The 57,671-nt window shown below is 60.5% G+C and carries 54 protein-coding genes and 3 tRNA genes (1 of these 57 running past the window's edge); 15 read left to right on the forward strand and 42 right to left on the reverse strand.

The genetic code is table 11. The annotated features are described in order from the left end of the window. Positions 1 to 120: 120 nt before the first annotated feature. The 11 genes from R3217_01025 to rrtA form a co-directional block, all read right to left on the reverse strand. Positions 121 to 471, reverse strand: coding sequence for a PilZ domain-containing protein (locus tag R3217_01025; GenBank protein ID MDX1454015.1), 351 nt, complete (start codon positions 469 to 471; stop codon positions 121 to 123). Positions 472 to 477: 6 nt separating this feature from the next. After that, positions 478 to 1,530, reverse strand: coding sequence for a DNA polymerase III subunit delta' (holB, locus tag R3217_01030; GenBank protein ID MDX1454016.1), 1,053 nt, complete (start codon positions 1,528 to 1,530; stop codon positions 478 to 480). Further along, on the reverse strand, positions 1,527 to 2,156 hold the full coding sequence (gene tmk / locus R3217_01035; protein ID MDX1454017.1) for a dTMP kinase: 630 nt from the start codon (positions 2,154 to 2,156) through the stop codon (positions 1,527 to 1,529). The genes holB and tmk overlap by 4 nt, the downstream gene beginning before the upstream one ends. Continuing rightward, positions 2,153 to 3,184, reverse strand: coding sequence for an endolytic transglycosylase MltG (mltG, locus tag R3217_01040; GenBank protein ID MDX1454018.1), 1,032 nt, complete (start codon positions 3,182 to 3,184; stop codon positions 2,153 to 2,155). The genes tmk and mltG overlap by 4 nt, the downstream gene beginning before the upstream one ends. Position 3,185: 1 nt before the next feature. Next, positions 3,186 to 3,986, reverse strand: coding sequence for an aminodeoxychorismate lyase (gene pabC / locus R3217_01045; protein ID MDX1454019.1), 801 nt, complete (start codon positions 3,984 to 3,986; stop codon positions 3,186 to 3,188). Continuing rightward, entirely contained in the window at positions 3,983 to 5,344 is a 1,362-nt protein-coding gene (locus R3217_01050; GenBank protein MDX1454020.1) for an aminodeoxychorismate synthase component I, read from the reverse strand. The genes pabC and R3217_01050 overlap by 4 nt, the downstream gene beginning before the upstream one ends. Before the next feature lie 22 nt (positions 5,345 to 5,366). Next, positions 5,367 to 6,608, reverse strand: a complete 1,242-nt coding sequence (gene fabF / locus R3217_01055; GenBank protein ID MDX1454021.1) for a beta-ketoacyl-ACP synthase II — start codon at positions 6,606 to 6,608, stop codon at positions 5,367 to 5,369. 101 nt (positions 6,609 to 6,709) lie between these two features. Next, positions 6,710 to 6,952, reverse strand: coding sequence for an acyl carrier protein (gene acpP, locus R3217_01060; GenBank protein ID MDX1454022.1), 243 nt, complete (start codon positions 6,950 to 6,952; stop codon positions 6,710 to 6,712). A 174-nt stretch (positions 6,953 to 7,126) separates the two neighbouring features. Next, positions 7,127 to 7,870, reverse strand: coding sequence for a 3-oxoacyl-ACP reductase FabG (gene fabG, locus R3217_01065; protein ID MDX1454023.1), 744 nt, complete (start codon positions 7,868 to 7,870; stop codon positions 7,127 to 7,129). A gap of 17 nt (positions 7,871 to 7,887) precedes the next feature. After that, positions 7,888 to 8,820: an ACP S-malonyltransferase gene (gene fabD / locus R3217_01070; protein ID MDX1454024.1), complete on the reverse strand. Its 933-nt coding sequence runs from the start codon at positions 8,818 to 8,820 to the stop codon at positions 7,888 to 7,890. 98 nt (positions 8,821 to 8,918) lie between these two features. Beyond that, complete coding sequence (gene rrtA, locus R3217_01075) at positions 8,919 to 9,611, reverse strand: rhombosortase (GenBank protein ID MDX1454025.1); 693 nt, start codon at positions 9,609 to 9,611, stop codon at positions 8,919 to 8,921. Positions 9,612 to 9,719: 108 nt separating this feature from the next. On the opposite strand from rrtA, the gene gspG reads away from it, so the two are divergent. The 9 genes from gspG (at position 9,720) to R3217_01120 (ending at position 19,086) form a co-directional block, all read left to right on the forward strand. After that, positions 9,720 to 10,160, forward strand: coding sequence for a type II secretion system major pseudopilin GspG (gspG, locus tag R3217_01080; protein ID MDX1454026.1), 441 nt, complete (start codon positions 9,720 to 9,722; stop codon positions 10,158 to 10,160). 4 nt (positions 10,161 to 10,164) lie between these two features. Continuing rightward, positions 10,165 to 10,770, forward strand: coding sequence for a type II secretion system minor pseudopilin GspH (gene gspH / locus R3217_01085; GenBank protein MDX1454027.1), 606 nt, complete (start codon positions 10,165 to 10,167; stop codon positions 10,768 to 10,770). Beyond that, positions 10,771 to 11,193 carry a type II secretion system minor pseudopilin GspI gene (gspI, locus tag R3217_01090; protein ID MDX1454028.1) on the forward strand — a complete coding sequence of 141 codons (423 nt, stop codon included), beginning with the start codon at positions 10,771 to 10,773 and terminating at the stop codon, positions 11,191 to 11,193. Continuing rightward, on the forward strand, positions 11,190 to 11,819 hold the full coding sequence (gene gspJ / locus R3217_01095; GenBank protein MDX1454029.1) for a type II secretion system minor pseudopilin GspJ: 630 nt from the start codon (positions 11,190 to 11,192) through the stop codon (positions 11,817 to 11,819). Before gspI ends, gspJ begins: the two co-directional genes overlap by 4 nt. After that, the gene (gspK, locus tag R3217_01100) at positions 11,816 to 12,760 is read left to right on the forward strand and encodes a type II secretion system minor pseudopilin GspK (GenBank protein MDX1454030.1); all 945 of its coding nucleotides are present in this window, start codon (positions 11,816 to 11,818) and stop codon (positions 12,758 to 12,760) included. The genes gspJ and gspK overlap by 4 nt, the downstream gene beginning before the upstream one ends. A gap of 22 nt (positions 12,761 to 12,782) precedes the next feature. After that, complete coding sequence (gene gspL / locus R3217_01105; protein ID MDX1454031.1) at positions 12,783 to 14,003, forward strand: type II secretion system protein GspL; 1,221 nt, start codon at positions 12,783 to 12,785, stop codon at positions 14,001 to 14,003. Then, a complete protein-coding gene (locus R3217_01110; GenBank protein MDX1454032.1) occupies positions 14,000 to 14,503 on the forward strand; it encodes a type II secretion system protein M in 504 nt (167 codons plus the stop codon). The genes gspL and R3217_01110 overlap by 4 nt, the downstream gene beginning before the upstream one ends. Beyond that, positions 14,500 to 15,276 (forward strand): type II secretion system protein N, encoded by a 777-nt coding sequence (locus R3217_01115; GenBank protein ID MDX1454033.1) that lies wholly within the window; start codon positions 14,500 to 14,502, stop codon positions 15,274 to 15,276. The genes R3217_01110 and R3217_01115 overlap by 4 nt, the downstream gene beginning before the upstream one ends. A 108-nt stretch (positions 15,277 to 15,384) precedes the next feature. Then, positions 15,385 to 19,086 carry a PAS domain S-box protein gene (locus R3217_01120; protein ID MDX1454034.1) on the forward strand — a complete coding sequence of 1,234 codons (3,702 nt, stop codon included), beginning with the start codon at positions 15,385 to 15,387 and terminating at the stop codon, positions 19,084 to 19,086. An 11-nt stretch (positions 19,087 to 19,097) separates the two neighbouring features. Here R3217_01120 and R3217_01125 read toward each other — a convergent pair whose 3' ends face one another. Then, positions 19,098 to 22,733: a diguanylate cyclase gene (locus R3217_01125; GenBank protein MDX1454035.1), complete on the reverse strand. Its 3,636-nt coding sequence runs from the start codon at positions 22,731 to 22,733 to the stop codon at positions 19,098 to 19,100. 129 nt (positions 22,734 to 22,862) lie between these two features. On the opposite strand from R3217_01125, the gene R3217_01130 reads away from it, so the two are divergent. Further along, a complete protein-coding gene (locus R3217_01130) occupies positions 22,863 to 23,597 on the forward strand; it encodes a Sir2 family NAD-dependent protein deacetylase (GenBank protein ID MDX1454036.1) in 735 nt (244 codons plus the stop codon). Between the two features lie 8 nt (positions 23,598 to 23,605). Here R3217_01130 and R3217_01135 read toward each other — a convergent pair whose 3' ends face one another. Next, positions 23,606 to 24,712 (reverse strand): 6-carboxytetrahydropterin synthase, encoded by a 1,107-nt coding sequence (locus tag R3217_01135; protein ID MDX1454037.1) that lies wholly within the window; start codon positions 24,710 to 24,712, stop codon positions 23,606 to 23,608. Between the two features lie 119 nt (positions 24,713 to 24,831). Between R3217_01135 and R3217_01140 the strand changes: the two genes are divergently transcribed. After that, entirely contained in the window at positions 24,832 to 25,011 is a 180-nt protein-coding gene (locus R3217_01140) for a hypothetical protein (protein ID MDX1454038.1), read from the forward strand. Positions 25,012 to 25,027: 16 nt separating this feature from the next. On the opposite strand, the gene R3217_01145 is transcribed toward R3217_01140, so the two are convergent. From R3217_01145 to rmuC, 3 genes are all read right to left on the reverse strand, one after another. Then, positions 25,028 to 26,005 (reverse strand): aspartyl/asparaginyl beta-hydroxylase domain-containing protein, encoded by a 978-nt coding sequence (locus R3217_01145; protein MDX1454039.1) that lies wholly within the window; start codon positions 26,003 to 26,005, stop codon positions 25,028 to 25,030. 92 nt (positions 26,006 to 26,097) lie between these two features. Next, complete coding sequence (locus tag R3217_01150; GenBank protein MDX1454040.1) at positions 26,098 to 29,046, reverse strand: diguanylate cyclase; 2,949 nt, start codon at positions 29,044 to 29,046, stop codon at positions 26,098 to 26,100. Positions 29,047 to 29,164: 118 nt separating this feature from the next. Further along, on the reverse strand, positions 29,165 to 30,454 hold the full coding sequence (gene rmuC / locus R3217_01155; protein MDX1454041.1) for a DNA recombination protein RmuC: 1,290 nt from the start codon (positions 30,452 to 30,454) through the stop codon (positions 29,165 to 29,167). A gap of 213 nt (positions 30,455 to 30,667) precedes the next feature. Between rmuC and R3217_01160 the strand changes: the two genes are divergently transcribed. Then, positions 30,668 to 31,252, forward strand: coding sequence for a hypothetical protein (locus R3217_01160; GenBank protein ID MDX1454042.1), 585 nt, complete (start codon positions 30,668 to 30,670; stop codon positions 31,250 to 31,252). A 106-nt stretch (positions 31,253 to 31,358) separates the two neighbouring features. Further along, positions 31,359 to 31,799, forward strand: coding sequence for an OsmC family protein (locus R3217_01165; protein ID MDX1454043.1), 441 nt, complete (start codon positions 31,359 to 31,361; stop codon positions 31,797 to 31,799). Positions 31,800 to 31,916: 117 nt separating this feature from the next. Here the strand turns inward: R3217_01165 and R3217_01170 are convergent, their stop codons facing one another. The 15 genes from R3217_01170 to uvrB all read right to left on the reverse strand — a co-directional run bounded on the left by R3217_01170 (position 31,917) and on the right by uvrB (position 45,471). Beyond that, entirely contained in the window at positions 31,917 to 32,630 is a 714-nt protein-coding gene (locus R3217_01170) for a CPBP family intramembrane glutamic endopeptidase (GenBank protein ID MDX1454044.1), read from the reverse strand. 405 nt (positions 32,631 to 33,035) lie between these two features. After that, complete coding sequence (locus R3217_01175; protein ID MDX1454045.1) at positions 33,036 to 33,710, reverse strand: hypothetical protein; 675 nt, start codon at positions 33,708 to 33,710, stop codon at positions 33,036 to 33,038. A 159-nt stretch (positions 33,711 to 33,869) separates the two neighbouring features. Then, a complete protein-coding gene (locus R3217_01180) occupies positions 33,870 to 34,343 on the reverse strand; it encodes a hypothetical protein (GenBank protein ID MDX1454046.1) in 474 nt (157 codons plus the stop codon). A 100-nt stretch (positions 34,344 to 34,443) separates the two neighbouring features. Then, positions 34,444 to 35,223 (reverse strand): type II toxin-antitoxin system death-on-curing family toxin, encoded by a 780-nt coding sequence (locus R3217_01185; GenBank protein MDX1454047.1) that lies wholly within the window; start codon positions 35,221 to 35,223, stop codon positions 34,444 to 34,446. A gap of 436 nt (positions 35,224 to 35,659) precedes the next feature. Beyond that, positions 35,660 to 35,736 (reverse strand) — tRNA-Pro (locus R3217_01190). An 82-nt stretch (positions 35,737 to 35,818) separates the two neighbouring features. Further along, positions 35,819 to 36,175, reverse strand: a complete 357-nt coding sequence (locus R3217_01195) for a MerR family transcriptional regulator (protein ID MDX1454048.1) — start codon at positions 36,173 to 36,175, stop codon at positions 35,819 to 35,821. Continuing rightward, the gene (ihfA, locus tag R3217_01200; GenBank protein MDX1454049.1) at positions 36,156 to 36,455 is read right to left on the reverse strand and encodes an integration host factor subunit alpha; all 300 of its coding nucleotides are present in this window, start codon (positions 36,453 to 36,455) and stop codon (positions 36,156 to 36,158) included. The genes R3217_01195 and ihfA overlap by 20 nt, the downstream gene beginning before the upstream one ends. 34 nt (positions 36,456 to 36,489) lie before the next feature. Beyond that, positions 36,490 to 38,865 (reverse strand): phenylalanine--tRNA ligase subunit beta, encoded by a 2,376-nt coding sequence (gene pheT, locus R3217_01205; protein MDX1454050.1) that lies wholly within the window; start codon positions 38,863 to 38,865, stop codon positions 36,490 to 36,492. An 11-nt stretch (positions 38,866 to 38,876) separates the two neighbouring features. Further along, complete coding sequence (pheS, locus tag R3217_01210; GenBank protein ID MDX1454051.1) at positions 38,877 to 39,893, reverse strand: phenylalanine--tRNA ligase subunit alpha; 1,017 nt, start codon at positions 39,891 to 39,893, stop codon at positions 38,877 to 38,879. A 153-nt stretch (positions 39,894 to 40,046) separates the two neighbouring features. After that, positions 40,047 to 40,403, reverse strand: a complete 357-nt coding sequence (gene rplT / locus R3217_01215) for a 50S ribosomal protein L20 (GenBank protein MDX1454052.1) — start codon at positions 40,401 to 40,403, stop codon at positions 40,047 to 40,049. A 15-nt stretch (positions 40,404 to 40,418) separates the two neighbouring features. Then, a complete protein-coding gene (gene rpmI, locus R3217_01220; protein MDX1454053.1) occupies positions 40,419 to 40,613 on the reverse strand; it encodes a 50S ribosomal protein L35 in 195 nt (64 codons plus the stop codon). A 91-nt stretch (positions 40,614 to 40,704) separates the two neighbouring features. Then, positions 40,705 to 41,229 (reverse strand): translation initiation factor IF-3, encoded by a 525-nt coding sequence (infC, locus tag R3217_01225; GenBank protein ID MDX1454054.1) that lies wholly within the window; start codon positions 41,227 to 41,229, stop codon positions 40,705 to 40,707. A 3-nt stretch (positions 41,230 to 41,232) separates the two neighbouring features. Continuing rightward, complete coding sequence (gene thrS, locus R3217_01230; protein ID MDX1454055.1) at positions 41,233 to 43,167, reverse strand: threonine--tRNA ligase; 1,935 nt, start codon at positions 43,165 to 43,167, stop codon at positions 41,233 to 41,235. Between the two features lie 135 nt (positions 43,168 to 43,302). Further along, positions 43,303 to 43,379, reverse strand: a tRNA-Val gene (locus R3217_01235). A gap of 70 nt (positions 43,380 to 43,449) precedes the next feature. Continuing rightward, positions 43,450 to 45,471, reverse strand: coding sequence for an excinuclease ABC subunit UvrB (uvrB, locus tag R3217_01240; GenBank protein MDX1454056.1), 2,022 nt, complete (start codon positions 45,469 to 45,471; stop codon positions 43,450 to 43,452). A 126-nt stretch (positions 45,472 to 45,597) separates the two neighbouring features. Here uvrB and R3217_01245 point away from each other — a divergent pair, with 126 nt between their 5' ends. Continuing rightward, positions 45,598 to 46,776, forward strand: a complete 1,179-nt coding sequence (locus R3217_01245) for a pyridoxal phosphate-dependent aminotransferase (GenBank protein ID MDX1454057.1) — start codon at positions 45,598 to 45,600, stop codon at positions 46,774 to 46,776. An 87-nt stretch (positions 46,777 to 46,863) separates the two neighbouring features. Continuing rightward, a tRNA-Asn gene (locus R3217_01250) sits at positions 46,864 to 46,939 on the forward strand. Positions 46,940 to 47,021: 82 nt separating this feature from the next. Here the strand turns inward: R3217_01250 and galU are convergent. The 11 genes from galU to serC form a co-directional block, all read right to left on the reverse strand. Further along, entirely contained in the window at positions 47,022 to 47,903 is an 882-nt protein-coding gene (gene galU, locus R3217_01255; GenBank protein MDX1454058.1) for a UTP--glucose-1-phosphate uridylyltransferase GalU, read from the reverse strand. 119 nt (positions 47,904 to 48,022) lie between these two features. Continuing rightward, positions 48,023 to 48,286 (reverse strand): helix-hairpin-helix domain-containing protein, encoded by a 264-nt coding sequence (locus tag R3217_01260; protein MDX1454059.1) that lies wholly within the window; start codon positions 48,284 to 48,286, stop codon positions 48,023 to 48,025. A gap of 115 nt (positions 48,287 to 48,401) precedes the next feature. Continuing rightward, positions 48,402 to 49,586, reverse strand: coding sequence for a lipopolysaccharide assembly protein LapB (gene lapB / locus R3217_01265; GenBank protein MDX1454060.1), 1,185 nt, complete (start codon positions 49,584 to 49,586; stop codon positions 48,402 to 48,404). Between the two features lie 16 nt (positions 49,587 to 49,602). After that, entirely contained in the window at positions 49,603 to 49,896 is a 294-nt protein-coding gene (locus R3217_01270) for a LapA family protein (protein ID MDX1454061.1), read from the reverse strand. 31 nt (positions 49,897 to 49,927) lie between these two features. Next, on the reverse strand, positions 49,928 to 50,260 hold the full coding sequence (locus R3217_01275; protein ID MDX1454062.1) for an integration host factor subunit beta: 333 nt from the start codon (positions 50,258 to 50,260) through the stop codon (positions 49,928 to 49,930). Between the two features lie 124 nt (positions 50,261 to 50,384). Continuing rightward, positions 50,385 to 52,055, reverse strand: coding sequence for a 30S ribosomal protein S1 (rpsA, locus tag R3217_01280; GenBank protein ID MDX1454063.1), 1,671 nt, complete (start codon positions 52,053 to 52,055; stop codon positions 50,385 to 50,387). 179 nt (positions 52,056 to 52,234) lie between these two features. Continuing rightward, positions 52,235 to 52,903 carry a (d)CMP kinase gene (gene cmk / locus R3217_01285; GenBank protein MDX1454064.1) on the reverse strand — a complete coding sequence of 223 codons (669 nt, stop codon included), beginning with the start codon at positions 52,901 to 52,903 and terminating at the stop codon, positions 52,235 to 52,237. A 29-nt stretch (positions 52,904 to 52,932) separates the two neighbouring features. After that, on the reverse strand, positions 52,933 to 54,255 hold the full coding sequence (aroA, locus tag R3217_01290; protein MDX1454065.1) for a 3-phosphoshikimate 1-carboxyvinyltransferase: 1,323 nt from the start codon (positions 54,253 to 54,255) through the stop codon (positions 52,933 to 52,935). 23 nt (positions 54,256 to 54,278) lie between these two features. Then, entirely contained in the window at positions 54,279 to 55,409 is a 1,131-nt protein-coding gene (gene hisC / locus R3217_01295; protein ID MDX1454066.1) for a histidinol-phosphate transaminase, read from the reverse strand. 25 nt (positions 55,410 to 55,434) lie between these two features. Further along, entirely contained in the window at positions 55,435 to 56,613 is a 1,179-nt protein-coding gene (locus R3217_01300; GenBank protein MDX1454067.1) for a phosphoglycerate dehydrogenase, read from the reverse strand. Continuing rightward, on the reverse strand, positions 56,606 to 57,671 hold the 3' portion of the coding sequence (gene serC / locus R3217_01305) for a 3-phosphoserine/phosphohydroxythreonine transaminase (GenBank protein ID MDX1454068.1). Its footprint extends 35 nt past the window's final position; 1,066 of the gene's 1,101 nt are visible here — the last part of the coding sequence; the start codon falls outside the window, past its right edge; the stop codon is at positions 56,606 to 56,608. The genes R3217_01300 and serC overlap by 8 nt, the downstream gene beginning before the upstream one ends.

Below are 57,671 nucleotides of genomic sequence, written 5' to 3' on the forward strand. Positions count from 1 at the left end.
CCGGCTCGAGCATGTCCAGGTGGCAGTGGGTATCAAAGAACTTCATGTGAACCTCGGCAATCGGAAATGAAAAAGCCCGGCGTGCAGCACGTCGGGCTCGCGTTCGAAAAGGGAGTCGACTTACATCGTATGGGTCGGACGATCTGCGCCCAGGGCGCCTGCCAGGTAGGTTTCGATCTTCTTCTGGGTCTGGCCGTTGTCCTGCTCCGAGAACTGCACGCCGATCCCCGCAGCACGCTTGCCCTGTGCACCACGCGGGGTCACCCAGACGATACGACCTGCCACCGGCAGTCGCTCGGTCTGGTCCATCAGCGTCAGCAGCATGAAAACCTCGTCACCGAGCCGGTACGGCTTGCTGGTCGGAATGAACAGGCCCCCGTTCTTCACGAACGGCATGTAGGCGACGTACAAGGCGCTCTTGTCCTTGATGGTCAGTGTGAGGATGCCTTGCCGCGGTGATGGCGTTGCCATGGTTCCCTATCCTTCCAGCAATTGATCGACGGTTCGCGTATCGAGCCGCCTGGCCCATGCCACCAGCAGGCTTTCCAGCAGCTGCAGTGGCACGACGTTGCTCCGCTCTTCCAATCGGACCGCCTGGCGCACGGCCTGGCGAAAACGGTGCATTGACTCCAAGTGTAAGCCTTCTGCTAGGCTTTTCAAGGACTTAAGCAGATCCGGGTTGCGCCAACCGCCGCTGCTGCCGGTCTCCGTCACACCCAGCTGGTTGGCACGAATCAGGTCTTCGAGTAGCGAATCCAGCCACTTGAGCACGTTCGCGGCACCGATCTTGTCGAATTCGGCAGCCGCACTGGGAACACTGCGCGCTCCGTGGTTGAGGTCCACCAGCGTCTTGAGCAGTCCGGCACGCTCCGCCAGGAACTCGTCCTTGGCGAGCTCCAGGGCCGCGAGTGGCGCTCCGCCAGCCTGCGCCAGGGCTGGACCCGGCAGTTTCACGTCTTGCGCCTTCAGCCAGGCCTCACCCTCCTCTGCACTCGGCCCTGCCAGCTTCAATTGCTGGCACCGGCTCCGGATGGTCGGCAAGAGACTGGCTGGCCGCGAGGTCACCAGCATCAGCAAACTGTTATCGGGCGGCTCTTCCAGGGTTTTCAGCAGGCTGTTGGCCGCGTTCACCGTCATCGCATCGGCGGGCTGCAGGAGCACCGTCTTCCAGCCTCCCTGTTGCGCGGTCATGCCGATCTCCGCCGCCAGCTCGCGAACCTGGTCCACGCCAATCTGTTTCTTCAGCTTGCCGGTCTTTTCATTGACCAGCATGGTCACTTGGTGAAAATCGGGCCAGGAGCCGGCAAGGAATTGCTGGCAGGCAGAGCATTGCCCACAAGCGCCCTGCTCCCCGCGGTCACGGCAGGCCAGGTATTGCGCAAAGGCTTCCGCCAGCGCCTGCTTGCCGACACCGCTGGTGCCGGTCAGCAACAGGGCATGCGGGAGACGTTGCTCGGCCACCAGCTTCAGGAGCGTCCGCCAGGTACCCTCAAGCCAGGGGTAAGGTGCACCACCAGCTTCCAGGCTCACGAGAACCGCTCCAGCAACTCATCAACGATCCTGTCGACTGCCTGCCCCACGGTCTCCACATCGCCGGTCGCATCCACGACATGGAATCGCCCTGGTTCGGCAGCGGCACGATCGAGATAGACCTGACGTACAGCCTTGAAGAAGTCCGCTGCTTCCTGTTCGAAACGATCCGCCTCGCCACGTTCGGTTGCCCGGGCCAGGCCAACCTCCACTGGCGCATCCAGCAGGACGGTGGCGTCGGGACGAAAATCACCCTGCACCCAGCGCTCGAGCTCCGCGATACGATCGAGCGACAGGCCACGGCCGCCGCCCTGGTAGGCAAAGGTCGCATCCGTAAAGCGATCACTCACAACCCAGGCGCCGCGGTCCACCGCAGGCCTGATCACTTCTTCCAGGTGGGCGGCACGCGCAGCGAACATCAGCAGCAGCTCGGCATCAGGGGTGACCCGTGCTTCGCGCGGTGCGAGCAACAGCTCGCGAATCGCCTCGGCAAAGGGTGTCCCGCCAGGTTCGCGGGTCATGACCAGCTCCCTGCCCGCCGCCTGAAGTCGCTGTTCGATGCGGGCCAGCTGGGTGGACTTGCCGACGCCCTCGACACCTTCCAGCGTGATGAACAGTCCCCTCATTCGCCATCTCCACGGTCCTCGTCAAGAGGACGCCGTGTCATCTGGTACCGCCGAACATGGCGATTGTGTTCGTCGAGCGTTTCCGAAAACACGTGACCGCCATCGCCGGTGGCAACGAAATACAGCGTCTTGCCTTCGGCCGGATCGACCGCCGCTTCGATCGCCGCCACACCGGCCATGGCGATCGGCGTGGGCGGGAGGCCGCCACGAGTGTAGGTGTTGTAGGGCGTGTCGGTTCGAAGGTCGCGATAGCGAATGTCGCCGGTATAGTCCTCGCCAAGACCATAGATCACGGTCGGATCGGTCTGCAGCCGCATGCCCTTGATCAGTCGACGCGTGAACACGCCGGCGATTTCGCGCCGTTCGGACGGTATACCGGTTTCCTTTTCAATGATCGAGGCAAGTATCAACGCCTCGTACGGCGAGTCCAGCGGGATACCGTCGACCCGTTCATCCCAGGCAGTCGCCAGTGCAGTTTGCAGATCCTCGTGGGCACGTGCGAGAAACTCCAGGTCGGTCGTGCCCCGCGTGAAGCGGTAGGTTTCCGGCAGGAACTGCCCCTCAGGATGCAGTTCCGACTCGCCCAATGCCGCCATGACCTCGGCATCACTCATGCCGGAAATCGTGTCGACCAGCGCAGGCTCCGCCAGGAGCTTCGCTCTCAGTTCACGCCAGTTCATGCCCTCGACGATGGTGAACTCGTATTGCACCACGTCACCCGCAACCAGCTTGTCCAGCAAGCCAGCCAGGGTGATGCCGGGCTCCACGCGGTACTCGCCTGCCTTGATGGCATGGGCCTTGTTCTCGATCCTTGCCAGCAGCCGCAGCTCCAGCGCCGACGCGACGATGCCCTCGCCTTCCAGGCGCGCGGCCACCCTGCCCAGGCTGGCGCCGGGTTCGACAGTGATGGTGACCGGTTCATCGAACGCGAGTGGCTGCTCCTGCCAGAAATGCCAGACATAGGCACTGGCCGACGCGATGATCACCAGGCCAACGAGGATTCCGTAAATGCCAATACGCTTCAACATGTCATTCCCTGGCAGCGCCTGAAAGTCGACGTGCGACGACGTCGGAGAAACCGGAGATCATTGTAACTGATGCAAGCTCGCGGTCGACCAGCCGCGCGACCGGCCAGATACCGAACACGCTGTTGCACAGGAACATGGCATCCACTTCGGCAAGCTCCTCGTCAGGCAGGTGGCGCTGGCCGATCTCGACAGGCGCCTCGTCGAGCAACAGCTGTCGCATCACCCCGTCCACGCCCGCCGACACCGGCGGCGTGTACCAGATGCCATCGATTCGATAGAACACGTTGCTGCGCGTTCCTTCGATGATGCGGCCTTGGCCGTCGCGCATCAGAGCCTCGGCCGCACCGGTACCCTCCAGTTCGGTTGCCGCCAGCACCTGCGGCAATCGATTCAGCGTCTTGATTCCAGCCAGTGGATCGTCGGTTGGCAGGCGCATCCTGCTCACCACGACGGCAACACCTTGCTCGGTGTGCGAGGCGGGCCATTCCGGCAAGGGGAAAGACTGCACGCGAACGGTCGGCGCAACATCAGGCGGCGCCGCATAACCACGACCACCAACGCCCCGGCTCACGATGAGCTTGAGAATGCCTTCCTGCTGTTCGGCAGCCGCCTCCAGCAGCGCACTGGCCAGCGCGGGCCGGTCGGGCACGGGCACGCCAAGTACAGCAAGACTGCCTTCAAGGCGTGCCAGGTGCCGCTCGAGCAAGGGCAGCCCGCCATTGACCACGCGCATGGTTTCGAACACGCCGTCACCGTACAGCAGGCCGCGATCGAACTCGCTGACATCACCCGTAAGCTTCATCCCGTTTCACCCGTCAATGCACGCACCAGGCCTTTTGCCTTGGCCCGTGTCTCTTCCAGTTCGTTTTCCGGTATGGAATCGAAGACCGTACCACCGCCGGCCCGAAACCGGATCTTGCGCTCGTCACGGATCATGGTGCGAATCAATATGTTCAGGTCGAGGCTGCCATCGCGATTCAGGTAACCCAGCGAGCCGGTGTAGGCACTGCGCGCACCCTGCTCCAGTTCACTGATGATCTCCATGCAGCGCACCTTGGGGCAACCGGTTATGGTGCCGCCGGGGAAGGTCGCTGCAATCGTTTCACCCGGCGTCACACCTGCGCGCAGTCGTGCCCGCACGTTGGAAACAATGTGATGCACATGGGCGTAGGTCTCGAGCACCATCAATTCGTTGACTTCGACCGAGCCCGGTTCGGCAATGCGGCCGAGATCGTTACGCTCCAGGTCGATCAGCATGATGTGTTCCGCTCGCTCCTTCGGATGACCGATCAGCTCGCGCGTCAATGCCGCGTCTTCATCGGCATCGGCACCGCGCGGGCGCGTGCCGGCAATCGGGCGGGTCTGGACCGTGCCCCGCCGCGACTCGACCAGGCGTTCCGGTGACGACGACATGATCGCCTGCGCGCCAAACGTTGCCAGCGCGTTGTACGGCCCCGGGTTTGCCTTGCGCAAGCGGTCATAGATGTCGGCGTGCCTGACATCCTTCCCCAGTTCCGCCTCCCACAAGCGCGAGAGGTTCGCCTGGAAGATGTCGCCATCGATGATGTAACGAATGGTTCGCTTCACGGCTGCGAGGTAGCGTGCCGGATCCTCTTCCCGCAGGCCGACGATATCCAGTCCGCAAGGCTCGAAGGCCGCCGCACCCGCTACATCCTGTCGCATCTCGTCCAGCAAGGCTTCTTGCCCTTCCTCGGCCAGGCAGTAAGTTGCCCCATCGACCTGGTCGATGATGATGGCCGCCGGGATGCGCTGTGCAACCGCGATCGGCAAGTCGTCCGGCGGCGTCAGTTGCAGCTTGGGTTCGATTTCCTTTGCCAGCTCGTAGCCGAGATACACGAACCAGCCGCCCGCGAAAGGCAGGGTTGTAGCGTCCGATCCCTCGACAGCGAGTTCTGCCTGCCATGCATCCAGTGCGGAAAGGAAACTGCCGGCATCCGAATGCGGGCCGCTCAGCTGCCAGTGCCTGTCGAGCACCAGGGACTCGGCGGGAAAGGCGAACAGGATGTCGTAACGACCTTGCTGGCCGTCGACCGCCGTGCTTTGCAGGAGATGCGGGTAGCGAGAGGGACTGGCTGCCTGCAATGCCAAGAGGTCCGGCATCGCAGGCAGCTGTTCGATCTTGAAGCGAGGCTTGCTCACGCCCGCCTGCCGACGCGTCGCGTCAGACCTTGCGGAAAATCAGGGTGCCGTTGGTGCCCCCGAATCCGAAGGAATTCGACATGGCGATATCGATGTTCATCTCGCGTGCGGAACCCGGCACGTAGTCCAGGTCGCAACCCTCGTCGGGATTGTCGAGGTTGATGGTCGGCGGAGCGATGTTGTCGCGAACCGCAAGCGCAGAGAACACCGCTTCGACACCACCCGCTGCACCCAGCAGGTGACCGGTCATCGACTTGGTCGAGCTGACGGCCAGCTTGTCGGCGTGCGAACCGAAAGCGCGGCGAATCGCGATGGTTTCACCCTTGTCGCCAACCTGCGTCGAGGTGCCGTGGGCATTGATGTAATCCACGTCTTCCGGCTTGATGCCGGCATCCGCCATGGCATTGCTCATGCACTGGCGCGCACCTTCACCGTCATCCGGTGGCGAGGTGATGTGATGCGCATCGCCGCTCATGCCGAAGCCGACGAGTTCGCAATAGATCTTCGCACCGCGCGCCTTGGCATGTTCGTACTCTTCCATGATCAGCACGCCCGCACCGTCAGACAGCACGAAGCCGTCACGATCCTTGTCCCAGGGACGCGATGCCTTCTCGGGTTCGTCATTGCGGGTCGACAGTGCACGCGCGGCACAGAAGCCGCCAATGCCCAGCGTCGTGGTCGCATGCTCGGCGCCACCGGCGACCATGATATCGGCATCGCCGTAGGCGATCGTGCGCGCGGCAAGGCCAATGCTGTGGGTCGCCGTGGTGCAGGCAGTGACAACGGAAAGGTTCGGACCGCGCAGGCCATACATGATCGACAGGTTGCCGGAGATCATATTGATGATGCTGCCTGGCACGAAGAACGGCGATACCTTCTTCGGACCATCGTGCTTTTCGATCAGCAGCGAATTCTGCTCGATGGATTCGAGACCACCGATGCCCGCACCGACGATGGCACCGATGCGGTGCGCGTTGTCTTCGGTGACTTCGAAACCGGAATCCCTGACTGCCTGTATCGAGGCTGCCATGCCGTAATGGATGAAGGCATCCATGCGTCGCGCTTCTTTCGGCGAAAGGTATTCGCCAATGTCGAAGTCCCGGACTTCACCGGCAATGCGGGTCGGGTAGTTCGACGGGTCGAACAGCGTGATCGGCCCGATGCCGCTGTTCCCGGCCTTGATGTTCTCCCAGGCTGCATCCACCGAATTGCCCACCGGCGAGACGATACCCAGGCCTGTAACGACGACACGACGCTTCGACACGTTGCACCTCGAAAAGGATTTGTCAGAATTTTTACAAACGCCAGAAAAGGCAAAGCCGTTGCCGCCGAAGCGACAACGGCATCAATTCACACGCAGCGCGATCAATTGTCGCCGAGGTGCTCGTTGATGTAATCGTTTGCCTGCTTCACCGTCGTGATCTTCTCGGCATCTTCGTCAGGAATTTCGCATTCGAATTCCTCTTCCAGTGCCATCACCAGTTCAACGGTGTCCAGCGAATCCGCACCCAGGTCGTCGACGAAGGAAGCTTCCGGCTTTACTTCTTCTTCCTTGACGCCCAGCTGTTCGATGACGATCTTCTTAACACGTTCTTCAACGCTGCTCATGACTTGTCAGTCCTCCAATGTTTACCCCACGGCGCTGCGGAAAAACGGGTTGCAACACCACTGCGGCGGGTATTGTAGTGAAAAGGTTCCGGCCATGCCACAAACGGCCGTTTGAATCTTCCCGGGGCCTTGATTTGAAAGGAAATCAGTGCTTCCAAGGCCCCATCCTGCCTGTTACGGCATGTACATGCCACCATTGACGTTGATGGTCTCGCCCGTGATGTAGCCGGCGCCCGGTCCCGCCAGGAACAGCACCGCCTGGGCGATGTCATCCGGGCTGCCAAGGCGCTCCAACGGCACCTGCGACAGCATGGCCTTGCGCGACTCTTCCGGCAATTCCTTGGTCATGTCGGTATCGATGAAGCCCGGCGCCACCACATTGACCGTGATGCCACGCGAACCGATCTCGCGGGCCATGGACTTGGTGAAGCCGACGATGCCCGCCTTGGCGGCGCAGTAATTGGCCTGCCCGGGGTTGCCGATCAGGCCCACCACGGAAGCGATATTGATGATCCGGCCCTTCTTCGCCTTCATCATGCCGCGCATCACACCCTTCGACAGGCGGAAAATCGAGCTGAGGTTGGTCTGGATGACCGCGTCCCACTCGTCGTCCTTCATGCGCATCAGCAGGTTGTCGCGCGTGATGCCGGCATTGTTGACCAGGATGGTCGGCGTGCCGAACTTCTCGGTCGCCGCTTTCAGGAACTCGGCAATGGAATCCGCTTCGCTGACATTCAGCACCAGGCCACCGCCCTCGATACCCGCCGACTTGAAGTGCTCGTCGATGCCGGCGGCACCCTTGTCGCTGGTCGCCGTGCCGACGACCGTGGCGCCCGCTTTGCCCAGCGCTTCGGCAATCGATTTGCCAATGCCGCGCGAGGCGCCGGTGACGATAGCGATTTCTCCGTTAAGGCTCATGTTCTTTCCCCGTTGTTTCAGCTAGTGGCTTCGATGGCCTTGGCCAGCGAATCCGAATCGATCAGTGCGACCACATCCATGCCACGCTCGATGCGGCGATTGAGGCCGGCCAGCACCTTGCCCGGACCACATTCGACCAGGCCCGTGACTCCCCGGGCCGACATGGCCTGTACCGTCTCCACCCAGCGAACCGGGCTGTGGAGCTGGGCTACCAGCGCGGCGCGAATGCCGTCCGCATCAGCGTGTTCCGCCACATCCACATTGTGGATGACTGGAATGCTTGGCGCCTGGATGCTGACATCCTTCAATCGCTCGGCCAGCGCATCGGCTGCCGGCTGCATCAGGGCACAGTGCGACGGTGCGCTGACGGCCAGCGGAATGGCGCGCTTGGCACCCGCTTCCTTGGCCAGCTCGACGGCGCGATCCACGGCTGCCTTGTTGCCCGCGATCACGACCTGCCCGGGTGCGTTGAAGTTCACCGCACTTACCACCTGGCCCTCTGCCGCCTTGTCGCAGACCTCGCGCACTGCATCGTCATCCAGGCCCAGGATGGCCGCCATCGCGCCCTCACCGGCCGGTACGGCGTCCTGCATGGCTTTGCCGCGGAATTCGACCAGCTTGATGGCATCGGCGAAATCCATGGCGCCGGCGCAGACCAATGCCGTGTATTCGCCCAGCGAATGGCCCGCCATGAAGCTCGGGCGGAATTCGGACTGGCCACTGAACACCCGCCAGGTGGCCACACCGGCCGCCAGCAAGGCAGGCTGGGTTACTTCAGTGGAATTAAGTTTCTCTTCCGGGCCCTCCTGGCATACCTGCCAGAGGTCGTAGCCCAGTGCCTCCGAGGCGGCATCAAAAGTCTCTTTGACCACGGCGTGGTCGGCAGCCAGATCGGCCAGCATGCCGAGGCTTTGCGAGCCCTGTCCCGGGAAGACGAATGCGTAAGACATCAAACACCCCTTCTCTTATTCAGTTCGATGTATTCCTGCCAGCGGCAGCGAAGCCGCGGATTATAACCGAGTCGCCGGCCAATTTCGGCCCATGGCAATCAACTGTTGTCCTCATCGTGCCGTCCCGGAAGATCGTTACCAACTGGTCGACCCGCACGCCTGCCCTCGACGGCAGCTACGATGAACCCCGCGATAAGACCTGCAACCCAGCCTGCCTGATGACCGGCAATGGCAACGGGCCCTTCGGCTAGCTCGGCAGTCATCGGCAAGGGACCTGCAAAATGCTCCCAAAGCACCTTGAGGGTCACCACGAACAGCACAGCTACCTTGATCCACGCGTCTTCGGCGTGCGGCGATTTGTCTTCTGACAACCCCTCGTAAACAGCTGCAGCCACCAGCAAGCCATGCAGAAAGCCCGAGAGCCCCACGTACCAGTCGAAGGGCATTTCCAGGCCCAGCAGGATAGTCCCGGCCAACAGCAGGGTCGCCACCACCAGAGCCAGCCATTGCTTTGCACTGATGCCCGGGAACAAGACCGCAACCAGCAGCAAACCGAGCAGGTTCAGTCCTAGGTGGCTCCAGCCAAGGTGAACCAGCTGGCCGGTAACAAGCTGCCAGACCGCTCCCCCCCATATGGCCAGCGGCTCGAATCGCAGCACCACCTGCACTTCCGGGTTCCATTGGATCAGCGCGCTCAGGCCAATGGACAATGCTGCCAGCGCAAGCAGCGGCCAGCCAGATCGACGCAGCCAGTCACCCAGGGCTGTAAATCCGTCGTTTAGCTTGTTCATGCGTCTGTCATTTCCCGCCACAAATCAATGGCTTTCATTGTGTATCATCGGCCGGTCAGGTGCTGTAGCACCTCCCGATTACCCGAATTCGAAACCAGAGAGTAACCGATGAACAAGCAGTCGCAGCAAGGCTTTACCCTGATGGAAGTGATGGTCGTGGTGGTCATCCTTGGCATCCTGGCCGCGGTGGTCATTCCGCGTATTGCCGACAACCCGGGCAAGGCGCGTGTCGTAAAAGCCAATTCGGACATCCGCCAGCTGGAATCTGCCCTCAATCTCTACCGCCTGGACAACTTCCAGTACCCGAGCACCGACCAGGGCCTGCAGGCACTGGTCTCCAAGCCCAGCGGCTCGCCGGAACCCCGCAATTACCAGGCCGGTGGCTACATCGAGCGCCTGCCCAAGGATCCCTGGGGCAATGCCTATGAATACCTGAACCCGGGCCGCCATGGCAGCATCGACATCTACTCCCTGGGCGCCGATGGCAAGCCGGGCGGTGAAGGTGAAGCCGCCGATATCGGCAACTGGGATCCGGAAGAATCCAACTGATCCGATGAACGCTCAGCGCGGCTTCACGCTGCTGGAACTGCTGGTTGTCATGGTATTGATGGCCGTGCTGTCGGCAGCGGCCATGTCCACGATCAACTACGCCTTTGACGAGGACACGGCTGAACGCCACTCGGCCCGCCTGGCGCAGTTGATCACACTGGCTGCGGAAGAGGCATTGCTGACGGGCAAGGAAATGGGCCTGCGGATCGAGGATCGACGCTACAGCTTCTATCGCCTGGACGAACGGGCCGGCCAGTGGGTGCCACTGGACGACCAGAAGCTGTTCGTCCCCCGGAGCTTGCCAGATCACCTGGCACTCGAGGTCAGCGTAGAAGGCAATGTCACCGACCTGTCCGGCAGGAGTGCCGACGATGACACCGCTGCCGATCCGGGCATCGATGCCGATCCCGAAACGCCAACAGCCACGGGCAAGGATGGCGCACCCGCGGCGACCAGCGATCCGGAGCAGGCACCCCAAGTGCTGTTCTTCTCCAGCGGCCAGACCACCCCTTTCACCCTGCGGGTACGGGACCAGCGCGATGACCAGGAGTGGTCGCTGGACGTCGACCTGCTGGGCCGCGTGGAACGCCAGCAGCAGGACGAATTCTAGATGAGCGCTGGACGGCAAGGCGGTTTCACCTTGATGGAAGTGCTGGTCGCGCTGACCGTGATTGCGGTGGCCCTGGCTGCACTGATTTCCGAGACCGGTCGTGCCGCTCGCGGCGCGGGTGACATGAAACTGAAAACCTATGCCAACTGGGTCGCTGCCAACCAGCTGGCGGAGATTCGCTTGCAGCCCGGCTGGGCCGATACGGGCCGCCGCAGCGGCGAGGTGGTCATGGGACAGCCCGACAGGCGCTGGTACTGGTGGGCGGAAATCAGCAGCACGCAGGACAATGACCTGCGTCGCATCGATGTCTATGTCAGCCACCTTGAGGATCGCCGGGAGGGCTCGCTGGTGCTGCTGACCGGCTATGAAGCCCGCCCCACCGCCAATCCGGGCGCATCGAGTGCCGAGAGCGCGACGCCATGAGCGCGAATCGCAATGACAACCGGGGCTTCACGCTGCTGGAAATGCTGGTTGCGACGGCGGTGTTTGCCCTGCTGGCCGCCATGGCCTACGGCGGCCTGAATGCCATGATCCGGCAGAAGGAAATCACCGAGGCTTCCCAGCAGGAACTGGCGGATTTTCGTCGCGCCATCACCCTCCTGGAACGTGACCTGGCCCAGGTTCAGGCCCGGCCGATTCGCGATGCCGTGTCCGGCCAGCCGGTCCCCGCGCTGACCGGCGGCGTGGCCGGCTTCTGGGCCATCGAGCTGACCCGCGGCGGCTGGCGCAATCCTGCCGGCCTGCAACGCAGTACCCTGCAACGGGTCGCCTGGAGCCTGGAAGGTGGCGAACTGGTGCGCCTCTCCTGGCCGGTGCTCGACCAGGCCCAGGATGCCACGCCCTTGCGCGTCGTCGTGCTGGAGGATGTCGAGGCGCTCGACTTCCGTTACCTCGATGCCGGCAACGAGTGGCAGGAGCAATGGCCATCCATCAATTCCCCCAGCGGCAATGTCCTCGAAATCGAAGAGACCCTGCCGCTGGCGATCGAATTCCGTCTGCAGCGGGACAACGGGGAATTCGTACGACGCCTGTTGGAGCTCTCGCAATGACGCACCTGGCCTTTTCGCACAGGCAGGAAGGCAGCGCCCTGGTAATCGCGCTGGTCATTGTCGCCATTGCCACCTTGCTCGCCACCTCGATCATGTGGTCCAACCACCTCGACCAACGGCGGCTGGAGATCCAGTTGCACGGTGAGCAGGCATGGCAATACGCACTGGGTGCCGAAAGCTGGACCGGCTTCCTGCTGTCACGCGAGGATGCCGAGGTCGATCACCTGCAGGAACCCTGGGCCACCGAGAACCTGGTCCTGCCTGTCGAGGGCGGCTTCATCGAAGGACAGCTGAGCGACCTGCAGTCGAGGTTCAATCTCAACAACCTGGTGGATGCCGAGGACAACGTCCGCCAGGAGCAACTGGATATTTTCCGTCGCCTGCTGGCCAACCTGGCACTCGATCCCATCATTGCCGACGCTACCGTCGACTGGCTGGATCGCAACATCGACCCCAATGGTTTCAATGGTGCCGAGGACGCGCTGTACACCCGTTACCAGCCCGCCTACCGCACGGCCAACCGCCCGATGCATTCCATCAGCGAACTGCGCCTGGTCAATGGCATGACGGCCGAGCAGTTCCAGTTGATCGAGCCCTTTGTCGCCGCCCTGCCAGTGCGCGTCGACGAAAACAGCATCACCCGCATCAATCTCAACACGGCACCTGCCGAGCTGCTCGCAGCCCTGTCGGACGAGCTGACGGTGCAGGATGCCGAGTCGCTGGTACAGGCCCGCATGCAGGCTCCGTTCAGCCAGGTATCGGAAGCCGAGAACATCGTGGGACAACAACGCCTGCCTCAGGACGCGGTATCCGTGAACAGCAACTACTTCCGCTTGCGTACCCTGGTCGGCGTTGGCTCTGTGGAAATCTCGCTGTACAGTGTGCTCGAGCGGCGCAACGACGGGACGCGCGTGGTTCGCCACAGCCGCGGCACACTCTAGGGAAGAGGAACGAAACACACCCATGGCCGAACACCTGATCATATGGCTGGATGACGAATTGCCGACACGCGAGTCGCCGGCACGCTGGCTGGTGCTCGACGGCCAGGGCAACCGGGTCGGCCATCCCCAGCAAGGTCCGCTCGATGCAGCCGCATCACTCGCCGAGCAACGCCGGGTGGTGGTGTTGCTGCATGGCGAATCATTGCTGCTGCTGACCGCCAGCATTCCCGGTCGCAATCGCAACACCATACTCAAAGCCATTCCCTATGCACTCGAAGACCGGCTTGCAGAAGACATCGAAACGCTGCATTTCGCCTTGCTGGGCAAGGCTGAAGATGACCGTCACACGGTGCTTGTCGGGAATCGCAAGTGGCTTGCTGCCAGGCTCGATGCGCTCCGCGAGGCTGGCATCCAGGCCGATGCGTTGCTGCCGGACTATCTTGCCCTGCCCGCACCGGCAACGGGCGAGTCGGCGGTGGTCAGTCGCGAACGCCTGTTGGTGAGACTCGCGGATGGCCATGGTTTCGCCGCGCCACTGGACTACCTGGATGCCGTCTGGACCGATACTGATACAGCACCGCAGGCACTGGAGGTCGAGGATCCGGCCGCCGACGGCGCGTCAGCGGAACAGGTCATCGCGAAACTGCCTGCCCGTTGGCAATCGCTTGTCGCTTCGATCAGCAGCGACCAGTTGCTGACCCGACTGGCACGCGAGGCGTGCAAGCTCGGACCGGGACTGCTGCAGGGCGCGCTGGCCCGCAAGCGGGAAACCGCCGGCAAGCTCGCCGCATGGCGCCTGCCCGCTGCGCTGGCTGCATTGAGCCTGCTTGTTGCCACTGGCCTCTGGGGTGCAGATGTCTGGCGCCTGCAACAGGAAGCCGCCGCGCTCGAGGGCTACAGTGACACGCTGTATCGCCGCATCTTGCCCAATGCACGTCCGACCGCCGACCCGCGAAGCCGTATCGAACCCCTGCTGGCAGGTGGCGATGACAGCGACCATACCGGCATCGCCATGATCAGCACCCTGGGACTGGCCATGAACGACACTGCCGGCATCGAGTTGCAACAGATCAGCTACCGCAACAACCGGCTTGAAATCCGCGTCGTGGTGCCGACCGCAGAAACCCTTGAAACACTTCGCCAGTCACTGGAAGCCAGCTCCCCCTACCGCGTTGCCATCAGCTCGGCGAATGCCGAGGGCGAAGCGCTCGAGGGCCGCATGACCATGGAGGCAAGCCCATGAAGCAGCTGTTCGCCTCCGCTCGCGACTATATCGACAGCCTGCAGGGTCGGGAGAGAATCCTGTTCTTTGCTGGCAGCACGGCGGTAGCGCTGACGCTTGCCTTCCTGCTGGTGATTGAACCCATGCTGCTCTATCAGCAACGCCTGCATGACAGTGTCGAGCGGCAGCGCGAGCTGGTGAGCTGGATGCGCGGCGCCGCCGAGGTCCTGGGCACGCAACAAGGAACAAGCCGAGAAGCCATCCCGCCGGGCGGCCTGCTTGCCGTGGTGGACGGCGCTGCCAAGCGGTCACAGCTGGGCAACAGCCTGCAGCGGCTGAGCCAGGATGGAGACAACACGGTGCGCATCCTGCTGGAAGATGCGCCATTCGACAGCCTGCTGTTATGGCTCGACGGCCTGCAGCAACGTTTCGGTATCAGCGTCGATAGTGCCGACATCGAGCGGGCTGCAGGAGACGGCCTGGTCAATGCCACCCTGACATTGTCAGGACCGGACGCATGACACGCTGGCACCTCCGGTTGCTGCTGTTGTTCCTGGCCAGCTTTTCACTGAGCCTGGTCGTCCACCTGCCCGCCAGCCTTGCCCTCTCCTGGGCCGGACCCGCCCTGCAGCGGTCCGGCTTGTCGCTGGCCGGGGCCGGCACGAGCGGGACCGTCTGGCAGGGCCAGGTGGACAACATCACATATCGCCGTCTCGACATTTCCCGAGTCGCCTGGGAGTGGCAGGCTGCCGACCTCCTGCGTGGCGTAATCGGCACTGCACTGCACGTTTCCCTGCCCGGCGCCGGCAATCATCAGCTCGGCGCTGACATCGAATTCGATCCGTTTGGCGGGCAGCTGGCGGTCAGCTCCCTGCAAGGCAGCGCCGATCTCTCCATTGCCTCGAAACTGGGCCTGGTGCCGCCGGAACTGGTCAGCGGCGAGCTGCTCATCAACATTCGCAGCCTGGTGGTCGAGAACGGTGTGCCGATTGCGATCGATGGCCAGGGCGCGCTGGAAAATCTCGGCAACCTCTACCTGCCTGGCATTCCGCTCGGCAGTTACCAGGCCCGCCTCACGACCGAAGGCAATACCCTGGTGGGACGTTTCAGCGACCTGGACGCACCGGTCGAAACCCGCGGTGAAGTCACGCTGGCACCGGATGGACGCTACCAGTTGACCGCGCGCCTGCGGCCTCGGGAGAATGCCGCCCCCATTCTTGTTTCCGGCCTCGACTTTCTTGGCCCGGCTGATAACGACGGCTTCAAGACCTTCAAGACTGCTGGACGACTCTGAAATAGTCTTCATAAGCGACTGATTTCAATAAAATTCCGGCATTTTTGCTGCAAAGCGCGCCGAATCCTCAAGCAAAAGCCCGCTGTATTGCATAATCTGGTAAATACCATGAGAGCATTCAAGCGGGACGCATCAACGACCGACATCTTCCGCCGCCTGGTCGAACAGACGGCCGGCACGGTCGGGCGCGAGTTTTTCCAGGCGCTGGTGCATGAACTGGCCATTTCGCTGGAGACCGATTACGCCTTTGTCAGCGAATTCGATGGCAGCCCGCCGACCACTGGTCACCTGCTGGCCGTCTATGGCAAGGGTGGCTTCGAGGAAGGCTACCGCTTTGCCGTCCCCGAGAGCCCGTCCGAACTGGTCTGCCTCGAACACGAGGTCTTGCTGCCGAAGGATGTATCGAAGCGCTTTCCGAAGGACACCTGGCTGGCCGAGCATGGCATCGAGTCCTATGCCGCCGCTGTCATGCTGGGTCCGGATGGCGTGCTGCTGGGCCACATCGGCGTACTGCATACCGAGCCGCGCAATTTTACCGACGATTTCCTGGCCGTCCTGAAAGTCATGGCATCCCGCGCCGCGGCCGAGCACCAGCGGCTGCAGGTCGAGCGCGCGATGACCTGGTCCGAGCTGAAGTTCAGCACGGCCTTCCGCGCCTCCCCCTCGATCATCACCATAGCCGACCGGGAAACGGGCGTATTGAGTGACGTCAGCCAGGCATTTGGCGACTTGCTGGGCCACCAGCCTGACGACGTGGTGGGCAAGACCGTCGAAGCGCTGGGGATCTGGCAGGACCTGGACGATCGACAGCGACTGCTCGCCGACCTGGATGAACGTGGCAAGGCGGCGCCCCGCGAAGCCACCATGATCGATATCGACGGCCGTATTCACCACATGCTGGTTTCCGCCGAACTGATCCAGCTCGACCGGCGTTCCTATGTGCTCTCTGCCATGCAGGACATTACGGACTTTCGCGAAACCCAGGCGTCGCTCGAGACGACCGAGCAGACCTACAAGGCCCTGTTCAACAACAGCAGTGACTACCTGTTTCTCTACGAAGCACCCAGCAGGCAGGGCCAGGGTCGGTTTCTCGAAGTGAACGAGGCCGCCCTGAGGCGGCTTGGCTTCAGCCTGGAAGAAATGCGTGAAATGGCGCCGGCCGACCTGCTGACGCGATCCGCCCTCGCAGAAACCAATGACATCGCCGCGGAGCTCAAGGCGAAGGGGCACATGATCTTCGAATCCGAGCTGCTGGCGCGAAACGGCGAGGTCGTACCCATCGAAGCCAGTGCGCAGCTGTTCAGGCTGGACGGCAAGCCGGTCATCCTTTCCGTTTCACGTGATATCAGCGAGCGGCGTGCTGCTGAAGAAGCCAGGCAGTTGCAGATTGCAGCCATGGAGGCATCCGTCGACGGCATTGCGCTGCTCGATGGCTCGCTTCGCTATGTCTATTCGAATGAAGCTCACCAGCGACTGAATGCCTATAGCTCGGCAGACGAGATCATCGGCAAGTCGTGGCGGGAGCTGACTGTACAGGAAGACATCGAGAAGTTTGAACGCGATGTGATCAATCGCTTTCACCGCGATGGTTACTGGCGTGGCGAAGTGATGGCCCGGCGAATGGATGGCAGCCACTATCCGCAGGAACTGTCACTGACGCGCATCGACGAAGACAACGTCATCTGCGTCATTCGCGATGTCAGCGAGAGGCATGAACAGGAACGTGCCTTGCGCGAAGCCGAAGCCAAGTACCGGCAGATCTTCGAAAATGCCGTGGAAGGCATCTACCGGGCCAGCCAGGACGGCAAGCTGCTGGATGCGAACCCCGCTTTTGCCGAACTCCTCGGGTTCAAGGACAACGACGAACTGTTCGAGTCGGGCCGTCCCAGCATGGCGAACTACTTCGCCGATCCGGCCATGCGCCCGGAACTGATGCGCAAGCTGGAAGAGACCGGCGCCTACCGGGATGTCGAATACGAGTTGTTCCGCTCCGATGGTGCCCGCATCTGGGTTTCCGACAACGCCCAGGTAGTGCGGGACGAAAACGGTCGGATTCTTTATCACGAAGGCATCGTGCAGGACATCACTGCACGCAAGTCCGCAGAGGAAGCGCTTGCCCAGTCCGAGGAGAAGTACCGCACCCTGGTCGACACAAGCCAGGATGGCGTGTTCATTGCACAGGATGGATTGCTGAAGTACAGCAATTCCTCGCTGAACAAGATTCTTGGCGCCGAGGACATCGATCCCAGGACCACCGACCTGATAAGCCTGTTCCATACGGAAGACCAGTACATTGCCCGCGAGTTCCTGCAAATTGCCTCCGCCTCCCGGCGCCCGGTTTCTTTCGAAGCCCGCTTGATGCGGCATGACGACACCGATCCGAGATTCGTTTCCGTCACGGCGACGCCTGTCTACTACAAGGGTGGTGACGCGCTGACCGGCACCATTCGCGATGTCACGGAGCAGAAGGAAGCGGAGTCGCAGCTGCTTTACAACGCCTTCCACGATTCGCTGACCGGCCTGCCGAATCGAACACGTTTTCTCGAGAAACTCGAATCGGCCATGGTCGAATGTCGCAACAATTCGGATGCACGCTTCGCCGTGCTGTTCCTCGACCTTGACCGGTTCAAGCTGATCAATGATTCGCTGGGTCATCACATCGGTGACAAGTTCCTGGTGGAGATTGCCAAGCGACTCCGGAAGTGCCTGGACGACCGGGACATTCTTGCCCGCCATGGCGGTGACGAATTCACGATTCTTGCCTACAGCGCCACAGATGCGGAGCTGGCATCCGCCCTGGCTCGTCGGTTGCACGAAGCACTGGAGCAGCCATTCACCATTGACGGTCACGAAGTGTTCACCAATGCTTCCTTCGGTATCGTCATGCAGGCGCCCCACTATCGCCTGGCCGAAGAAATGCTGCGCGACGCGGACACGGCCATGTACCGTGCCAAGGCATCGGGGCGGTCTGCTCTCGCAATTTTCGACGACGCGATGCACCAGCGCGCGCGAGCCCACCTGCAGCGCGAGTCGGAACTCCGCCGGGCGATCGAACGAGAGGAAATGGTGCTCCACTACCAGCCGATCATCGACCTGAACACCCGTCACACCCTCGGCTTCGAGGCCCTCCTGCGCTGGCATCACCCCGTGCACGGCATGCTGCTGCCTGTCGATTTTCTAGACATCGCGGAAGAAAGCACCCTGATTCTCGAAATCGGCTGGTGGGCCATGCGAAGTGCCTGCACCCGTCTCGCCGAGTGGCAGCGGCTCGACGACCAGGAAGAGCTGTTCGTGAACGTCAATATCGCGAATCGCCAGTTCTCCAGTCCGCTGCTGACGGAGATGGTCAAGGACACCCTTCAGGCGACGAAGATCCAGCCGGACCGGCTGCGACTGGAAATCACGGAAACGGTCTTCATGGACAATCCGGACATTGCCCAGCAGATCCTGCTCGAATTGCGCGAGATTGGCGTACGGCTGCAGATGGATGACTTCGGCACGGGTTATTCGTCGCTGAGCGGTCTCCGCAACTTCCCCTTGCACACGCTGAAAATCGACAAATCCTTCGTGCAGGACATTGCAGAAGACGAAAGCGACCTGTCCATTGTCAGGACCATCGCCCAGCTGGCGAGGGACCTGAAAATGGATATCGTGGCGGAAGGCGTCGAAACCGAGGACCAGTTCCGCTTGCTGCGTGAAATTGGTTGCGAGCTGGCGCAAGGCTTCCTGTTTTCACCGGCAATGGCTGCGCGTGACGTCCCCGCCTGGCTCGAAAAAGGCCCGATCCTCGACAGGTCCGACGAGGCCTAGCCCCCTGCTTGCTACGCCTCCGAGCCCGGACGGCCGGCTGTCATGTCGGCAACCACCACCTGGTTGCGTCCGGAACGCTTCGCCTCGTACAGCGCCATGTCTGCCTTGTTGATCAGCGACGGCAAGTCACGGACGCTGTCGCCAGCGACCGCCACGCCCACGCTGACTGTCAGGCGCAATTCACCCTTGTGGGTCTCCAGCCGCAACTCCTCGATGCTCTTGCGTAACCGGTCCGCAACATCCGCCGCGACATTGATCGGTGTCTCGGGAAGCAAAATGACGAAATCCTCGCCGCCGTATCGACCGATGATGTCGAAGTGGCGAAGATTGTTTCTGCAGGTCGAGGCGATGATCTTCAACATGCGGTCACCGATATCGCGCCCGTAGGTGTCGTTTATCTCGCGGAAATTGTCGGCATCCAGGAGGATCAGCGCGACATCCCGGTCATAACGCTTGCCACGATTGAACTCGAGCTCGGCGAGTTCGAAGAAATAGCGCCGGTTGTTGACCTGGGTAAGCGTATCGGTGGTCGACAGGTTCTGCAGTTCCGAGAACAGGCGCGCGTTGTCGAGCGCGACCAGGGCCTGCGTCAGGAAAGCCGAAACAATATCCTGTTCCTGTTGCGAAAATGCCGGCGCCTCGCGGCCGACGATCAGGAGTGCGAACTCGTCTGCCCTCGAGAAAGCAGGAATGGCGAGGAAGCGGGAATGCTCGCTCATGCCTTCGCGCAAGACCTGCAAGCGGTCCTCGTCCGGGCTGAACACGCGGGGCTTGCGCGAATGCCGGACTTCGGCAAAGAAGCGCGAGAAGCTGCCCGGCAGCTGTCGCAGGGTCTCGCGCTCCGTATCCGTGAAGCCCTTCACGCCGGCCACCTTGATATCGACGCCCTGTTCCATGAACAGGACGGCCTTGCGGAATGCCACCATCGCGCGAAGATTCTCCAGGAGCTCTTCGGCAATCTGTTCCGAATCAAGCGACGACGTGAGCGCCTGGGTCAGTTGCTGCAAGGTCTCGGCCCAGCGCCGCTTGTGCTGCTCATGCGCAAAAGCATGGCGTTCCTGCACGCGATGCCGGTAATAGGCCAGGCCGGCGAATACCGATGAAAGCACCAGGAATACATATATCGAATACGCCCACCAGGTGGCCCAGAACGGTGGCGTGACATGCAACAGCAAGCGCGCTTCTTCGTCGCTCCAGCGACCGCTGCTGTTGGCGCCCTGGACGCGCAAGGTGTAGCTGCCCGGGTCCAGGTTGGTATAGGTCACGTTGGGCGAACCCCTATCCATCAACCAGGTGGTATCGAAGCCCTCCAGCCGGTAGCGATAGCTGTTCTTTTCGGGCGCAGCATAATCGAACACCGAGAACTCGAACCCGAGGACGTTGTCCGACCAGGGCACAGTCAATTCATTCAGCTCGGATATGGGGCCACCACGGGCGATTTCCTCGTTGAACTTGAAGAACTTGGAGATGGCCACCTTCGGCGGTGTTGTCCTGCGCTGGATCGACTCGGGGTAGAAGGCACTCAGGCCATTGATGCCACCGAAAAACACCTCGCCGTCCTCGGCAACATACTGCGCACCCGAGTTGAACTCGTTGCTCTGCAGGCCATCAGTGACATCGAACTGACGGATCGCGCCGGTCACCGGATCAAGCTCGTTCAGTCCCTTGTTGGTGCTGATCCAGATCATCCCGCGACGATCTTCGACCACACCGTAGGTGAGATCGCTGTTGAGCCCTGCGGCCATTCCCAGCCTGGTGATGCTGCCATCCGGGCGAATCCGGTTGACGCCGAAAACGGTTGCCACCCAGAGGCTGCCGTCACTGGATTCCAGCAGGCCGATGACCTCGTCGTTACTCAATCCGTCTGCCTTGGTGTAACGCTTGCCAAAGGTGCTCGACAGCGGATCGAAATGCACCACGCCGGCATCCGTACCCAGCCAGAAGCCACCGCGACTCGCACTGGGCGTCACGGCAAAAAGGTTGTCACTCGGCGGCGTGGACTCCGGCTTGTCCGGATCGTGGGCAATGCTCGAAAGCTCGCCCGACTTGGCATCGATTCGCCCTAGACCCTGGTAGGTCAGGGTCCAGACATTGTCTTCGGCGTCGATGAACAACTGGTTGATCGTGTTGATGTAGTACGCATCTCCACCCTCGCCCACCTGCCATTCGAACCGTTCGAAATCGTCCGTGGCCTCCCGGTAACGCGCCACGCCATAGCCGGTACCCAGCCAGACCTGCCCCTTCGAATCGATGCGAGCGGAGAGGCCGTACTCGTAATTGAGTGACGTCGGATCTTCCGGGTCCCAGGTGTAATGGCGGTACTTGCTGGTCTCCCGGTCAAGTCGGCTGAAACCTGCGTCGGTACCCACCCAGATATTGCCGTCGCTGTCCGGCTGGATCGACCAGACCACGCGATTCGGCAGCGCAAACTCGCTGTCAGGTCTTGCAGCGTAATGCCGGAAAGCGCGGGTCACCGGATTGAAGGTATTCACGCCACCTGATTGGGTACCGATCCATATGATTCCGGTGCGATCTTCGAAAAGGTCCCAGACGTAGTTGTCGCTGATGCTGCGAGGATCCGCCGGATCATGCCGATAGTTCTCGATGCGTTCGGCATCCTTGTCCAGCCAGTAGACGCCGTTGGACAAGGTCGCCATCCAGACGGCGCCCGACTTGCTCAACAGCAACTCGTGTATGTAGACGGGCAGGCCGCCATCGACACCGAAGTCAGCCATCGAAAACTGCTTGACCACCTCAAGCTCGGCATCGAGCAGGAACAAGCCGCCCATGCTGGCCAGCCACAGGCCGCCGTCTGGCGTTGGCTCGATGGCGAAGAGCTGCGGATACCCCCCGAGAAGGGGCAATTTGTCGGCAAGGTCCACCAGCACGAACGAGTCGGTCTCCGGATCATGCAGATGCAGGCCCATCGAGGAAACGAGCCAGATTCGACCCTCGCCATCTTCCACGATATCGCTCGGCAGGTGACCGGCCTGCTCGGCCAGTTCCTCCGGCGACAGTTGCGGCTCGTTGTCCGCACTTGCTTCCGCATCTGCGCCAGGATCGGCCTCGCTATCGGCCTGCGCACCCTCCTCGCCAGCCGGCGCTGGCGGCGAATATTCGCTCGCCCAGGAAACCGAGGTGACCTTGCCGTCGTCAATGCGATCCACGCCACCGTAGGTAAGCACCCAGACGGCGCCACTGGAGTCCTGGTACATGCGGGTGATGACCGGGTCACTCAATGAGTCAGGGCTGCCCGGTGAATGCTTGAAACGCTGGAACTCGTCGGTCCTGAGATCCCATCGCTCGATGCCCGCAGAGGTCGTCGCCAGCCACAGCGCCTCACCCGACCGATCGACGAGAATGCTGCTGAAGGAGCTCTGTGCAAAGGATTCCTCTTTGCCCTCCTCGGCACGGAAGATCTCGAAATCATGGCCGTCAAAACGATGCAGGCCATCCTCCGTCGCCAGCCAGATGTAGCCCGTCGGATCCTGTGCGACCGAGGTTACCGTGTTCTGCGACAAGCCGTCCTGCCAGGTGTATGCCTTGAAACGCAAGCTGGCAGCTTGCTCGCCGGCGGTTGCCGGCATGGCAAAGAACGCCAGCGTCGCGACAAGGCACCATCGTGCGACAACGGTGTGGATGGTCATGTTGGAGCTATCCCCTGCATTCTGCGAGTGGCGCCGCCCGGTCGAATTTCTGCGTTCCCGTCAGCGGCCGGCTACATTGCCAAAATATCGTAAAATGGCCTCTCTCGGTAGGGTCAAATGGGGCTTTGGATGATGGAATTTCCAGACCGGCATCCGCCAGAGGGGTGGCTGAAGAGCCTGGCAGCAGGCCGCCACGTCACGGTGCTTTCAGGTGCTGGCCTGTCGGCAGATTCAGGCGTTCGCACCTTCAGGGACCCGCAGGACGGCCTCTGGGCCGAATACAGGCCGGAACAGCTCGCCACGCCAGGTGCCTTCGCCGCAGCGCCGACGACGGTCTGGCAATGGTACCAGTGGCGACGGCGTGCCATCGGCGCCGCGCAACCACATGCCGGCTACCACGCCCTCGCGCGCCTTGCCGGCAGCCTGGGCTGGCAGCTGATCACGCAGAATGTCGATGGACTGCACCAGCGCGCTGGCATGACGGTACTGGAGTTTCATGGCTCCATCTGGAAAGAGCACTGCCAGCGTTGCGAGACACCCAATCCCGAAGCACCGACGACCGCGGAAGAGCCGCCTCGATGCAGCTGCGGCGGCCTGTTCCGGCCGTCAGTCGTATGGTTCGGGGAAACGCTCGACGCGCAGGTGCTGCAGTCCGCTGCGGCGGCAATGGCGTGCGATACCCTGCTGTTGATAGGTACCTCGGCCCAGGTCTATCCCGCCGCTGCCCTTGCTGGCGAGGCTCGGTCACGCGGCGCGACGGTGCTGGAGATGAATCCGGAGGTCACGCCGGCGCAGGTTGATTCCCGCTGGTGCTCCAGCGCCCTTGAAGGCTTGCCAACGCTGGCCAAGGCCCTGCTCGGCTGACCGGGCCTTCACGCCGGCAAGGCAGGCCCCAGGTCGCCCCAGCTGAGCATGGTGCCGCAGTCATCGGTCTCGAAAAGGTCGATCCGATCCATCGCCGGCAGGGCTTCCTGCGTCTGCTGGCGCATCCACCGCAACACGGCCCGCGGCGTCGGCGACCCCATACCTTCCAGGTCGTTCAGGAGGTGATGGTCCAGCTGGCGATAGGCCGGCTCGAACGCGGTCTTCACATCGCCGTAATCAACGGTCCAGCCGAGCACGTCATCCAGTGGTGCGTTGAGATGCAGACGCACCAGGTAGCTGTGCCCATGCAGAGCGGAACGCTGGTCGTCCTTCGGCAGGTCCAGCCGCAACGCGCTTTCGAAGCGCCGCTCCTTCCAGATTCGGTAGTGCATGCCATCGTAATGCGCTCCCGCCGTCCGGGTTTCGTAGACCGTCACCCAGGAGAGCGTTGCCAGCTGCGGCTTCAGGCGCTGCCAGAGCCACTGGCACAGCATTTCGCTGGTCGGATTCTCGAGGCCTTCGATATCGTTCAGGCAGGCGTGATCCAGTTGCTGCTGCAAGGGCTGCCATGCGCGCTCCAGCTGCTCGTAACGCGTGGCCAGGGCGGCCTCGTCGGCCAGGCTGACATTGGCGTGCAGAATCACGACAAAGCCATGACCGTGCATGCGACCACACTGGTGACCGGGCGCCACGTTGGGCAACTGGTGAGCGGCTTCGAACTGGAAACGTCGCCACACATGAGCCTCGCCGCGATCATCGAGATCCACACCCTGCTGCCGCGTGCTGGCAATGCCCACTTGCCGGATCCCGGGCAGGTCCAGTTCCCCGGCCAGGCGATCTCGCAACCAGCGGGCAAGGTTTTCGTCCGTGGGCAGTTCGACCAGGTCATTCAGGTAACGGTAATCCAGCGGGCGCACGCCATCCGCCAGGGCGGCTTGCAAGCTGTTGGCCTCGCAACCCTCGACGCCACCGTAGCCCGAGGGCAAGGCCGCGCGAACTCGCGCGCGAAAGGAGTGTCCATGCAACCTGCGCGCGGGCGCATCCGCTTCGAGCACCGGCACATCGCGAGCCGCCTCGAAATCCGCCGCCGCCTGCATCAACCACTTGTCACTCACTGAAATCGCCTCCGATGGGCCGACAATGACAGTGGCAAACCGTCATGTATCGGAAAAACTTCTACAATGTTAGTCTCGAAATGATCAAGCCGTAACGCCTAGCTGCGTTGGGAGGCAGCATGCACACCAGCCAGGATTTTCCGGTCGTTCCTCATGCCGAAAAGGTTCGGCGGTGGAAATATGTCGCCCTGTCCCTCAATCACCGCTGCAGGTCCTGTCACAACCTGGTCGTATTCGACGAGCGCCAGCACTACTTCACCACCGGCAATTGCCAGCGCTGCACCCGACAACCCTATTGAGCACACCCGGAACGGATCAGCCCGTAATGGCCTGGTAAGGCAGGTAGACGACGGCCGCCAGCAAGGCGATCACCAGCAGCAAGGCCACCAGGTTGATGACATTCTTGATCAGCTTGTACAGGGGACGGTTGGTCTTCTTCAGCTGCTTACCCTTCTCCAGCATCGGCGCCACTCCGCTGAACAAGGCATTGATGCCGCCCGCACGGTCGGAACTGTCGTTCGGAACGATCGTCAGGCGCATGAACTGGCAGTAAACCCAATTGACCAGCCTGCCAAACAGGTTCATGGGCCGGGCCACGTCACACATCAGGATCAGGCGGTACTGATCGGTTTCGTTCGCAGCGTGGTGAACATAGGTTTCGTCGAAGAGGAAAGCCTCGCCGTCCCGCCACGAGTACTTCTGGCCGTCGACTTCGATCCAGCAATCATCCGAATTGGGCGTTGCCAGGCCCAGGTGGTAGCGCAAGGAGCAGGCAAAGGGGTCGGAATGCCGACGCAGCTTGCCGCCGGGCGGCAGCAAGGTGAACAAGGCGCCCTTCACCGAGGATATCCCCTCCAGCAACTCCACCGTCCGCGGGCAGCTGCGCTGGCCGGAATGATGGGTATAGCCGTACCACTTCAAGTAGTACTTGCTCCAGCCGCTTTTGAAGAACGTGTGAAAACCGACGTCGTAGTAACCCTCGTTGCCCGGCGTCTTGATGCGATCGAATTCCTGATTCTCGTAAAGGCCCAGTGCTTCGGAACGGATGGTTTCCCAGTTGTCCCGGATGACGGCCAGCTCCGGGAAGTCTTCCAGCGAGGGCAAGGGTCTGGCCGCCCGGCGCTCGGTCGCCATGTACAGCAGGCAGTTCAGTGGTGCGAACATGGGCCAGCATTTTCGCAGGTAGGGCTTCAGGCTGGGATGGCGGTACTCGCCCCGGAACGCGTAGACGTAGGTCATCGACGCCAGCGCGAACGCAAGCAGCAGCAGCGCAATAATGACTACGGATGTCATCTGGAAATCCCCACTGACTGGATTCGAACCGGGAGTCTAACCCAGATGGTGCAGTGTGCCGAAATCCTGGCGGCCACGACGGCAGGCGGGCTTCAGCCCCCGTCGGACACGCGGACGCAGTTTCGCCCGTCGGATTTCGCCTGATAGAGGGCCTTGTCAGCCCGTGCGACCAGATCCGTCGGCATGAGGCGACCGTTGGGAAGAGTGGTTGCCACCCCTACCGAGATGGTTGCCCCGAGACTGGTCGACTCCACCTTTTCACGCATGGCCTCGGCCAGCTGGACCGCCGCATCCTCTCTCGCACCGGGCAGGATGACGAGAAACTCCTCGCCACCATAACGAGCGACCAGGTCTTCGGCACGCCTGAGGCTTTGCGACAACATGCGGGCCAGGCGCTTCAGCAAGGCATCACCCTGCACATGACCGAAACGGTCGTTGAACCGCTTGAAGTGATCCACGTCGATGACCAGCAGGGAGAGATGACGCTCGTTATCGCGACACTGGCGCCAGACTTCATCGAGGTACTCGTCGAGCCGTCGCCGATTCGGGATCTCCGTCAAGCCATCGAGGTGGGCCATCTCGCTGAGCTGCCGGTTGGCTGACTCGAGCTCCCGGGTTCGAATGGTGACCTGCTCCTCCAGGCGCTGCGTTTCCTCGCGCAACCGCGCAAGCCTTTGCTGGGTCCAGACGCGCGCCATCCAGGCCACGCTCAGGACGCCGAGCAGCACCCAGATCACGATGGCGAACGGGGTCTGGTACCAGCTCGGGAGAACCACGAAGCGGAACGGCGGCGCCTCCGAGATCCTGCCCTCGCTGTCCCGGCTCCTGAGCACCAGCGAGTACTCTCCCGGACGCATCCGGTAATAGGTGAAGGTGCTGGACGTCGTCCAGTTGGAGAATGAACCTTCGAGGCCGATCATGCGTGCCGAATAATAGACGGGCTCGCTGCTCTGAATGTCGGGCAAGGCGTAGTCGAAATGGATGGTTGCCGAATCACTCTCGAACTGGTGGACAATCTCGGGGTCCAGGGGCAGCGGCCGGCGGCTGTCGTCGGGAAGAATCTGTTCAATGGCCGTGAACCGGACGTCGACTCGCGGGCGTGCAGGCAAGCCGGACACGGCATGAAACAGGATCTTGCTGCCAGCCACCAGCGCGACATCGCCGTTAATGGTACGGGCGATGCTGGCAAGGCCGCTGCGCGTCGAAACATTGACGGTTTCTTCGTGCCAGCTCGCCTCATCAGGATAACGGTGATAGACATTGCGATGATCGATGGCCCAGTACTCGCCATCATCGGCGCGACCCAGGCGCAGCAGCGCATTGTCGGCACGCAGGGAATCGAGCCCTTCGAGATCGGTGCGCTCGAAACGATCGGCATCGGAATACAGGAAGAAACCTTCACTCGTACTGACCAGTACGCGCTCTTTGTCCTGGAAGAGCCAGGCTGACGGGGGCGATCCATAGGCCAGGCCCTCGGCTTGGCCAAGCTCGAGAATGTCCGGCGATTCAGCGTCCTGCCCTGCCACATCGAACCTGATGACACCGCCGCGCGTGGTCCCCAGGAGCAGTTTCCCGGGCGCCAGTTCGACCAGTGAAAAAACGCCTGGCGAGTTCGCCAGCTCATGGCGCCAGAGCTGCGTGATGCTTGTTCCGTCGACCCTGACGGCTGCGAGACCCAGCTCCGTGCCGACGTAGACCAGGCCGGGGTCGAAGCGGGAAGCCTGTAACAGGCGCGGATAGAAAGTACCCTCGCCCAGGTTGGACAGCCGTCGCCCGTTGTCATCAATCATCAACAACTCGTAGGAATTTGCCAGCAATGCACGCTGGTCATCCAGCGGCAACAGATCCCAGCTGGCATGACCGTCCGTCCAGTCCAAGGCGACCAGCTCGACCTCGCCATGGCTGGCAGCGACATCGAGACGCGAGACGCCAGCAGTGGTCAGCACGTAGTAGGCATCCCCCCAGGCGCGCAAGCCCTGCATGCTGCTCGCCACACCCATGCTCTCGTCCACGATCATCCAGTGCGTCGGCCACGGCACGTGCATGATCGAGTCCATGCCACTGATAAGCACACCGGTGTCCGTTGCAACGATCCCCGAAAGGTAGCCGGTGTCGATGACGAACCGGCTCCATTCGCGAGTCGCAACATCAAGGATGAATAGTTCGCCATTCGGCGTCACCAGGGCCAGCGTGCCATCCGGCAAGCGCGTGCCGCCGCTGAAATACGAGGAGGGTGGAAAGTTCTCGGGCATGCTGACGTCGACCAGCGCACCGTCGCGAAGAATGTGCCAGCCGCCGTCACGCTGCAGGCTCAACAGGCCGTCGTCGCCCACGGGAAACCAGCGGGATACCAGGTGTGACAGCGACTGCGTATCCGGCATGGGCTGCCATTCACCGGCCACGAGCTTTCGCAGGCCTTCCTGCCGGAACTGCAGCACCAGGTCACCATCGACCTCTGCCAGCGCCCCGAACCTTCCCTCGTGATACCAGCTGCGGGCCTCGCCGCTGCTGCTGTTCCATGCGAAGACGTGGTTGAGTGCCCGGAAATAGACCGTATCGCCCTGCACGACGACATCCCAGATATCGGCAAAACCCTCAGGAGGAATCTGCTCGCCGAATGCGGTCAACAGCTCGCGGAATTCATGCCCACCCGTCGCGCTTGGCCTGAGGTAGCCAAACAGGTTGTAGCCACCCACGTAAATGCGCTTTTCGCCATGGTGTTCGACCACCGGACTGAGGCTGCGAACAATGTCGTTGTTCGGCAAGGCCAGTTCCTTCCAGCGCTCGCCATCGAAAACCAGCACGCCGCCATAAGATCCGACCAGGACTTCATCATGGAAGCCGGTGGTGATATCGAAAGTCTGCGGGTAAACATCGATGTCCGGAACGAAGCGCGCCACCGGCGGCGTGCCTGGTGGCAATGATCCTGCGGGAGACGAGGCAATGGCCGACGGCAGCCACAGCGGGGCGAGCAGCAGAAGGCCAGCTGCTGGAAATACACGGGCGGCACATGCCGCAATGCTGCGCAACCGCTCGCGCATGGCTTCCCCCCTAGGCGGTCATGATTCGACACTAAAACGCGCGTCGAGAAGACACCGTCAGCAAATGCTGTTTTTCTGTCCGCCAGACTAGGGAATTCAAGACCTCGCCTGCGACGCCTTACTCCTGCTCATCCATGTCCTTGCCCGTCAGTCCTTCCAGCGACAGCAATTCGCTGGCCTTGTCCTGGTCAAGGCTTTCCACATCCTTCAACTTGCGATCCATGGCGCGGGTGCGTGTCTCGGCGCTCTCGATGGTATTCGAGACGGTACCAATCTGTTTCTTGATCTTCGCCAGCACGTCACCGAACTTGCCGAACTCTGTCTTTACCCCGGCCAGCACTTCCCAGACCTCGCTGGAACGTTTCTCGATTGCCAGCGTACGGAACCCCATGCGGAGGCTGGACAGGATGGCCGACAGCGTCGTCGGCCCCGCAACCACCACTCGATGCGTGGTCAGTAGCTCGTCCATCAGGGCCTGCTGCCGGATGACTTCGGCATAAAGGCCTTCCGTCGGCAGGAACAGGATGCCGAAATCAGTGGTGTGCGGCGGGTGAACGTACTTCTCCTTGATCTTCTTCGCTTCGTCGCGAATCGAGAGCTGCAGGCTCTTCATGGCGCGATCCACTTCCTCCTGGTCGGCCCGCTCGGATGCATCCAGCAAGCGCTGGTAATCTTCCTGCGGAAACTTGCTGTCGATCGGCAGGTAGATGCTCTTGTCGCTCTTGCCCTGCCCTGGCAGCTTGATCGCGAACTCGACAATGTCGTTCGTGTCAGGCTTCACCTTGACGTTTCGTTCGTATTGCTCGGCTGTAAGCAGCTGTTCAAGAATGGCCGACAGCTGCACCTCGCCCCAGGTGCCGCGCACCTTGACGTTGGTCAGCACCCGCTGCAGGCCACCGACATCGCTCGCCAGCGTCTGCATCTCGCCGAGGCCACGTTGCACCGCCTCGAGGTTCTCGCTGACGCGCTTGAAGGATTCGCCAATGCGCTTCTCCAGTGTCGACTGCAGTTTTTCCTCGACCACTTCGCGCATCTGGTCCAGCTTCTTCTCGTTGTTCGAACTCAAGGCATCGAGGCGCTTCTCCAGGGTCTCCTGCACCTTGCCCATTCGCCGTTCATTGGCCTCGGTCAATTCCTTGACCTGCGCACGAACCTCCGCCAGTGCCTGCTTCTGTGCATCCGCTGATTCCTTGCTGGCCCTGGCGAGCCGCTCACCGAGCCGCTCCAGGTTGCTGACCAGCTCTTCGCGCAAGGCCCGTTCCGCGTCGCGCGCCTCGGATCGCATGAGCTGCAACTCCTCGCGAACGCTGTCGACCACGGGCGTGGGATCCAGTGACGACTTGCGGAACAGAAGGATTCCGACGGCGACAAGCAAAAGTGCTTCTATGACAAGAACGGCGATAAGCAACGTATTTCCCTCCAGGAACTGCCAGGCTGTGCAGACCTGTGCAGTCTACTAGCTGGGCAGGGGAAATGTACCGTCACTGGCGACAGCCATTCTCACCGCTGGCCCCGACTGCACTTGCATCGTCCCGGCGGAAGCTTGATATTGGCTGTCCTGCGGCTTTTTACCAGATGCAGCCCGCTGTAACGGCAGAAGAACTGCCAAGGATCGACTTCAATGCCATTCTTTCCGGCGCGTGACACCGCCATTGGCTCCGTCCTGACCCTCCTGGCTTTCGCGGTACTGTGGATCATCACCTACTCCGCCAACACCCTGCTCGATCCCCTGTTTTTCAAACAGGTCGGGGTGAGCTGGCTGTTCATTCCCGCCGGTATCCGGCTGCTCGCTGTGATCGTGGGGCGGTGGCAAGGCGCCCTCGGCATCATGCTGGGCACGCTGGCGACAAACCTCTACCTGTTCAGCGACCCCTATTTCATCTACGGTGCTGCGCTGTTGAGCGGCCTGGGGCCCTTGCTGGTGCTCTACCTGCTGGAATTGCGGCCCGGTTTCCGTGACAACCTGGTATTTCTTTCCATCCCGAACCTGATCGCCCTGTGCATGATGTTCGCCGCCATCAACGTGGCCCTGACGCAGGTATTCTTCCTGGCTATCGGCATTACCGATCCACTGGCTTTTGCCGGAGCTGCCACGGCAATGTTCGTGGGCGACTTCAGCGGATCGGTCCTTGTCATGGTGCTGGTATTTCCAGTGGCCCGGAAGTTCGGGCTGTTGAAGCATCCGCCCGAGCCGGAATCCGACTGACCGGCCTTCGACCAGCGGACAGTCCGGACGGCTTGATGCGGATCAAGGTGCTCGCAAAGGCCTGGCAGTAGGCTCCCTCCAGTCACTGGAGAATGGGAGACCGGACATGCAATCACTGCCGCATACCTATACCGCTGCCGCATACGGACACCCGGCGGGCGTGATCCCCATCAGCAGCAAGGACCTGGACCCCATCAAGACCCAGGCGCCGCCCGAGTTTGGCGGACCTGATGGCTTCTGGTCACCAGAAACCCTTCTGACAGCAATCGTCGCCAACTGCCTGATCCTGACCTTCCGGGCGGTGAGTCGGGCGGCGAGATTCGATTGGGAAGACCTTGACGTGAAGGTGGACGGCACCCTGGAGAAAACTCCGGAAGGCCTGCGCTTTACGGAGTTCTTCATCAAGGCGGAATTGACCATCGAGGACGAGGCGGAAGCGACGCAGGCAGAGACCTTGCTCCTGAAAGCCAAGCAACAATGCCTGCTGACCGCCTCTCTGAACGGCGAGGTCAGCCTGGATACAAAGATCAGAACTGCCGTGGCCTGAGAAGCGCGGATTCTGCCTGCTTGCGCCTGTTTCTGGTGCCGCCTGTCGCGGAGAACTTCATGACCGGCGGCATGACCGTGGTGCTCAGGCGTTGATCACGTGCCTCTCTCGGACCCGTCAGACCCGCTCTGCCATCGAGAGAGTATTCAGCAGGCAATGTGCGAAGACCAGCGGCCACAGGTTTCGACCAAAGGCGACATAGCCGATCCCCATCGCCAGGCCGATCAAGCCGACCGTGATCGATCGCTCCGACAAGTCCTGGGAATGTCGGAAACCGAAAATCATCGCCTGCAGCAGGACAGCAATGATCGTCGCCACCCAGGTACTGGATAGCGCGCGTTCAATCCAGTTGATCAGGAACCCGCGATCCAGCAACTCCTCCAGCATGGATTGCAGCCAGACAAAGGGAATGATCATGAAGAACATTGCCCAGTTGCCGGACAAGTCGCCGAACTTGGATACCGCCTCCTCGCCCGATGCATCCGGAGCAACATCGAGCCCCAGCTGATCTTTCAGCACCTGGAAAACGATGATCGAGCCAATTGCAAAGGCGAAAATGAACACCGTCGCCATAACGCTCTGCTTGAAACTGCTCGGCATCCGCAGGCCGAGATCCTTCCAGAAGACCTTCCGAAAGCGCATCAAGAGACACGCCACAAGCAGCGTGGAAAGCGACCAGAGCAAACCATTGGCAATGAAGTGGAGCTCGGAGAAATACAGTTCCCGAACCAGGAACATGATCGAGATGTAGATCACGAGGTCCAGCAGGAAAACGCGTGGTGATGCATCCTGTCCGTTGGCCGCGGCCAGTCCCTTGGTACCTGGATTCATTTGTATTTCCCTATACCGTCTGTCGAGCGAATTGCCGATTCATTCGGGCAAGGCGGATGCTGCTTGCAGGCAGCTTAACGAATTCGAAGGCAAAAAGAACAAACCAGCGGAAATGATGGCCGACGCTCCGGACGGCCTCGGCTGGAATCACCGGCTGAAAACGAAGAAGCCTCGGCTTTCGCCGAGGCTTCTCGATGATGTCTGGTCGGGGTGAGAGGATTTGAACCTCCGACCACCTGCACCCCATGCAGGTATCGAAAAAACCATCTTTTCCTTATATTTCAGCGGTTTATCGTCACAAAAGACCTGCATTTTTGAGTACTGTCAGGTAAATAGAATCAACAACTTACCCCTGTATATTCCCAACCCAAAATGAAGCCACACCTTCACTAATCCGTCAGTTCCTCATTCACACCAAACAGAGCACTCGTTATTGCGGTCAATATTATATAGCTCAGCTGAAGCGCATGCTCCGTATGCCGAACCGTCCAAGAATATGACTCTGTCTCCAGAGTCCCATCCCATGCAATAAGTTTTCGCTTCAAAAACCTCTCCATTGATTATGAATTTCTCATCGTTATAGGCATTACCAATTGAATAAACACTTGGTTTTGAGCATCGCCTGGGCGCTCTAAGCAATTCGACATCAAATGGTTCTTTACCCTCAATAACCAGTTTTCCGCGTGACCTGCTTCCCATGATCAGCAGACTATCTTTCGCGTAGCCGATGTATCCGATATATCCGTATCCTTTTTTTCTTAAAATTGAACCATCCCTCAATTCAAAGTAATCGCCATCTCGATCAGATATTTTTGATTTACATACTTGAGTATTTTTTCTGACTATCCGACGCGGAGGTTCCATCCCAGAACCCTCCTTAAACTGAATGATAAGTTGCATCAGTTCATCTTGACTGTAATTCTCAAAGGCGCTGCTCGCTAAACACACGTCCACAATCAGAACGTAGCCCTGATCGCATTCACCATCGATATTCGTATTCTTTATTGGATCCGAGTGAACAGATAGAGAAACAAGCCCGAAGAAGAGAGCTGGCAGCAATAATATATTCCTTAGTCCCATTTGCACTCCTAGAGGCGAAGGTCGCCACAGAAACTTGCCGCTTGAATGCTTGCTAGCACCTTTCCGATAGCCAATACGAAGCGTTATCGACACGTCGATCGCTACTGAAAATTACGATACTCCCAGCTCGGCTCCACGCTTGTATGCACACAAACCGACTTAAGGCCTACTGCAATCGCAGGCCCCGCAGACGCATTTAATCCACCCACATTCTGAACAAGTCTCCTGCTTTGTATTGCTTATTGGCAACTTGCAAGAAAAGCAATACGTATCACGCGCCCCCCTTTTTCCGACAATCCGCCGAATGCCCGCCGCTTTTTCCTGAGCGAAATTCTGGCGTACCTTTTCAGCCTGTTCTCTCTTTCTTCTCTGGCGATAATACTCTTTCTCTTCAACAATCCAGGAGAAGTTAGCACCATCCTTCCACTTGCGGTAAGCATCGATCGCGGGCGCACGATGTTTTTCCTTCGCCGAACTAAAGTAGCCCCTTGCGCTTCGATCATATTTTCCGATTTCTTGCGATTCGACTTCCCACAAGAATACATGAGGACAATCCTTCAGCTGAATAGAAGGATCGAATACGACAATTCCCCCCTCATATTCCCCAACCCATAGACTCACATTCTCTTCCAATTCTGTACCCCCGCTGGCTACCACATAAAAGCCTCACCAATTCGGTCAAGCTATATCATTCTGATCCCCTAAACCCCCACCTATTGTTAGCTGCTAAGGCTTATCGAAAAGCAAGTCGTTTTAGTGGGGCGTGATATTGATCAATCAAGGAGTAAATAGGATCCGCCCCATGAAAAAATGATTCGGAATCAACTCCATGCTCAGTTGTTAGTTTTGCCTCTCGACGGACCGTAGAAATGGCGCCTTTTCCTACCTGCCTTTTCCACCCCGGAAAGCCAATCTGGGCAATCTTCTGAAGGGATGTGTCCTTAGGACCAAAGCCAAATTTTCTTTTTGACTTAATTTTGCAAACATCGATAAAGTTTTTATGCGGATTATCAAGGCAAAATCCGTAATCTCTTAGCCTCTGGTCCAGTTCCTGGTAAGTAATCGTGTAGTACCGGTTATCCCTCTTTCTTGAGTTCTTTCTAATGAAGTCTGCAATCCAAATAATTTCAGGGTCATTGGAACGGCGTCCTGAAGACTTCTTTACGCGACGCTTCTTTAGATTATTCTCAGCAATATCAACGACAAAATTCTCTAGTGGGCGCTGCTTAATAGTGGGCGATCGGTTAATCCTGGCCAGAAAATACAAAAGTACCAGCAAACCTGTTCGTTTATTTGCATCGTGGAATGGGTGGTCCTTCACCAAACCATAAACAAGTGTGGCGCATCTTTCGAAAGGATCCTTCCACTTGTCATTGCCGTCAAAAGATACAAATTGCCGGTAAACAGCTGAATGGAGCAGATTTGGATCTCGAGGCCCCACACCACCAATGCCTCTACCCTCAGAATAGAAGTGATCAACAATGAGGAAGTGGGCCCTCAACACATCAAGCATCCCAATTGTGTCTTTGGATGCGTACGGGTCCGATTCACCAAAATGTCTACACCACCGCTCGAACTCCGACTTAACAGCAGAATTTATGAGAATTATTTCCAAAAATATCTCTCCGAAGTCGACTCAGACATTCAACACGTGTTAACTCGCTACAATCAAAAATGCACGAATATTTTGGGAATATTGTTTCCCCAGAGTCTGGAGAACTACTGGCGCAAAAGAAAGTAGCAAGAGCTGAAATACCGGAAGCCTCAATCTGGCGAATCCAGAGGTGTCGAGATCTGTATGGAAATTCGAACACCTGCAGAAATGAACCGGTACCCACGGTCGATCGCGTGTTGGAAATATTATTTTTCCAAAATATTTCCAACATATTGCCAACGAAAAAAGGGCGCCCAAAAAGGCGCCCTTAACTCATTGTTATTGCTGAGGAATTTGGTCGGGGTGAGAGGATTTGAACCTCCGACCACCTGCACCCCATGCAGGTGCGCTACCAGGCTGCGCTACACCCCGAATTGTTGAATCGCCCGCGTTCGCGGGAGGCGCATGATAACCCGACCCGGCGTGGCCGGACCAGTCTCGAAACGCCTGGAAATTACTTCTTGAGGAGGTGCAGAACTTCTTCCAGTTCGACGCGCAGCTGCTTGATGATCTGCTGGCTCTGCTGGGTGTCCTGCTTGGCGTTGTCGCCGGACAGCTGCTGGCGGGCACCGGTGATGGTGAAGCCCTGATCGTACAGCAGGCTGCGGATCTGGCGAATCACGATCACGTCATGGCGCTGGTAGTAGCGGCGGTTGCCGCGGCGCTTGACGGGTTTCAGCTGGGGAAATTCCTGCTCCCAGTAACGCAAGACGTGAGGCTTGACGGCGCAGAGCTCCGAGACCTCACCGATGGTGAAGTACTTTTTGCCCGGGATGGCGGGAAGTTCGCTGTTATTCCCCGCTTCCAGCATATGCCTCTACCCTCGCCTTGAGTTTCTGACCGGGACGGAAAGTCACCACACGGCGGGCCGTAATGGGTATTTCTTCACCAGTCTTGGGATTGCGGCCAGGCCGCTGGTTCTTGTCGCGCAGGTCGAAGTTGCCAAAGCCGGAAAGCTTGATCTGCCGTCCATCGCCCAAGGCATTGCGGATTTCCTCAAAGAACAGGTCTACCAGTTCCTTGGCTTCCCGCTTGTTGAGGCCCAGTTCCTCGAACAGGGCTTCTGCCATTTCAGCTTTGGTAAGCGCCATTCCGTGATCTCTGTGTTAACCCACGGTCTGATGGCTAATCGCGGACCTTGGCACCCAGTTCTTGCTGGAGCCTGTCACGGATTCGGGCCATCGCCTGCTCAATCTCTTCGTCATTAAGAGTGCGCGAAGAATCCTGTAAAATCAAGCTCAAAGCGATACTTTTTAGACCGGAATCTATTCGGTCGCCACGATATATGTCAAACATGCGGATGTCCTGCAAAAGCTGGGGTTCCGCGGCTTTGACGACCTCGATCAGCTGGTTTGCCGGCACGTTTTCGTCCACCAGCAAGGCCAGGTCGCGGCTGATGGCCGGGAACCTGGAGATGGGGGCCTTCTTCGGTGCCCGGGTTGCCAACAGCGGCGCCAGTCGCATCTCGAAAACGATCGCGCCCTGGCTCAGGCCCAGCTTGCCCACCAGTTGTGGGTGCAGGACGCCCATCCAGCCAATTTCTTCACCGTCCTTAAGTAATCTCGCTGTCTGGCCGGGATGAAGGCCGGGATGCTCCCCTGCTTCGGCCTTGAGCTCGCCACCCCCCAATCCGACCAGGGCAGCCACGTCATTCTTGAGATCGGCGAAGTCGACTGCACGCTCGGGCATGCCCCACTGCAGCGGCCATTGGTTGCCGGAGACCAGACCGGAGATAACATTTTCCTGAATGGTTTCATTGGCTTGCGATATAAACCTCATGCCGGTTTCGAAGATGCGAACCCGTGATTGTTGGCGATTGAGGTTATATTCCAGCGCCTTGACGAGACCGGCCCATAGGTTGCGGCGCATGTGCGTCAGGTCGGCCGTGATCGGGTTCGCCAGCGGGATACCCGCCTCGCCGGACAAGGCCTCCTGGAGCTCGGCAGCCACAAAGCTGTAGGTAATGACTTCCTGGTAGCCCCGCTGGACCAGCACGTCCTTCAAGCGGGTCAGGCTGACCTCGCTTTCTGGCGCCGGGACCATCGGCTGCTGGCTCGGATACTGCACGGGTGCGATGTGGTCGTAGCCATGGATCCGCCCCACTTCCTCGACCAGGTCTTCCTCGATCTCGATATCGAATCGATGACTCGGCGCCTGGACTTCCCAGCCGGCATCAACCGCCTTCGGCGGCATCCGGAGTGCGGTGAGAATGCGTTCGACCTCGGCATCCGGAATGTCGATGCCCAGCAAGCTTGCCAGCCGCGCCTTTCGAAGCGTGATGCTGTTGCGCGCGGGGCGGGTTTTCGACTCGAAACCGCTGACCGGGCCCGGCTGGCCACCGGCAATGTCCATCAGCAAGCGCGTGGCGCGCTCGATGGCACGCAATTGCCCGGAAGGATCGACACCGCGTTCGAAGCGATAGCCCGCGTCCGTGTGCATGCCCAGGCGACGCGGACGGCCGTTGATGGTCGAGTTGTCGAAATAGGCGCATTCCAGGTAGATGTCGGCGGTGTCGTCCTGCACCCCAGAATCCTTGCCACCCATGATCCCGGCAATGCCCAGCAGCTGCTTGCCATCGGGACCTTTGGCAATCACCAGGACGTCATCGGATAGCTCCTTTTCCTCGCCATCGAGCAGCACCAGCTTTTCGCCCTGCCTGGCGAAACGAACGACAATGCCGCCGTCGACTTCTCGCAGGTCGTAACCATGCATGGGCTGGCCCAGTTCGATCATCACGTATTGCGTCACGTCGACCACCGGGCTGATGGGACGGATGCCGGCACGACGCAGGCGTTCCTGCATCCACAACGGCGTCTCGGCGTTCGGATCGATGCCCTTGATGACACGGCCGAGGAAGGTCGGGCACGCTGCCTCGTCCTTCACGACCACCGGCAGGGTGTCATCGATCTCCGCTTCCACTTCCTCGTTCACCGGCACTTCGGCCTCGCCCTCGACCAGCGCCGCCACATCACGTGCGACGCCGAGCATGCCCAGGCAGTCCCCACGGTTCGGGGTGATCTCGATTTCGATGACGTGATCATCACCGCCAAGGAACTCGGTCAGCGGCTTGCCCAGCGGTGCATCGCTTGGCAGGTCCATCAAGCCTGCGTGGTCTTCCGAAAGCCCCAGTTCGCGCGCCGAGCACAGCATGCCCGACGACTCGACGCCACGCAGCTTGGCTTTCTTGATCTTCGTGCCATCCGGAAGCTTGGATCCTGGCAGGATGACCGGCGCTTTCATGCCAGCCCGGGCATTCGGCGCACCACAGACGATCTGGTGCTCGTCCTTGCCGTCGGTCGTGACCTTGCAGACCTTCAGCTTGTCGGCATCCGGGTGCTTCTCGCAGGAGAGCACTTCACCGATGACGATACCGTCCAGCACCGGCACCGCCGGGTCCACTGCGGCCACTTCGAGGCCAGCCAGGCTCAGCCGTTCGGCGAGCTCCGCCGGGCTGTCCTGGACCTTCACGATTTCCTGCAACCATTGGTAACTGACTTTCATTTCACATCCACTTACTTGAACTGGCGCAGGAAGCGCAGGTCGTTGTCGTAATTTAGGCGTATGTCATCGATGCCATAGCGCAGCATGCCCAGGCGCTCGATGCCGATACCGAAGGCCCAGCCGGTGTATTCCTCGGGATCGATGTTGCAGGACTCCAGCACGTTCGGGTGCACCATGCCGCAGCCCAGGATTTCGATCCAGCCCGTCTGCTTGCAGATACGGCAACCCTTGCCTTCACAGAACAGGCAGGAGATGTCGACTTCGGCACCGGGTTCGACAAAGGGGAAATACGAGGGACGGAAGCGCAGCTTCAGGTCCTGCTCGAAGAAATTCTGCAGGAAGGTCGTGAGGATGCCGCGCAGGTGTGCCATGGACACGCCCTTGTCGACCAGCAAGCCTTCGACCTGGTGGAACATCGGCGTATGCGTGACATCGTAGTCGTGGCGGAAGGTGCGACCCGGTGCGATGACACGAATCGGCGCACCCTGCTTCAGCATGGCGCGAATCTGTACCGGCGAGGTATGGGTACGCAGCAGGCGGCCATCTTCCAGGTAGAAGGTGTCCATGTCGGCGCGCGCCGGATGATCCGGCTTGAAATTCAGGGCATCGAAGTTGTGGAACTCGTCTTCGATCTCGGGACCGGTCTCGATACCGAAGCCCATGCTGCGGAAGAGCTCGTTGATGCGCTCGGTGATTCGCGTCACCGGATGCAGGCCACCCGGCTCGTGACCGCGACCCGGCAAGGTGACGTCGATGGTCTCGGCAGCCAGCTTCTCGGCCAGCGCGGCATCGGCCAGCACCTGCTTGCGCGTCTCGATCTTCTCTGCGACCTCGCGCTTGACCTCGTTGATCTTCTGGCCCGCTTCACGGCGTTCTTCCGCCGGCAGCTTGCCCAGCGACTTCAACTGCTCCGTGATGCTGCCCTTCTTGCCGAGGTAGGCCACGCGAATGTCATCCAATGCGCGCAGATCGGCTGCCGCGTCGATCGCAGCAGTGGCTTCCTGGCTCAGCTTCTCCAGTTCCTGCACTGGCTTGCTCTCCCTGGCATCACTTGCCGCGAGTCATGCCGCGGGTCGCAATGCGCCAATCAAAAAAACAAAAAGGGGAAAGACGCAGGCCTTTCCCCTCTCGCAAACGCTAGTGTTCCAGACCGATGTGCATCGGCAGAAACTTGTTCGCACTTACTGCAGGCTGGCCTGTGCCTTCTCGACCAGCTTGCTGAAGCCAGCCTTGTCGAACACGGCGATGTCAGCGAGGGCCTTGCGGTCCAGCTGGACATCGGCCTTCTTCAGACCATTCATGAAGCGGCTGTAGGACATGCCGTTCACGCGTGCTGCTGCGTTGATGCGCGCAATCCACAGACGGCGGAAAGTACGCTTCTTGTTGCGGCGGTCACGGTAGGCATACTGGCCTGCCTTGATCACTGCCTGCTTGGCAACACGGAACACCTTGCGGCGTGCGTTGTAATAACCCTTGGCCTTGCGCAGCACCTTGTTGTGGCGCGCCCGGGCAATGGTTCCTCTTTTTACTCGTGCCATGGTTCTCTACTCCCCTTACGCGTAAGGCAACATCTGCTTGACGGACTTCACATCCTGCTCGGCGATCATTTCGCCGGAACGCAGCTGACGTTTCCGCTTGGCAGACTTCTTGGTGAGAATATGACGACGATGCGACTGACCGCGCTTGAAGCCCTTGGCCGTAGCCTTGAAGCGCTTCGCGGCTCCGCGGTTGGTTTTCAACTTTGGCATAACAAACTCCGCATTTCGTTATCTTCATCTTCATCCCCGGTCCGCATACGGTGGGCGGATACGAGGCGCTAAATGATCAGTTAAAGTCTGATCAGGACTGCTTCTTCTTCGGCGCGAGCATCATCACCATCTGACGACCCTCGAGCTTCGGAAACTGCTCTACCTGCGAGATCTCGGCGAGATCGTCGCGGATGCGTTCCAGCAACTTGCGACCCAGGTCCTGGTGCAGCATCTCTCGGCCGCGGAAGCGCAAGGTCACTTTCGCCTTGTCGCCCTCTTCCAGGAATCGGATCAGGTTGCGCAACTTGACCTGGTAATCACCTTCCTCGGTGCCCGGTCGGAATTTCACTTCCTTCAGTTGGGTCTGGACCTGCTTTTTCTTCGCTGCCTGTGCTTTCTTCTTCTGTTCGAAGAGGTACTTGCCATAGTCCATGATGCGACATACGGGCGGTTCGGCATTCGGTGAAACTTCAACGAGGTCGAGACCGTCTTCGGCCGCCTTCTCGAGAGCATCGCGGAGCACCATCACTCCAAGCTGTTCCCCTTCGGCATCAATGACACGTACCTGGGACACACGAATTTCATCGTTGCGTCGTGCACGTTTTTCAGTAGCGATATTTCAGTCCTCCAACTTAGAGCGGCCGCGGCTCGCGATTTCGGTTGCAAGCTTCTCGGCAAAATCCGAGAGGGGCATCGAGCCCAGATCCTTGCCACCACGCGTGCGCACGGCCACCGTACGATTTTCGACTTCGCGGTCCCCGATCACCACAAGGTACGGGACCTTCTGCAAAGTATGCTCGCGGATTTTAAAGCCGATCTTCTCGTTTCTCAAGTCACTTTTGGCCCGAACCCCCTGATTTTGCAGGGTTTCCGCGATTTCGGTGACAAATTCGTCCTGACGGTCGGTAATACTGAGGACCGCGACCTGCTGCGGAGCCAGCCACAGGGGCAGGTTACCGGCGTGATGCTCGATCAAAATACCGATAAATCGCTCCAGCGAGCCCAGAATGGCGCGGTGCAACATGACCGGCACCTGCTTGGAGCCGTCCTCGGCCACGTAGGTGGCGCCGAGGCGCTGCGGCATGGAGAAATCCAGCTGCAACGTGCCCAGCTGCCAGTGGCGGCCGATGGAATCGCGCAGCACGAACTCGTATTTCGGGCCGTAGAAGGCGCCCTCGCCCGGCTGTACGTCGTAATCCAGGCCCTGCTTCTTCAGCACGTCCTCAAGCACCTTCTCGGCCTTGTCCCAGATCTCGTCCGAGCCGACACGCTGCTCCGGACGGGTCGAGAGCTTGACGATCACGTCGCTGAAGCCGAAATCCTCGTACACCGAATTCAGCAGCTCGATGAACGACGCGGCTTCCGACTCGATCTGGTCCTCGGTGCAGAAGATATGGGCATCGTCCTGGACGAAATTGCGCACCCGCATCAGGCCGTGCAACGTGCCCGAGGGTTCGTTGCGGTGGCAGGAACCGAATTCCGCCATCCTGAGCGGCAGGTCGCGATAGCTGTGCAGCTTCTGGTTGTAGATCTGCAGATGGCCCGGGCAGTTCATCGGCTTGACCGCGTACTCGCGGTTTTCCGAGGCCGTGTAGAACATGTCATCGCCGAACTTGTCCCAGTGACCGGACTTCTCCCACAGGGAGCGGTCCATGATCTGCGGCGTGTTCACTTCCTGGTAGCCCGCATGCCAGAGACGATTGCGGATGTAATCGCGGATCACCGTGTTGATGGTCCAGCCGTTGTTGTGCCAGAACACCATGCCCGGTGATTCTTCCTGCGTGTGAAAGAGATCGAGAATCTTCGCGAAGCGGCGATGATCGCGCTTCTCGGCTTCTTCGAGGCGGTGCAGGTATTCCTTCAGCTCGTCCTTTTTCGCCCAGGCCGTGCCGTAAATTCGCTGCAACATCTCGTTGTTCGAGTCGCCGCGCCAGTAGGCACCCGCCAGCTTCATCAGCTTGAAGGCCTTCAGCTTGCCGGTACTCGGCACATGCGGGCCACGGCAGAGATCCATCCACGCGTCGTCGCCCTCGCCCTGCTTGTAGATCGAGATTTCCTCGCCTTCCGGCAGGTCGCGAATGATCTCGGCCTTGTATTTCTCGCCGATCGATTCGAAATGCTTCGCTGCCTCGTCGCGGTCCCAGACTTCGCGGCTGACCGGCAGGTTCCTTTTCGAGAGCTCCTTCATCTTCTTTTCGATCTTGGCAAGGTCCTCCGGCGTGAAGGACTCGTCACGAGCGAAGTCGTAATAGAAGCCGTTCTCGATCACCGGGCCGATGGTGACCTGCGCATCCGGGTACAGCTCCTGCACCGCCTGGGCGAGCAGATGCGCGGTCGAGTGACGGATGACCTCGAGGCCTTCCTCGTCGCGCTCGGTGATGATGGCAAGTTCCGCATCCTTGTCGATCACATGGGAGGTGTCGACCAGCTCGCCGTCAACCTTGCCGGCCAGCGCGGCTTTCGCCAGGCCAGGACCGATATCGGCAGCGACATCATGTACGGAAACGGGATTATCGAAGGAACGGACGGAACCGTCGGGAAGCGTGATATTCATTGCTGTCTCCTTGGTGGCCGCTACGAATCGGCCAGGTTTTACCCGGATCGAAGCCTGTCGATCCGCCTGTATTGCCGACCGTTTTCAACGGCCGGAAACGAACAAGGCACCGTAGACGGTGCCTTGCTTGAATTCTGGTAGGCGCGATTGGATTCGAACCAACGACCCCCACCATGTCAAGGTGGTGCTCTAACCAACTGAGCTACGCGCCTGAAGAGGTTGCGAACAATACCGGAAGACCCGGGCCTGCGCAAGACTTTCGGGCGCCAAAAAGCCCCCCTGTCAGCGCGCCTGCTGCTGCCCCAGCAGGACCGCTTCCTTCATCTTCTCCAGCTCGTCGCGCAGGGCCGCGGCCTCCTCGAATTCGAGGTTGCGGGCATGCTCGTACATCTGCTGCTCGGTGGCCTTGAGCTTCCTGACCAGTTCGTTCTGCGGCATGGCCACGTACTCGTTGGCCTCCTCCGCCACCTTTTGCAGGGACCGCTTGTGAATCGGCGCATCGGGCCGGGCACCTTCCATGACATTGGCAATGGCCTTCTTGATGCCCTGCGGGGTGATGTTGTGTTCCTTGTTGTGGGCCAGCTGCTTCTCCCGGCGCCGTGCCGTCTCGGCCAGTGCCCGCTCCATGGAACCGGTTTTCTGCTCTGCATAGAGGATTGCGCGGCCATTCAGGTTGCGCGCTGCACGACCAATGGTCTGGATCAGGGCGCCTTCCGAACGCAGGAAGCCTTCCTTGTCGGCATCGAGAATGGCCACCAGCGATACCTCGGGCAGGTCCAGGCCCTCGCGCAGCAGGTTGATGCCGACCAGCACGTCGAAGGTACCGAGCCGAAGGTCACGAATGATCTCCATGCGCTCGACGGTGTCGATGTCGGAATGCAGGTAACGCACCTTGACGCCGTGTTCGGCCAGGTACTCGCTCAGATCCTCGGCCATGCGCTTGGTCAGCGTCGTCACCAGCACGCGCTCGCCCTTGTCGACACGCTTCTTCGCCTCGGAGAGCAGGTCATCGACCTGGGTGCGCGCCGAGCGGATTTCGACCTCCGGATCGATCAGGCCGGTCGGGCGAACCACCTGCTCGACGGTGTTGTCCGAATGCTGCTTTTCGTAAGGACCCGGTGTTGCCGACACGTAGATGGCCTGCGGCGCCAGCCGCTCCCACTCGTCGAAGCGCAATGGCCGGTTGTCGAGTGCCGATGGCAGGCGAAAGCCGTATTCGACCAGGGTTTCCTTGCGCGAGCGATCGCCCTTGTACATGCCGCCGATCTGCGGAATCGACACGTGCGATTCGTCGACGACCAGCAAGGCATCGTCTGGCAGGTATTCATACAGCGTCGGCGGCGGCTGCCCGGCGTCGCGCCCGCTGAGATAGCGGGAGTAGTTCTCGATGCCCTGGCAGTAGCCGAGCTCCAGCATCATCTCGATATCGAACTGGGTGCGCTGTTCAAGGCGCTGCGCTTCCACCAGCTTCTGGTTGTTGCGCAGCTGTTCCAGGCGCTCCTTCAGTTCGACCTTGATCTTCTCGACGGCCGCCAGCAGTTTCTCGCGTGGCGTCACGTAATGGCTGGTCGGAAATATGGTCAGGCGCGGCACCGTCCGGTCAACCTCGCCGGTCAGGGGATCGAAATAGGAAAGCCGCTCGATCTCGTCATCGAACAACTCGATGCGAATCGCCTGCTTTTCGTTTTCGGCCGGCATCACATCGATGACTTCGCCCTTGACGCGATACGTGCCCGGCGCAAGCTCGAATTCGTTGCGCTTGTACTGCAGGATCGCCAGTCGCTTGAGGAGATCACGCTGGTTGATGCGATCACCCCGGTCGAGATGAATGACCATGGACAGGTAGGATTCCGGATCACCGAGGCCATAGATCGCCGAAACCGTTGCGACAATGATGGTATCGCGCCGCTGCAGCAAGGCCTTGGTTGCCGACAACCTCATCTGCTCGATGTGGTCGTTGATCGACGCGTCCTTTTCGATATAGGTGTCCGAGGACGGGACGTAGGCTTCCGGCTGGTAGTAATCGTAATAGGAAACGAAGTACTCGACGGCATTGTTCGGAAAGAACTCCTTGAACTCGCCGTACAGCTGGGCCGCAAGGGTCTTGTTGGGCGCCATCACCAGGGTGGGCCGCTGGACGCTCTCGATCACATTGGCGATGGAAAAGGTCTTGCCCGAGCCGGTCACGCCCAGCAGGGTCTGCTTTGCCAGGCCGTCCTCGATGCCCTGCAGCAGGCCCTCGATGGCTTTTGGCTGGTCGCCAGCCGGCTGGTAATCGCTGACGACTTCAAACGAATTCGACATGGTATTCCTGTAAAGAAACGGGTTTTGCCGCAACAGAACCGCGGCTGGCGTGGAGAAATCACGCCGGATTTCTTATGATACGCGACCTTGAACAGACATTCGTCACTTCATCAGCCGGAGCCCCCTATGCTTTCAGATCGCGTCCGCAAGCTCAAACCCTCGCCGACCCTCGCGGTCACCCAGCGTGCTGCCGAATTGCGCGCCGCGGGCAAGGACATCATCGGCCTGGGCGCCGGTGAGCCCGATTTCGACACGCCGGAGCACATCAAGCAGGGCGCCATCGATGCGATCAACAAGGGCGAGACGAAATACACGGCTGTCGACGGTACCGCTCGTCTCAAGGACGCCATCATTGCCAAGCTGAAGCGTGACAACCAGCTCGAGTACAAGCCCGAGCAGGTCCTGGTGTCCTGTGGCGGCAAGCAGAGCTTTTTCAATCTCTGCCAGGCGATTGTCGATCCAGGTGATGAAATCGTCATTCTGGGGCCTTACTGGGTCTCCTACCCGGCCATGGTCGAGCTCGCCGGCGGCCAGCCTGTCGTGGTCAACGCCGGTATCGACCAGGACTTCAAGGTCTCGGCCGAGCAGCTGGACGCAGCCATCACGCCGAAGACCAAGGCCGTGTTCCTGAACAGCCCCTCCAACCCGACCGGCAAGGCCTATTCGCATGCAGAACTGAAGGCCCTCGGCGAAGTGTTGAAGAAACACGAGCACGTTTTGGTCGCCACCGACGACATGTACGAACCCTTCCTCTGGACCGACGAGCCCTTTGCCAACGTGCTGATGCTCTGCCCGGCGCTGTACGACCGGACCCTGGTCATGAACGGCGTCTCCAAGGCCTACTCCATGACCGGCTGGCGCATTGGCTATGCCGCCGGCCCGGCCGAGATCATCAAGGCGATGAAGAAGGTGCAGTCGCAAAGCACCTCCAACCCGGCGTCCATCTCCCAGGCCGCCGCCGCAACGGCGCTGGAGGGCGACCTGGCCGAAGTGCACAAGATGCGCGATGCCTTCCGCGAACGGGCGGACTTCGTGATTGCCGAGCTGAACAAGATCAAGGGCCTGCGCGCGCTGCCCTCTGACGGCACCTTCTACTCCTTCCCGCACTGCGAGGAGGCGATCAAGGAACTGGGACTGGCGGATGACGTCCAGTTTGCCGAACACCTGTTGAACGAGGCGGGTGTGGCAGTGGTCCCGGGCTCGGCCTTTGGCGCGCCGGGCTATTTCCGCCTGAGCTACGCGACCAGCCAGGAGAACCTCGAAAAAGCCATGCAGCGAATCGGCGATTTGCTGGGACGGGAATAATTGCGGCAGACAGCAAAAGAGCGCCAACAGGCGGTTGACGGCTCAGGGGCGAGCCACTAGTATACCGCCCTCGCAAACGAGCTCTTTTCCCCTGTAGCTCAGTTGGTAGAGCAGCTGACTGTTAATCAGCGGGTCCCTGGTTCGAGTCCGGGCGGGGGAGCCAGATGCGAAAAGGCCGACTTCTTTGAAGTCGGCCTTTTTTGTGGTCGAGGGCAGCCCTTGTCGCCGGCCTGCAGACCAACAGGCTAGAGCGTCCTGCTGAATTCCCTGAGATAGGCAGCAAACTCGCCCTTCAAGTCCGGATGTTGCAGGGCCAGCTCCACCGTCGCTTCCAGGTAGCCGAGCTTGGATCCGCAGTCGTAACGTTTTCCCTCGAATTCGCACGCCCAGGCCTTTTCCTTGCCGAGCAGCTGCTGGATGGCATCCGTCAGCTGGATCTCGTCACCGACACCGCGCGGCGTATTGCGCAGTGATTCGAATATGCCCGGCGTGAGAATGTAGCGACCGACTATGCCCAGCTTTGACGGCGCTGCCTGCGGTTCCGGCTTCTCGACCAGGCCACTGACTTCCACCTTGCCATCGACCAGTTCACCCACGGGCTCGATCACACCGTATTTGCGGGTGTCCTCGGATTTGATCTGCTGCACCCCGAGCACGCTGCAGCCCGTCTGCCGATAGACCTCGGACATCTGCTGCAGGCAGTTGCTGCCAGACGTGTTGATGAGATCATCGGCCAGCAACACGAAGAACGGTTCATCGCCAACGACCGGCTCGGCGCAAAGCACGGCATGCCCGAGGCCCAGCGCATGCGGCTGGCGAATGAAACTGCAGGTCACATGCTCCGGCACGACATTGCGGACCAGGTCCAGCATTTCCTGCTTGCCGCGGGCTTCCAGCTCGGTCTCGAGCTCGTAAGCCCGGTCGAAATGATCGGCAATGGGCCGCTTGGTGCGACCGGTGATGAACACCAGTATCTCGGCGCCCGCTGCAACGGCTTCTTCAGCCGCGTACTGCACCAGCGGCTTGTCCACGATCGGCAGCATTTCCTTGGGAGAAACCTTGGTCGCCGGCAGGAATCGGGTACCCAGGCCCGCGACCGGCAGAACGGCTTTGCGAATCGGCTTCATGTCATGACTTCGCGTTGAGAATCTGGCGAGGAGTATAACGAATGCAGCTGTCCGCTGTGGCTGAAAGGCAAAGGAAAGCCGGGGAAAATTCCCCGGCTGTTGCACGACTGGGCGATGACCTACCTGGAGATCAGGATGTTTTCCCGGTTCTTGTCGACCAGTGCCTTGCCGATGCCTTTTACCAGGGTGAGCTCGTCGGCCGAGTTGAAGGGTCCATGTGCTTCGCGGTACGCGACGATGGCTTCGGCCTTCACATCGCCGACCCCGACAAGCGCCTCGGCCAGCTCGGCAGCAGACGCAGTGTTGATATCAACCTCGCCGGCCATCGCCAGCGGCGCAAAGGCCAGCATGATCAGCAGCGTGATGCGTTTTATCAGGTTCATGTTATTTCCTTTCCTTGGATTGTTACGGGCCAGGCCCGGCGGATCGGTTGATCCACCGGCAAAGGAATACCAGAAAAACGGGAAATAATTCCGGACTCTGGGAAAGATCAGGCTGTCAGCTGGCGGAAACGTTCAGCTCGAGCCGCGGTCTCAGGGTTTCCCATGAGCGACAGCTCGGGCATTGCCAATAGAGGACGGAGCCGGAGTAGCCACAATTGTCGCAGCTGTATTGCAAGGAATCACCGCGCCATTCGCGTAGCAATTGCCGGATGAGGTTCTGCTCCTGGATATCCGCTGCCGTCTTCGACAGCTTCACGAAGCGTTTGACGGCCTCACGCACCCCTTCGAGACCCGGCGCCTCGGCCAGGAAGGTCTCCACTACCCGATCGAGCGCAGCCGAATGAATTCCCTTGAGACGCAATGCCGCCAGGGCGATGGCGCGCCGAGCTTCGGGGCTGCTGCGACTGACCGAATCCACCAGGGACTCGAACTGGTCGAGCTTGTTCTGGTGCTGCAGCACGGCATGGATGGCGGCAAGCTGCGTCGACGCCTGTGCCGGATCGGCCTCCAGCGCCCGCTTGTAATGGCGGATGGCATGGCGCCATTTCTGCTCCTTCTCGGCCAGCTGGGCGCTGAGCAACTGGACCCGGACGTTGCCGCGGTCGAAGGCGCCTGCCTTGCGCAGGAACCGCGCGGTACTGTTGAAATCGGCCTTCTGCAAGGCAAGCTCGGCCAGTTCGCAGTAATAATGTGCGATTTCATGACTGCGGTAGCTGCCATTTCGGCTTTCAAGATCCCGCGCGACCTGGATGGCGCGATCCCAATCCTTCTGTTGCTCGTAGATGACCAGCAATTTCTGCAGGGCCTCGGGACCCTGTTGGCGATCGCGGGTCAGCTCGGCAAACAGGCTCTCGGCGCGATCCAGCAGGCCGGCCTTCATGTAATCATCGCCCAGCGCTGCCAGTGCCTGGGTGCGATGACGGCGCGACAGGTTCGGCCTGGCAATCAGGTTCTGGTGGATCCGGATGGCGCGGTCGACCTCGCCCCTTCGCCGGAACAGGCTGCCCAGCGTGAAGTGCGTTTCGATAGTGTCGGAGTCCAGCTCTGCCATGCGAATGAACACGTCCAGCGCATCGTCCGGACGCTCGTTCAGCAGATAATTCAGGCCCTTGAAGTAGTCTCGGTTGATCCCGCCCGAGCCTGTTTCGACACGCCGCGTACGACGACGGCCCAGCCACCAGCCAGCCAGCATCGCGACCAGCAGCAGGGCGGCAACCAGGATTAGATTCTCGAGTGGCATGACTTGCCCTGTCGCGTCAGCTGTTCCGGAGCGGCAGGCTGCGCAGGTTCTTCAGCTCGGCCTCCATCGCCCGGCGCTCCTTGCGCATGCGCCGCACCTCGCCGCGGGCACGGAAAATGGCAATCACCATGACCAGCAAGCCAAGGACAAAACCGCTGGACAGGGCCAGCAACAGCACCCAGGGCAAGGGCATGGTGGTGGTACCCAAGAGGTAATCGATATCCACCGGCGTGGCATTCAGGGCCGCGAAACCGACCACGATGGCGATCAGCAACAACAGCAATAAGGCGGTAATCAGGTACTTAGGCATGGGGTCTCACGTCTGCTCCAAGGTGCAGAGATCAATCCTGACCGCTGGCCTGGCGGGCATCGGCAGCATCCAGTTCGCGCTGGAAGCCTTCATTGACCCGCTCGCGGAGGTCCTTGCCAGGCTTGAAATGTGGCACGTACTTGCCCGACAGCGCGACCGCCTCACCGGTCTTGGGGTTGCGCCCCATGCGCGGTGGCCGGAAATGCAGCGAAAAGCTGCCGAAGCCGCGGATTTCAATCCTGCGCCCATCAGCCAGTGAATTGCTCATCTGCTCGAGCATTGATTTCACAGCCAATTCGACGTCCTTGGCCGGCAGGTGCGACTGCTTGCGGGCCAGGATTTCGATGAGTTCGGACTTTGTCATTATTATGGTTCCTGCCAGATTTTTCTTTGCGAATTGGGCACTTACGCAAAGTAAATCAGAAAAAAGGCGACTGTTCCAGTAGAACAGCCGCCTTTTCAACGACTTAAGCCAATTTTCAGCCTTTTCAGTCCTTGTTCATCTGCTCCTTGAGCAGATCACCCAGGCTGGTACCGGCAGATTCGTCGGCCTTGGCGTAGTTCGCCACGGCCTGCTGCTCTTCCTGGTACTCCTTGGCCTTGATGGACAGGCTGATGGAGCGATTCTTGCGATCCACACCGATGATGCGGGACTCGACTTCCTCGCCTTCCTTGAGGACCTTGGAGGCGTCTTCGACGCGCTCGCGGGCCAGCTCGGAAGCACGCAGGTAGCCTTCGATGCCGTTGCCGAGATCGATGCGGGCGCCCTTGGCGTCCACTTCCAGCACCGGACCGGTGACCAGCGAACCCTTCGGGTGCTCGCCCAGGAACAGGGAGAACGGATCCTGGTCCAGCTGCTTCACGCCGAGAGAAATGCGCTCACGCTCCGGATCGACCGACAGTACGACCGCTTCCACTTCGTCGCCCTTCTTGAAGTTGCGCACGGCTTCGTCGCCGACCGCATCCCAGGCGATGTCCGAGAGGTGAACCAGGCCGTCGATGCCGCCGTCGAGGCCGACAAAGATGCCGAAATCGGTGATCGACTTGATCTTGCCCGAAATCTTGTCGCCCTTGCCGTGGGTCGCAGCAAACTCGTCCCAGGGGTTCGGCACGCACTGCTTCATGCCAAGGCTGATGCGGCGACGTTCTTCGTCGATATCCAGCACCATGACTTCGACTTCGTCGCCAATCTGGACGACCTTGCCCGGGTTGACGTTCTTGTTGGTCCAGTCCATTTCGGAGACGTGCACCAGGCCCTCGACGCCTTCTTCGATCTCGACGAAGGAACCGTAGTCGGCCAGGTTGGTGACGCGGCCGAACATGCGGGCACCCACCGGGTAACGGCGAGCGATGCTTTCCCAGGGATCGTCACCCAGCTGCTTGAGGCCGAGCGACACGCGATTGCGCTCGCGATCGAACTTCAGCACCTTGACGTCGATCTCGTCGCCGACATTGACGACTTCGGACGGATGCTTGACGCGCTTCCACGCCATGTCGGTGATGTGCAGCAGGCCGTCGATGCCGCCGAGGTCGACGAACGCACCGTAATCGGTGAGGTTCTTGACGATACCCTTGACGACGATGCCTTCCTGCAGCTTCTCGAGCAGCTTCTCGCGCTCTTCGCTGTACTCCTCTTCCACGACGGCGCGACGCGAAACCACCACGTTGTTGCGCTTGCGGTCGAGCTTGATGACCTTGAATTCGAGTTCCTTGCCTTCCAGGTAGGCGGTGTCGCGCACCGGACGGACATCGACCAGCGAGCCCGGCAGGAATGCACGGACTTCGTCGATATCGACGGTGAAACCACCCTTGACCTTGCCGGAGATGTAGCCCTTGACGATCTCGCCGGCGTCAAACGCCTCTTCGAGACGGTTCCAGCTACGAGCACGGACCGCTTTTTCGCGCGACAGGCGCGTTTCGCCAAAGCCGTCTTCAACCGCGTCCAGCGCGACCTCGATGTCGTCACCTTCCTTGACCGACAGTTCACCGTTTTCGGTCTGGAACTGTTCGATGGGAATGACACCTTCGGACTTCAGGCCGGCGTTGACGATGACGACGTCACCGCGGATTTCCACGACCTGCGCGTTCAGCAGTGCACCAGGCTTCAGGGTTTCCTGGTTAAGGCTTTGTTCGAGAAGTTCAGCAAATGATTCAGACATTAGATGTTTACCTATGCCCCCGTGGGGCGTTTCATTGCCGCGACAACCATCCTGGTGTCCCGGGTTGCTTAAAAAAAATGGGCCCATGCATCCTGCACGGTGCCCGCTTCGTTAGCGCCCGCTTCGGTCTTGCGACGTCGGCGAACGGTCTATCGAACTGGCTGGCCGGAAACCCTTCTTCAGTCCAGTTCCGGGAAACGTTCCCGGACGGTTTCCAGCACCTGTGTCAGCACCGCTGCAATGCCGGCATCGCTGGTGTCGATCTCGATGGCATCGTCAGCGGGCCGCAGCGGCGACACTTTCCTGGAGGCATCCCGCGCGTCGCGCTCGGAAATCTCCCGGAAAAGGTCGGCGATATTAGCAGCAATTCCCTTTTCCCTCAACTGCTTATGGCGTCTTTCCGCCCTTTCCTCGGCACTCGCCGTCAGGAAGAATTTCAGGCCTGCATCGGGAAAGATCACGGTGCCCATGTCACGGCCATCCGCCACCAGTCCAGGCGGCTGGCGGAAGTCCTTTTGCAGCCCGACCAGCGCCTCGCGAACCGTCGGCATGACAGCAACCTTGGACGCCTTGTTGCCGGTCGTCTCGGCCCTGACTTCAGCCGTAACTTCTTCATTATCAAGGAAAATTCTCTCGCCACCGGCCTCAGTGACCGTAAAGCGGATATCGAGTTCCGGCACCAGCGCGGCGATCGCTGCCTCGTCTTCCACGCCTCGGCGCTCGGCCGCCATCGCCACCAGGCGGTACAGGGCGCCTGAATCCAGGAAGTCGAAACCGAGCTCGTCGGCGAGCAAGCGGCTGATGGTGCCCTTGCCGGAGCCGCTGGGCCCGTCAATGGTGATGACCATCGCTTGATCATTGTTTTTTTCATTAACCGTCATTCAGAAACCTCGATTTCCTTGATGTCGATGCCAAGGCTGGACAAGTCACCCCTGAAGCGAGGATAGCTTGTCGCCACATTGGCAACATTGCGGATGGTCACCGGTCCCTGCGCCACCGTCGCCGCGATGGCGAAAGCCATGGCAATGCGGTGATCCCCGAAGCTGTCCACCTCGCCGCCCTGAAGCTTCCCTCCGGTGACATCCAGCCCGTCCGCATACTCTGTGACCTCGATGCCGAGCGCTCGCAGGCCGGCCGCCATCGCGGCCAGGCGGTCACTTTCCTTGACCCGAAGCTCGGCCGCACCCCGCAAACGCGTAGTGCCCTCGGCGCAGGCAGCGGCCACCAACAGCACGGGGATTTCGTCGATGGCCAGCGCCACGTCGTCCGCATCGATATCGACCGCCCGCAGGGCCGAGGGTTCCACATCGATGTCGGCCCACCCTTCCCCGCTGCCCCTGTCGCGACGTTCCAGCTCGAACCGTGCGCCCATGCGAGTCAGGACGCGCAACAGGCCATCGCGGGTGGCATTGATGCCGACGCCCTCGAGCTGGATCGCAGCCCCCTCCTGCAGCAGCCCGAGGACCAGGAAAAAAGCCGCCGAGGACAGGTCGCCGGGCACTTCCAGACGCCCCGGGCTGTCGAGCTTCGGCACGGGCTCGAGTGCAATCACACTGCCCTGCCGTTCGAGCGGCACGCCAAAGCCCTGCAGCAGGGTCTCGGTGTGATTGCGGCTGACAGCCGGTTCGGTGATGCGCGCGTGCCGGCCCGCCGCAAGCGCCGCCAGCAACAGGGCCGATTTCACCTGTGCCGAAGCCATCGGCATGGCGTAGTCGATGTCCCGCAGCGCCTGCGAGCCCTGGATGCGCAACGGCGGTGTGCCGTCGGAATCGGTAGTGATGGCGGCACCCACAGCATTCAAGGGGTCCGCAATTCGCCGCATCGGGCGTTGCATCAAGGAGGCGTCGCCGACCAGCTCGCTGTCGAAGGGCTGTGCTGCCAGCAGGCCGGCGAGCAGGCGCATGCCAGTGCCCGAATTGCCACAATCGATGGGACCGACAGGTGCCTGCAAGCCACAGAGGCCGCGACCCTGGACCAGCCAGTCCTCACCGTCAGGACGAATATCGATGCCCAGCGCCTGCATCGCCTGCAGGGTATTCAGACAGTCCTCGCTGGCGAGCAAGCCATGGATGCGGGTCTCGCCTTCGGCCAGGGCGGCCAGGATCAGGGCGCGGTGGGATATCGACTTGTCACCGGGCACGGCCACCGAGCCTGCTGGTGGCCGGCCCGAGACGGGCTGGACGACAAAGTCAACGCGCATGTCAGCTTGCCCCTGACTTGATGTCAGCTTCCAACAATACGCCTCAAGGTACTGATAAGTCTGCGGTTTTCATCGGGAAGCCCGATGGAAATCCGCAGGTGTTCGGTCAGACCGTACGGCGCCAGGGGGCGAACAATGATGCCCTCCTCCAGCAATGCCTGGTTGATCGCCTTGGCATCACCGACCTTGACGGTCAGGAAATTGCAGACCGAGGGAATGTATTCCAACCCCATGTCGGTGTACGCCGCGGTCATCTGGGCGAGGCCCTCGCGATTCAGTTCGACGGTCTTGCGGATATGCGCCTGGTCTCCCAGTGCGGCGACGGCAGCCGCCTGCGCCAGCAGGTTCGGATTGAAGGCGAGGCGCAAGCGGTTCAGAAGGTCCGTCAGCACCGGGTTGGCCAGCGCGTAACCGACGCGCAGGCCCGCCAGGCCAAAGGCCTTGGAGAATGTCCGCAGCACGATCAGGTTGTCGTAGTCCTTCACCAGCTGCGAACCATCCGTGTAGCGCGGATCTTCGACATACTCGGTGTAGGCCTCGTCCAGCACCACGACGACATCCTTCGGCACGGCGTCGAGGAATTTCCGGAGGCTCTCGCCATCGACAAAGGTACCGGTCGGGTTGTTCGGGTTGGCGATGAACACGACGCGGGTGGTGTCGTCGACCTGCGCCAGCATCGCATCGAGGTCATGGCCGTAAGGCTGCTCGTCATGATCCGGCGGCAGGGCATCGGCAAAGCGCATCTCCGCGCCCGTCGATTTGCCGGTGATGAAGTAGATGGCAAAGGCATACTGCGACATCACGGCAGAGCGCCCGCTGTCCAGGAAGGCTCGCGAAATCAGTTCGATCAGGTGATCCGAACCCGAGCCCAGCGTGATGTGGTTCTGGCCGATGTCGTGGTAGTCGGACAGTATCCGCTTCAGGTCGAAACCGTTGCCATCCGGGTAGAGCCCGACCTGGTCAGCCAGCCTTTTCACCGCCTCGATGGCCTTCGGGCTCGCCCCCAGGGGGTTCTCGTTGGATGCCAGCTTGATGATGTCGTCGAGCCCCAGTTCGCGCTTCAGCTCGCTGATTGGCTTGCCCGCCTGGTAAGGCTGCAGGGTACGCACGCCTTCGACGCACAGGTCCAGGAATCGCTCGTCTTGCTTGCTCATTTTCTTCTACCTGTTCTTTCCGACGTTACAGGGCGCGCACGTTCAGCACGCCTTCGATACTGCTGATCCGCTCCAGCGTTTCCGACGGCACTGCCTTGTCGACATCGACCAGGGTGTAGGCCACGTCACCACGTGACTTGTTCAACAGGTCGATGATGTTCAAGCCGGCCTCTGCCAGGGCGGTGGTGATCTGACCCACCATGTTGGGCACGTTGGCATTGGCCACGGCAAGGCGGAAGCCGCCTTCAGTGCGCGGCATCTTGACCGTCGGGAAATTCACCGAGTGGCGAATGTTGCCGTTTTCCAGGAACTCTCGCAGGTTGTTGGCCACCATCACTGCGCAGTTTTCTTCCGCTTCCAGCGTGGAAGCACCGAGATGCGGCAAGGCAATGACTTTCTCGTGCTTGATCAGGCGTTCGTCCGGGAAATCGGTGACATAGGCATGCAGCTGGCCATCATCCAGCGCAGCCAGCACGGCGTCCTCGTCGACGATGCCGTCGCGCGCAAAGTTCATGATCACGCTGCCCCTGGGCATGAGGCGAATGCGCTCCGCATTGATGATGCCGCGCGTGGCATCGACCAGCGGAACGTGCACCGTCAGGAAGTTCGACCGTGCGCAGAGGTCATCGAGACTGAGCGCCTCGCCAACACTGGCGGAAAGCTCCCAGGCACGCTCGACCGTGATCTGCGGATCGAAACCCAGCACCTTCATGCCAAGCTCCTCGGCCGTGTTCGCCACCTTCACGCCGATCGCACCGAGACCGATGACGCCCAGCGTGCGGCCCGGCAATTCGAAACCCACATACTGTTTCTTGCCCTGCTCCACCGCCGTATGGATATCGGCATTCCCCTCCAGGCCTCGCGTGTAATTCCAGGCCTGGGGAATGTTGCGCGATGCCAGCAGCATGCCGGCAATCACCAGTTCCTTTACGGCATTGGCATTGGCACCCGGCGCATTGAATACCGGCACGCCAAGCGCCGTCATCCTGTCCAGCGGGATGTTGTTCACGCCTGCGCCGGCACGAGCAACAGCCTTGACCGTCTCCGGGATGTCCATGTCATGCATCTTGAACGATCGCAGGATGATTCCGTCGGGATGACCGATCTCGGAGGCGACCTCGTACTGTTCGCGAGGCAACTGGTCCAGGCCCACCGTGGCGATGTTGTTCAGCGTGAGAATCTTGAAACGCGAAGTATCAGCCATGGCTCTTCTCGAACTCCTGCATGAAGGCAATCAGGGCATCCACACCTGCTTCCGGCATGGCGTTGTAGATGGACGCGCGCATGCCACCAACGGAGCGATGACCCTTGAGGGAGGTCAGGCCCGCTTGCTCGGCTTCCTTGAGGAACACGGCATCAAGCTCGGGATCCTTCAGGGTGAACGGCAGGTTCATGCGCGAACGCACCGCGGGCGCCACCGGATTGGTGTAGAAGTCCGACGCATCGATGGCGGCATAGAGCTTCTCCGCCTTGCGGATGTTCACCTTCTCGATCGCCTCGACGCCGCCCTGCTGCTTCAACCAGTCGAACACCAGGCCCGCCAGGTACCAGGGATAGGTCGGCGGCGTGTTGAACATGGAGTCGCCGTCGGCGTGCGCGCGATAGCTGAGCATGCGCGGCAGGTTGTCAGGAAGGTTGTCGAGATGATCGTCGCGAACGATCACGACGGTGAGACCGGAAGGACCGATGTTCTTCTGCGCCCCGGCGTAGATGACGTCGTACTTCGACACGTCGATCGGACGCGACAGGATGCAGGACGACATGTCGGCGACCAGGGGCTTGCGCTTGCCATCTTTTCCGACCGGGGTCTCCGGCGGCTGCTGGAACTCCACGCCATGGATGGTTTCGTTCGGGCAGAAATGCACGAAGGCCGCATCATCACTGAACTTCCAGTCTTCCCTTGCAGGAATGTCGGTGTAGCTGCTCGCCTTGCCATCGGCCACGATATTCACTTCGCACAGATGCGCCACTTCCTTGATCGCCTTGTCGGACCAGGCACCGGTGCGGAAGAAGTCGGCCTTCTTGCCGCCCTTCAACAGATTCAAGGCCGACATGCTGTACTGCAGGGACGCGCCACCCTGCAGGAACAGGACCTTGTAGTTATCGGGAATCGCCAGCAGTTCGCGAAGGTCTGCCTCGGCCTGCTCTGCCACCGCAATGAATTCCTTGGAGCGATGACTGATCTCCATCACCGACATGCCGGTATCGCGGAAGTCCAGGAATTCATCCCTGGCCCTTTCCATGACCTCGTTCGGCAACATT

The organism is Gammaproteobacteria bacterium (genome assembly GCA_033720895.1).
Classification (GTDB): domain Bacteria; phylum Pseudomonadota; class Gammaproteobacteria; order Natronospirales; family JAJUFS01; genus JAWWBS01.

Excerpts from the sequence above, each read along its gene's own strand:
- R3217_01025 (MDX1454015.1), bottom strand. The coding sequence starts at position 471 with ATGGCAACGCCATCACCGCGGCAAGGCATCCTCACACTGACCATCAAG.
- tmk (MDX1454017.1), bottom strand. The coding sequence starts at position 2,156 with ATGAGGGGACTGTTCATCACGCTGGAAGGTGTCGAGGGCGTCGGCAAG.
- mltG (MDX1454018.1), bottom strand. The coding sequence starts at position 3,184 with ATGTTGAAGCGTATTGGCATTTACGGAATCCTCGTTGGCCTGGTGATC.
- pabC (MDX1454019.1), bottom strand. The coding sequence starts at position 3,986 with ATGAAGCTTACGGGTGATGTCAGCGAGTTCGATCGCGGCCTGCTGTAC.
- acpP (MDX1454022.1), bottom strand. The coding sequence starts at position 6,952 with ATGAGCAGCGTTGAAGAACGTGTTAAGAAGATCGTCATCGAACAGCTG.
- fabG (MDX1454023.1), bottom strand. The coding sequence starts at position 7,870 with ATGAGCCTTAACGGAGAAATCGCTATCGTCACCGGCGCCTCGCGCGGC.
- fabD (MDX1454024.1), bottom strand. The coding sequence starts at position 8,820 with ATGTCTTACGCATTCGTCTTCCCGGGACAGGGCTCGCAAAGCCTCGGC.
- rrtA (MDX1454025.1), bottom strand. The coding sequence starts at position 9,611 with ATGAACAAGCTAAACGACGGATTTACAGCCCTGGGTGACTGGCTGCGT.
- gspG (MDX1454026.1), top strand. The coding sequence starts at position 9,720 with ATGAACAAGCAGTCGCAGCAAGGCTTTACCCTGATGGAAGTGATGGTC.
- gspH (MDX1454027.1), top strand. The coding sequence starts at position 10,165 with ATGAACGCTCAGCGCGGCTTCACGCTGCTGGAACTGCTGGTTGTCATG.
- gspI (MDX1454028.1), top strand. The coding sequence starts at position 10,771 with ATGAGCGCTGGACGGCAAGGCGGTTTCACCTTGATGGAAGTGCTGGTC.
- gspJ (MDX1454029.1), top strand. The coding sequence starts at position 11,190 with ATGAGCGCGAATCGCAATGACAACCGGGGCTTCACGCTGCTGGAAATG.
- gspK (MDX1454030.1), top strand. The coding sequence starts at position 11,816 with ATGACGCACCTGGCCTTTTCGCACAGGCAGGAAGGCAGCGCCCTGGTA.
- gspL (MDX1454031.1), top strand. The coding sequence starts at position 12,783 with ATGGCCGAACACCTGATCATATGGCTGGATGACGAATTGCCGACACGC.
- R3217_01110 (MDX1454032.1), top strand. The coding sequence starts at position 14,000 with ATGAAGCAGCTGTTCGCCTCCGCTCGCGACTATATCGACAGCCTGCAG.
- R3217_01115 (MDX1454033.1), top strand. The coding sequence starts at position 14,500 with ATGACACGCTGGCACCTCCGGTTGCTGCTGTTGTTCCTGGCCAGCTTT.
- R3217_01120 (MDX1454034.1), top strand. The coding sequence starts at position 15,385 with ATGAGAGCATTCAAGCGGGACGCATCAACGACCGACATCTTCCGCCGC.
- R3217_01125 (MDX1454035.1), bottom strand. The coding sequence starts at position 22,733 with ATGACCATCCACACCGTTGTCGCACGATGGTGCCTTGTCGCGACGCTG.
- R3217_01130 (MDX1454036.1), top strand. The coding sequence starts at position 22,863 with ATGATGGAATTTCCAGACCGGCATCCGCCAGAGGGGTGGCTGAAGAGC.
- R3217_01140 (MDX1454038.1), top strand. The coding sequence starts at position 24,832 with ATGCACACCAGCCAGGATTTTCCGGTCGTTCCTCATGCCGAAAAGGTT.
- R3217_01145 (MDX1454039.1), bottom strand. The coding sequence starts at position 26,005 with ATGACATCCGTAGTCATTATTGCGCTGCTGCTGCTTGCGTTCGCGCTG.
- R3217_01150 (MDX1454040.1), bottom strand. The coding sequence starts at position 29,046 with ATGCGCGAGCGGTTGCGCAGCATTGCGGCATGTGCCGCCCGTGTATTT.
- R3217_01160 (MDX1454042.1), top strand. The coding sequence starts at position 30,668 with ATGCCATTCTTTCCGGCGCGTGACACCGCCATTGGCTCCGTCCTGACC.
- R3217_01165 (MDX1454043.1), top strand. The coding sequence starts at position 31,359 with ATGCAATCACTGCCGCATACCTATACCGCTGCCGCATACGGACACCCG.
- R3217_01170 (MDX1454044.1), bottom strand. The coding sequence starts at position 32,630 with ATGAATCCAGGTACCAAGGGACTGGCCGCGGCCAACGGACAGGATGCA.
- R3217_01175 (MDX1454045.1), bottom strand. The coding sequence starts at position 33,710 with ATGGGACTAAGGAATATATTATTGCTGCCAGCTCTCTTCTTCGGGCTT.
- R3217_01185 (MDX1454047.1), bottom strand. The coding sequence starts at position 35,223 with ATGCTTGATGTGTTGAGGGCCCACTTCCTCATTGTTGATCACTTCTAT.
- R3217_01195 (MDX1454048.1), bottom strand. The coding sequence starts at position 36,175 with ATGCTGGAAGCGGGGAATAACAGCGAACTTCCCGCCATCCCGGGCAAA.
- ihfA (MDX1454049.1), bottom strand. The coding sequence starts at position 36,455 with ATGGCGCTTACCAAAGCTGAAATGGCAGAAGCCCTGTTCGAGGAACTG.
- pheT (MDX1454050.1), bottom strand. The coding sequence starts at position 38,865 with ATGAAAGTCAGTTACCAATGGTTGCAGGAAATCGTGAAGGTCCAGGAC.
- rplT (MDX1454052.1), bottom strand. The coding sequence starts at position 40,403 with ATGGCACGAGTAAAAAGAGGAACCATTGCCCGGGCGCGCCACAACAAG.
- rpmI (MDX1454053.1), bottom strand. The coding sequence starts at position 40,613 with ATGCCAAAGTTGAAAACCAACCGCGGAGCCGCGAAGCGCTTCAAGGCT.
- thrS (MDX1454055.1), bottom strand. The coding sequence starts at position 43,167 with ATGAATATCACGCTTCCCGACGGTTCCGTCCGTTCCTTCGATAATCCC.
- uvrB (MDX1454056.1), bottom strand. The coding sequence starts at position 45,471 with ATGTCGAATTCGTTTGAAGTCGTCAGCGATTACCAGCCGGCTGGCGAC.
- R3217_01245 (MDX1454057.1), top strand. The coding sequence starts at position 45,598 with ATGCTTTCAGATCGCGTCCGCAAGCTCAAACCCTCGCCGACCCTCGCG.
- galU (MDX1454058.1), bottom strand. The coding sequence starts at position 47,903 with ATGAAGCCGATTCGCAAAGCCGTTCTGCCGGTCGCGGGCCTGGGTACC.
- R3217_01260 (MDX1454059.1), bottom strand. The coding sequence starts at position 48,286 with ATGAACCTGATAAAACGCATCACGCTGCTGATCATGCTGGCCTTTGCG.
- lapB (MDX1454060.1), bottom strand. The coding sequence starts at position 49,586 with ATGCCACTCGAGAATCTAATCCTGGTTGCCGCCCTGCTGCTGGTCGCG.
- R3217_01270 (MDX1454061.1), bottom strand. The coding sequence starts at position 49,896 with ATGCCTAAGTACCTGATTACCGCCTTATTGCTGTTGTTGCTGATCGCC.
- R3217_01275 (MDX1454062.1), bottom strand. The coding sequence starts at position 50,260 with ATGACAAAGTCCGAACTCATCGAAATCCTGGCCCGCAAGCAGTCGCAC.
- rpsA (MDX1454063.1), bottom strand. The coding sequence starts at position 52,055 with ATGTCTGAATCATTTGCTGAACTTCTCGAACAAAGCCTTAACCAGGAA.
- cmk (MDX1454064.1), bottom strand. The coding sequence starts at position 52,903 with ATGGTCATCACCATTGACGGGCCCAGCGGCTCCGGCAAGGGCACCATC.
- aroA (MDX1454065.1), bottom strand. The coding sequence starts at position 54,255 with ATGCGCGTTGACTTTGTCGTCCAGCCCGTCTCGGGCCGGCCACCAGCA.
- hisC (MDX1454066.1), bottom strand. The coding sequence starts at position 55,409 with ATGAGCAAGCAAGACGAGCGATTCCTGGACCTGTGCGTCGAAGGCGTG.
- R3217_01300 (MDX1454067.1), bottom strand. The coding sequence starts at position 56,613 with ATGGCTGATACTTCGCGTTTCAAGATTCTCACGCTGAACAACATCGCC.